Annotated in this window: 56 protein-coding genes (1 of these 56 running past the window's edge); 48 read left to right on the top strand and 8 right to left on the bottom strand. The window is 38.0% G+C overall.

The genetic code is table 11. From position 1 onward, the window contains the following. The 17 genes from FC70_RS00280 to FC70_RS00200 all read left to right on the top strand — a co-directional run. A protein-coding gene (locus FC70_RS00280; RefSeq protein ID WP_057889043.1) for a hydroxymethylglutaryl-CoA reductase, degradative crosses the window boundary here: on the top strand, positions 1-786 show its 3' portion. Its footprint begins 459 nt before the window's first position; 786 of the gene's 1245 nt are visible here — the last part of the coding sequence; its start codon lies beyond the left edge, outside the window; its stop codon occupies positions 784-786. After that, complete coding sequence (locus tag FC70_RS00275) at positions 786-1736, top strand: hypothetical protein (RefSeq protein ID WP_057889042.1); 951 nt, start codon at positions 786-788, stop codon at positions 1734-1736. The genes FC70_RS00280 and FC70_RS00275 overlap by 1 nt, the downstream gene beginning before the upstream one ends. Before the next feature lie 5 nt (positions 1737-1741). Beyond that, complete coding sequence (locus FC70_RS00270; protein ID WP_057889049.1) at positions 1742-2440, top strand: NAD-dependent protein deacylase; 699 nt, start codon at positions 1742-1744, stop codon at positions 2438-2440. A 54-nt stretch (positions 2441-2494) separates the two neighbouring features. Further along, a complete protein-coding gene (locus tag FC70_RS00265; protein WP_057889041.1) occupies positions 2495-2812 on the top strand; it encodes a hypothetical protein in 318 nt (105 codons plus the stop codon). 13 nt (positions 2813-2825) lie between these two features. Next, the gene (locus tag FC70_RS00260) at positions 2826-3665 is read left to right on the top strand and encodes a DUF72 domain-containing protein (RefSeq protein WP_057889040.1); all 840 of its coding nucleotides are present in this window, start codon (positions 2826-2828) and stop codon (positions 3663-3665) included. 137 nt (positions 3666-3802) lie between these two features. After that, positions 3803-5824 (top strand): methionine--tRNA ligase, encoded by a 2022-nt coding sequence (gene metG / locus FC70_RS00255; protein WP_057889039.1) that lies wholly within the window; start codon positions 3803-3805, stop codon positions 5822-5824. Between the two features lie 50 nt (positions 5825-5874). Continuing rightward, positions 5875-6642 carry a TatD family hydrolase gene (locus FC70_RS00250; protein ID WP_083478578.1) on the top strand — a complete coding sequence of 256 codons (768 nt, stop codon included), beginning with the start codon at positions 5875-5877 and terminating at the stop codon, positions 6640-6642. A 1-nt stretch (position 6643) separates the two neighbouring features. Then, positions 6644-7213, top strand: coding sequence for a ribonuclease M5 (gene rnmV, locus FC70_RS00245; protein WP_057889037.1), 570 nt, complete (start codon positions 6644-6646; stop codon positions 7211-7213). After that, a complete protein-coding gene (gene rsmA, locus FC70_RS00240) occupies positions 7206-8099 on the top strand; it encodes a 16S rRNA (adenine(1518)-N(6)/adenine(1519)-N(6))-dimethyltransferase RsmA (RefSeq protein ID WP_057889036.1) in 894 nt (297 codons plus the stop codon). Before rnmV ends, rsmA begins: the two co-directional genes overlap by 8 nt. 87 nt (positions 8100-8186) lie before the next feature. Further along, entirely contained in the window at positions 8187-8465 is a 279-nt protein-coding gene (locus FC70_RS00235) for a Veg family protein (protein ID WP_057889035.1), read from the top strand. A gap of 159 nt (positions 8466-8624) precedes the next feature. Continuing rightward, positions 8625-9476, top strand: a complete 852-nt coding sequence (ispE, locus tag FC70_RS00230; RefSeq protein ID WP_057889034.1) for a 4-(cytidine 5'-diphospho)-2-C-methyl-D-erythritol kinase — start codon at positions 8625-8627, stop codon at positions 9474-9476. Positions 9477-9728: 252 nt separating this feature from the next. Beyond that, positions 9729-10643: a PLP-dependent cysteine synthase family protein gene (locus tag FC70_RS00225; protein ID WP_057889033.1), complete on the top strand. Its 915-nt coding sequence runs from the start codon at positions 9729-9731 to the stop codon at positions 10641-10643. 19 nt (positions 10644-10662) lie between these two features. Next, positions 10663-11802, top strand: a complete 1140-nt coding sequence (locus FC70_RS00220) for a trans-sulfuration enzyme family protein (RefSeq protein ID WP_057889032.1) — start codon at positions 10663-10665, stop codon at positions 11800-11802. Between the two features lie 32 nt (positions 11803-11834). Next, positions 11835-12365, top strand: a complete 531-nt coding sequence (gene cysE, locus FC70_RS00215) for a serine O-acetyltransferase (RefSeq protein ID WP_057889031.1) — start codon at positions 11835-11837, stop codon at positions 12363-12365. A 97-nt stretch (positions 12366-12462) separates the two neighbouring features. Further along, a complete protein-coding gene (locus FC70_RS00210; protein WP_057889030.1) occupies positions 12463-13152 on the top strand; it encodes a metal ABC transporter ATP-binding protein in 690 nt (229 codons plus the stop codon). Then, a complete protein-coding gene (locus tag FC70_RS00205; RefSeq protein ID WP_057889029.1) occupies positions 13152-13940 on the top strand; it encodes a metal ABC transporter permease in 789 nt (262 codons plus the stop codon). Before FC70_RS00210 ends, FC70_RS00205 begins: the two co-directional genes overlap by 1 nt. A 266-nt stretch (positions 13941-14206) precedes the next feature. Further along, a complete protein-coding gene (locus FC70_RS00200) occupies positions 14207-16027 on the top strand; it encodes a Cna B-type domain-containing protein (RefSeq protein ID WP_057889028.1) in 1821 nt (606 codons plus the stop codon). 118 nt (positions 16028-16145) lie between these two features. Here FC70_RS00200 and FC70_RS09535 read toward each other — a convergent pair whose 3' ends face one another. Next, a complete protein-coding gene (locus tag FC70_RS09535; RefSeq protein ID WP_057889027.1) occupies positions 16146-16643 on the bottom strand; it encodes an HXXEE domain-containing protein in 498 nt (165 codons plus the stop codon). Between the two features lie 128 nt (positions 16644-16771). Between FC70_RS09535 and FC70_RS00190 the strand changes: the two genes are divergently transcribed. The 6 genes from FC70_RS00190 (at position 16772) to FC70_RS00165 (ending at position 22993) form a co-directional block, all read left to right on the top strand. Continuing rightward, positions 16772-17329, top strand: a complete 558-nt coding sequence (locus FC70_RS00190) for a TetR/AcrR family transcriptional regulator (protein WP_057889026.1) — start codon at positions 16772-16774, stop codon at positions 17327-17329. A gap of 147 nt (positions 17330-17476) precedes the next feature. Then, positions 17477-18319 carry a pur operon repressor gene (purR, locus tag FC70_RS00185; protein WP_057889025.1) on the top strand — a complete coding sequence of 281 codons (843 nt, stop codon included), beginning with the start codon at positions 17477-17479 and terminating at the stop codon, positions 18317-18319. A 3-nt stretch (positions 18320-18322) separates the two neighbouring features. Beyond that, positions 18323-19690: a bifunctional UDP-N-acetylglucosamine diphosphorylase/glucosamine-1-phosphate N-acetyltransferase GlmU gene (gene glmU / locus FC70_RS00180; protein ID WP_057889024.1), complete on the top strand. Its 1368-nt coding sequence runs from the start codon at positions 18323-18325 to the stop codon at positions 19688-19690. Positions 19691-19755: 65 nt separating this feature from the next. Next, positions 19756-20739, top strand: a complete 984-nt coding sequence (locus FC70_RS00175) for a ribose-phosphate diphosphokinase (protein ID WP_057889023.1) — start codon at positions 19756-19758, stop codon at positions 20737-20739. Positions 20740-20863: 124 nt separating this feature from the next. Continuing rightward, positions 20864-21403, top strand: coding sequence for a hypothetical protein (locus FC70_RS00170; protein ID WP_057889022.1), 540 nt, complete (start codon positions 20864-20866; stop codon positions 21401-21403). 249 nt (positions 21404-21652) lie between these two features. After that, a complete protein-coding gene (locus tag FC70_RS00165; protein WP_057889021.1) occupies positions 21653-22993 on the top strand; it encodes an FAD-dependent oxidoreductase in 1341 nt (446 codons plus the stop codon). Between the two features lie 41 nt (positions 22994-23034). Here the strand turns inward: FC70_RS00165 and yidA are convergent, their stop codons facing one another. Genes yidA through FC70_RS00150 form a run of 3 tightly spaced genes read right to left on the bottom strand, consistent with a single transcriptional unit; the run spans position 23035 to position 26026 of the window. Next, positions 23035-23856 carry a sugar-phosphatase gene (gene yidA / locus FC70_RS00160; RefSeq protein ID WP_057889020.1) on the bottom strand — a complete coding sequence of 274 codons (822 nt, stop codon included), beginning with the start codon at positions 23854-23856 and terminating at the stop codon, positions 23035-23037. Positions 23857-23867: 11 nt separating this feature from the next. Next, positions 23868-25226, bottom strand: a complete 1359-nt coding sequence (locus tag FC70_RS00155; protein WP_172457073.1) for an HD domain-containing protein — start codon at positions 25224-25226, stop codon at positions 23868-23870. After that, positions 25226-26026, bottom strand: coding sequence for a lipoate--protein ligase family protein (locus FC70_RS00150; RefSeq protein WP_057889018.1), 801 nt, complete (start codon positions 26024-26026; stop codon positions 25226-25228). Before FC70_RS00150 ends, FC70_RS00155 begins: the two co-directional genes overlap by 1 nt. 129 nt (positions 26027-26155) lie before the next feature. Between FC70_RS00150 and FC70_RS00145 the strand changes: the two genes are divergently transcribed. From FC70_RS00145 to FC70_RS00125, 5 genes are all read left to right on the top strand, one after another. Beyond that, on the top strand, positions 26156-26593 hold the full coding sequence (locus tag FC70_RS00145; RefSeq protein ID WP_083478577.1) for a YwiB family protein: 438 nt from the start codon (positions 26156-26158) through the stop codon (positions 26591-26593). 45 nt (positions 26594-26638) lie between these two features. Next, the gene (gene rpoE, locus FC70_RS00140) at positions 26639-27223 is read left to right on the top strand and encodes a DNA-directed RNA polymerase subunit delta (protein ID WP_338047512.1); all 585 of its coding nucleotides are present in this window, start codon (positions 26639-26641) and stop codon (positions 27221-27223) included. Positions 27224-27449: 226 nt separating this feature from the next. Beyond that, a complete protein-coding gene (locus tag FC70_RS00135) occupies positions 27450-29048 on the top strand; it encodes a CTP synthase (protein ID WP_057889015.1) in 1599 nt (532 codons plus the stop codon). Positions 29049-29283: 235 nt separating this feature from the next. Continuing rightward, complete coding sequence (locus FC70_RS00130) at positions 29284-30567, top strand: UDP-N-acetylglucosamine 1-carboxyvinyltransferase (RefSeq protein ID WP_057889014.1); 1284 nt, start codon at positions 29284-29286, stop codon at positions 30565-30567. Positions 30568-30678: 111 nt separating this feature from the next. Then, positions 30679-30924 carry a type B 50S ribosomal protein L31 gene (locus tag FC70_RS00125; RefSeq protein ID WP_057889013.1) on the top strand — a complete coding sequence of 82 codons (246 nt, stop codon included), beginning with the start codon at positions 30679-30681 and terminating at the stop codon, positions 30922-30924. Positions 30925-30964: 40 nt separating this feature from the next. Here the strand turns inward: FC70_RS00125 and FC70_RS00120 are convergent, their stop codons facing one another. After that, positions 30965-32182, bottom strand: a complete 1218-nt coding sequence (locus tag FC70_RS00120) for an MFS transporter (protein WP_057889012.1) — start codon at positions 32180-32182, stop codon at positions 30965-30967. A 115-nt stretch (positions 32183-32297) separates the two neighbouring features. Here FC70_RS00120 and FC70_RS00115 point away from each other — a divergent pair, with 115 nt between their 5' ends. Next, positions 32298-33002: a class A sortase gene (locus tag FC70_RS00115; RefSeq protein ID WP_057889011.1), complete on the top strand. Its 705-nt coding sequence runs from the start codon at positions 32298-32300 to the stop codon at positions 33000-33002. A gap of 33 nt (positions 33003-33035) precedes the next feature. Here the strand turns inward: FC70_RS00115 and FC70_RS00110 are convergent, their stop codons facing one another. After that, the gene (locus tag FC70_RS00110) at positions 33036-33494 is read right to left on the bottom strand and encodes a low molecular weight protein-tyrosine-phosphatase (protein WP_057889010.1); all 459 of its coding nucleotides are present in this window, start codon (positions 33492-33494) and stop codon (positions 33036-33038) included. 108 nt (positions 33495-33602) lie between these two features. On the opposite strand from FC70_RS00110, the gene FC70_RS00105 reads away from it, so the two are divergent. From FC70_RS00105 to FC70_RS00075, 7 genes are all read left to right on the top strand, one after another. Then, complete coding sequence (locus FC70_RS00105; protein ID WP_057889009.1) at positions 33603-34160, top strand: LemA family protein; 558 nt, start codon at positions 33603-33605, stop codon at positions 34158-34160. Between the two features lie 25 nt (positions 34161-34185). After that, a complete protein-coding gene (htpX, locus tag FC70_RS00100) occupies positions 34186-35079 on the top strand; it encodes a zinc metalloprotease HtpX (protein ID WP_057889008.1) in 894 nt (297 codons plus the stop codon). A gap of 150 nt (positions 35080-35229) precedes the next feature. Then, a complete protein-coding gene (locus FC70_RS00095; RefSeq protein WP_057889007.1) occupies positions 35230-36600 on the top strand; it encodes a UDP-N-acetylmuramoyl-tripeptide--D-alanyl-D-alanine ligase in 1371 nt (456 codons plus the stop codon). Between the two features lie 134 nt (positions 36601-36734). Continuing rightward, complete coding sequence (gene cshA, locus FC70_RS00090) at positions 36735-38354, top strand: degradosome RNA helicase CshA (protein WP_057889006.1); 1620 nt, start codon at positions 36735-36737, stop codon at positions 38352-38354. A gap of 116 nt (positions 38355-38470) precedes the next feature. Beyond that, positions 38471-38827 carry a holo-ACP synthase gene (acpS, locus tag FC70_RS00085; RefSeq protein WP_057889005.1) on the top strand — a complete coding sequence of 119 codons (357 nt, stop codon included), beginning with the start codon at positions 38471-38473 and terminating at the stop codon, positions 38825-38827. Between the two features lie 5 nt (positions 38828-38832). Then, positions 38833-39942: an alanine racemase gene (gene alr, locus FC70_RS00080; protein ID WP_057889004.1), complete on the top strand. Its 1110-nt coding sequence runs from the start codon at positions 38833-38835 to the stop codon at positions 39940-39942. A gap of 72 nt (positions 39943-40014) precedes the next feature. Beyond that, positions 40015-40377: a type II toxin-antitoxin system PemK/MazF family toxin gene (locus FC70_RS00075; protein WP_057889003.1), complete on the top strand. Its 363-nt coding sequence runs from the start codon at positions 40015-40017 to the stop codon at positions 40375-40377. 103 nt (positions 40378-40480) lie between these two features. Here the strand turns inward: FC70_RS00075 and cbpA are convergent, their stop codons facing one another. Then, the gene (gene cbpA / locus FC70_RS00070) at positions 40481-41122 is read right to left on the bottom strand and encodes a cyclic di-AMP binding protein CbpA (protein WP_057889002.1); all 642 of its coding nucleotides are present in this window, start codon (positions 41120-41122) and stop codon (positions 40481-40483) included. A 259-nt stretch (positions 41123-41381) separates the two neighbouring features. Beyond that, a complete protein-coding gene (locus FC70_RS00065) occupies positions 41382-42338 on the bottom strand; it encodes an L-lactate dehydrogenase (RefSeq protein ID WP_057889001.1) in 957 nt (318 codons plus the stop codon). Positions 42339-42593: 255 nt separating this feature from the next. Between FC70_RS00065 and pth the strand changes: the two genes are divergently transcribed. The 12 genes from pth (at position 42594) to lysS (ending at position 57266) form a co-directional block, all read left to right on the top strand. Continuing rightward, a complete protein-coding gene (gene pth, locus FC70_RS00060) occupies positions 42594-43154 on the top strand; it encodes an aminoacyl-tRNA hydrolase (protein WP_057889000.1) in 561 nt (186 codons plus the stop codon). A 16-nt stretch (positions 43155-43170) separates the two neighbouring features. After that, positions 43171-46713, top strand: a complete 3543-nt coding sequence (gene mfd, locus FC70_RS00055) for a transcription-repair coupling factor (protein ID WP_057888999.1) — start codon at positions 43171-43173, stop codon at positions 46711-46713. Further along, entirely contained in the window at positions 46691-48277 is a 1587-nt protein-coding gene (locus FC70_RS00050; RefSeq protein ID WP_057888998.1) for a putative polysaccharide biosynthesis protein, read from the top strand. The genes mfd and FC70_RS00050 overlap by 23 nt, the downstream gene beginning before the upstream one ends. A 1-nt stretch (position 48278) precedes the next feature. Next, the gene (locus FC70_RS00045) at positions 48279-48548 is read left to right on the top strand and encodes an RNA-binding S4 domain-containing protein (protein WP_057888997.1); all 270 of its coding nucleotides are present in this window, start codon (positions 48279-48281) and stop codon (positions 48546-48548) included. 72 nt (positions 48549-48620) lie between these two features. Further along, positions 48621-48986 (top strand): FtsB family cell division protein, encoded by a 366-nt coding sequence (locus FC70_RS00040; RefSeq protein ID WP_057888996.1) that lies wholly within the window; start codon positions 48621-48623, stop codon positions 48984-48986. A gap of 106 nt (positions 48987-49092) precedes the next feature. After that, positions 49093-49599 (top strand): S1 domain-containing RNA-binding protein, encoded by a 507-nt coding sequence (locus FC70_RS00035; RefSeq protein ID WP_057888995.1) that lies wholly within the window; start codon positions 49093-49095, stop codon positions 49597-49599. Positions 49600-49618: 19 nt separating this feature from the next. Next, positions 49619-50944, top strand: coding sequence for a tRNA lysidine(34) synthetase TilS (tilS, locus tag FC70_RS00030; protein ID WP_057888994.1), 1326 nt, complete (start codon positions 49619-49621; stop codon positions 50942-50944). Between the two features lie 2 nt (positions 50945-50946). Further along, positions 50947-51486 (top strand): hypoxanthine phosphoribosyltransferase, encoded by a 540-nt coding sequence (gene hpt, locus FC70_RS00025; protein WP_057888993.1) that lies wholly within the window; start codon positions 50947-50949, stop codon positions 51484-51486. Between the two features lie 92 nt (positions 51487-51578). Continuing rightward, entirely contained in the window at positions 51579-53651 is a 2073-nt protein-coding gene (ftsH, locus tag FC70_RS00020; RefSeq protein WP_057888992.1) for an ATP-dependent zinc metalloprotease FtsH, read from the top strand. A gap of 144 nt (positions 53652-53795) precedes the next feature. After that, a complete protein-coding gene (hslO, locus tag FC70_RS00015) occupies positions 53796-54683 on the top strand; it encodes an Hsp33 family molecular chaperone HslO (RefSeq protein WP_057888991.1) in 888 nt (295 codons plus the stop codon). Positions 54684-54752: 69 nt separating this feature from the next. Further along, entirely contained in the window at positions 54753-55751 is a 999-nt protein-coding gene (gene dusB, locus FC70_RS00010) for a tRNA dihydrouridine synthase DusB (RefSeq protein WP_057888990.1), read from the top strand. Between the two features lie 42 nt (positions 55752-55793). Next, positions 55794-57266 (top strand): lysine--tRNA ligase, encoded by a 1473-nt coding sequence (lysS, locus tag FC70_RS00005; protein ID WP_057889048.1) that lies wholly within the window; start codon positions 55794-55796, stop codon positions 57264-57266. The last annotated feature ends 405 nt before the right edge of the window (positions 57267-57671 follow it).

The raw sequence follows: 57671 nt of genomic DNA, 5'->3' as shown, positions 1-57671 counted from the left end.
ATTAAAGTCCGCCAGCTAGATGGCTTTGTATCCCTTGATTTACTAATTGATGTTAGTGAAGCCATGGGGGCTAACGTGGTCAATACCATGAGTGAAGCGGTTAAATCTTGGTTAATCACACAAGGATTTGAAGTTGTGACGGCAATTTTAACTAATTTAGCGACGGAAAGCTTACAACAAGCCACGTGTGCCATTCCAATTGACAGTCTTGGAAATGATGGCATGCAGGTCGCCAATCAAATTGTAAAACTAAGTCAGTTGGCACAAGTTGATCCATATCGGGCGACGACCCACAACAAAGGCATCATGAACGGCATTGATGCGGTGATGATTGCTTCGGGGAATGATTGGCGGGCAATTGAAAGTGGTGCGCACGCTTATGCAGTTAAAGATGGTCAATATCGGGGCTTATCACAATGGACGATTGTAGGTAATACCTTACAAGGTGAAATCACCTTACCACTGCCAGTCGGTATGGTTGGTGGCTCCATTGGGATTGTTCCCACGGTTAAAGTTAATCAAGCAATTTTAAAAGTAACCACCGCAAGTGAATTGGCACAGGTAACTGCGAGTGTGGGCTTGGCCCAAAATTTAGCCGCGCTAAAAGCGTTAGCGAGTGAAGGGATTCAAGCGGGGCATATGCGATTACAATATCGCAGCTTAGCGTTAGCGGTTGGTGCCACGGCAACAGAAGTTAATCAACTGGTCGCGCGGTTGTCTAAAATGACGAACGTTGATCAAGCCACTGCTACTAAAGAATTAGCATTAATGAGAGGAAATAAATAATGACAATTGCATTGAATAGTACGGTTGAAGAATTACTCGACCAAGTAAACAAGATTTACCCCGGTGTAGTATTAGTTCATTTTGGGGATGAAGAAAAGGGCTATTTACGCCATGATCAAGCCAAACAAGAGGCTTTACAAGGCGGCATTGAAATCACCGTAACTGATGTGACAGCACCAAATTACACGGCATCACATGAGTTACTTCATCTATTGATGATTATGCAAGGCTTTCCTCAAATCTTTTTTCAAGTATCCTTTGGGGATGAAAAACTGGACGAACAATTAATGATTATGGCCACTGATTTATATGATGTGGCGATGCATGTGATTGTGGTTGATGAACAACGAAAACATAATTTGATTGATTCTAAAATTGAAGCGCTCTATATTAAGGGCGTTGATGAAACGTTAACTCCTGAAATTGCCGACAATGATGATGAACGAACCTTACGTTTATTGACGTTACTTGATACTTGCGTCTTTATGGGTGAGCGAATTGATACGGTGGCAACCCACCTGTCAGAACTTTATCCGCTTGCTTTTAAAGCCGCCCAAACAATGTATCGTGATTTGATGGCGAAGCCAATTGATTCACCATTTACGATGCGGCGCGCAATCGTAAAATTATTTAAACAATTTGACCAACAATTAAATGAATGGCGTTTGCCAGCACTACATACCACGGAGTTTACAACTCTTTCGACGGTCGTTAGTGAACGTCAGTTGCGTTTAGAAACGCGCCAATTATTTGAAGTTTTCCATTCCGAAATGATTAATAAAGAAACTGGCGAAAAAGCTTATATTGCCTTACAACGCAGTGACCATCAAAATTCATTTGTCGTGAATGCGCCGAAGGAAAATACGGATACCTTTTTCAAAGAAATGTATGATAAAACCGTGCAAGAACTACTTGAAGAAATGCACGTGCCCTATATTGTAAGGAAGTGATGGTAGTGAATTCTCAAATTCAACAACAATTTGATGATGCCAACCACATTGTCTTTTTAACCGGAGCTGGCGTTTCAACGGCTTCCGGGATTCCAGATTTTCGATCGGCAAATGGTTTATATACCAAGGATAAGAACGCTGAATATTATTTAAGTCATCGCTATTTTGTCACTGATCCAGATGGCTTTTATCAGTTTAGTAAGCAAAATTTATACTTTCCAGCGGCTAAACCAAATGTGATTCATACTAAACAAGCGGCGTTGACACAACGCGGAAAAGCCGCCGTTATTACTCAAAATATCGATAATTTATACGAAACGGCCGGTACCCAAAATTTAATTGATTTTCATGGTAATTTATTTCAGGTGTACTGTGAAAAGTGTCATCAAACCGTTGATTGGCAGCAATACTTAAATAGCCGAATTCATAAAGCTTGTGGCGGACCCTTACGTCCGGACGTTGTGCTATATGATGAAGGTATTAAGCAAACTAACTTACAACAATCAGTGGACTATTTACAGGCAGCTGATTTAATTGTGATTGTGGGAACTTCGATGCGGGTCTATCCGTTTGCCGGGTTACTAGAATATCGTAATCCGCATGCCAAGGTGATTGCGATTAATCAAGAACCACTGCAATTTAACTTTCCGTTTACAATGGTTCAACAAGATGCAGTTGAGTTTTTCGAGGCTTTACGTGTATGAAATACTTTAACTATTTTGCCAGAATCGTTACAATAATGTTAAGAGGTGAGAAAAATGTCACGACAAACAATTATTGAACGAATTGATAGCATAGTGAAACAACTGCGGCTTCTGAAGACAATCCAGGTGATCTCTGACTTTTTCTTTATTTACCTAACATATAGTATTTTGATTTCCGGAGACGTGATGAATTTCTTTGGTCGCCAATTTACACAAGGAAATGCGTTGGCAATGGTAATGTTAGTAGCGGTAATCAATATTTGTTTATCGTTATTACAACGAAACTATCGACGAAGTGGCCGTGAACTAGCTAGTCAACTCGATGGTGACCTCACTGACGAGGAACGAAAAAAAGTTAAACTATTTTATTGATGGAGTAATTACTGTGATTACAATTGGACTTACCACGTGGAGTGATCATCCTAACTTAATAAATGACGAACAGCGGGCCGTTCAGCTATCTGAATATTCCGCTGTTTTTCCTGTGGCGGAAGTGGATACAACCTTTTATGGGATTCCTAAACCAGCGACCTTTTTAATGTGGCTAAAACAAGTACCAAGTGCGTTTCAGTTCATTGTTAAAGCTAATCGTGAAATGACGATGCATCCGAATGTAGATCAACCAATTACAGAACCTGCTCGGTTACAAATATTTACTGATTTTCGGGAACGAATGCAGTTATTAACGACAACTAATCAATTAAAAACCGTACTATTTCAATTTCCACCCACTTTTAATGCAACCCATGAAAATATTCAATATCTGATGTCATTACGGTCATTAATGGCTGATTTACCGATTTCAATTGAGTTTCGCAATATGACGTGGTTTGATGAAGCAGTATTACCAACGTTACCCGATTTTTTTCAGGAGTTAAACTATGATTTAGTCGCGGTCGATGAACCACAAGGATTAACTAATTCGGCAGCGTTTGTTTTAAATCAGCAAACTAAAATTATTCGACTCCATGGTCAAAATAAACGGGGCTGGCAAGATTCAGGGAGTCAATGGCGAAAAGAACGAACCAATTATCGGTATACCACGGCAGAATTAACTAACTTAGCGACTAAAATTAAAGCGAATGGAACTGCTGATAGCTGTATTATTTTTAATAATAATGGTGGCCACGATGCAGCGGACAATGCATTGGAGTTACAACGTTTGCTGCAGTTACAATTCCCTAATTTAGGTCCAAAGCCGCCACAACAATTAGGTTTGTTTTAACGCGGCTGATTAATGATTATTAAAAAAATTGATGAAATTCAGGTTTACCGATAAGAGCGGTCGAATTTCATGGCGATTTTTGCTATACTTAAAGGTATTATTAAATTTCACATCGTGAGTAGAAGGGACGTCCTCATATGTCTGACAACAAACCAACATATTATATAACTACACCAATTTATTACCCCTCAGGTAAACTACATATTGGTAACTCATACACCACAATTGCTTGTGATGCGGAGGCTCGCTACAAACGTCTCATGGGCTATGATGTAGCATTCTCAACAGGAACTGATGAACATGGACTTAAAATTGAAGAAAAAGCCGCTAAATTAGGCATGGAACCACAAGCATACGTTGACGGTATGGCTAAAGATATTAAAGAGCTTTGGAAAATTCTTGAAATTTCAAATACCAACTTTATTCGGACCACTGATGATTATCATGAAGCCGCTGTTCAAAAAATCTTTGAACAATTATTAGATCAAGGTGATATTTATCTTGGTGAATATGAAGGCTGGTATTCAGTTTCTGATGAAGAATATTTTACCGAAACGCAATTAGCTGAAGTCTATACCGACGATAACGGTAAAGCCATTGGGGGCAAAGCTCCTTCTGGTCACGAGGTTGAATTAGTCAAAGAAGAATCTTATTTCTTTAAGATGAGTAAATATGCCGATTGGCTCCTAGATTATTACCAAAAGCATCCAGACTTTATTCAACCAACTGCTCGGATGAATGAAATGATTAATAATTTCATTAAACCCGGTTTGGAAGATTTAGCGGTTTCACGGACGACCTTTAACTGGGGTGTCAAAGTTAAGAGTAATCCCAAACACGTGGTTTATGTGTGGATTGATGCCTTGACTAACTATATTACGGCTTTAGGCTATGGTAGTGATGACGACAGTAACTTTAAAAAGTATTGGCCTGGAACCCATATGGTTGGTAAAGAAATTGTGCGTTTCCATACGATTTACTGGCCAATTATGTTGCATGCGTTGGGCTTGGAATTACCTAAACAAGTCTTTGGTCATGGTTGGTTATTGATGAAAGACGGTAAAATGTCTAAATCTAAGGGCAACGTGATTTATCCGGAAACGTTAGTGGAACGTTATGGCTTAGATGCGGTTCGTTATTATCTATTACGGGCGATGCCTTATGGTAATGATGGAATTTTCACACCGGCAGATTTTGTTGATAAAGTTAATTATGATTTAGCTAATGATTTAGGTAATTTATTAAACCGGACCGTCGCCATGATTAACAAGTACGAAGGCGGCAAAGTTACGATTGATAGCCCAGCTTCAACTGAGTTTGATGCGGATCTTGAACGAACTGCCACTCAAGTAATTACTGAATTCAAAGCTTCGATGGATGATATGCACTTTGCGGATGCTTTGAAGGCCGTTTGGAAATTAATTGCCCGGGCTAATAAGTATATTGATGAAACTGAACCATGGGTCTTAGCTAAAGATGAAGCTAAGCAAGCTACTCTATCCGCTGTGATGGGTAACTTGGCTAAAAGCTTACGCGTAATTGCCGGCTTATTACAACCAATGATGACTCATGCACCAAAGGAAATCTTACGTCAATTAGGCGTTACGGATACTAACTTAGAAATCGAAACGTTAGCGTTTAATGATTTTGCTAAGGGTGCAGTAGTAGTTGAAAAGGGAACCCCAATTTTCCCACGTTTAGATACGGAACAAGAAGTCGCCTTTATCCAAGATAAGATGACGGCTGACGAAAAGAAAAAGGGACGGGCTGTTATGGAAGAAGCTAAAAAAGCAGCACAAGATAGTACTGAAGAAGAAACTGACGGTAAAAAAGCCATCCGCATTGATGTATTTGATAAGGTTGAATTAAAAGTCGCTCAAATTAAAGCGGTTGACCATGTTGAAGGCGCTGATAAATTGTTGAAATTCCAATTAGATGATGGGACAAAAGACGGTCGTCAAATCTTGTCAGGGATTGCACAATGGTATCAAGAACCAGAAGTCTTACTTAATAAGAAAGTCTTAATTGTAGCTAACTTGAAGCCACGTAAGATGCGCGGTGAAATGAGTGAAGGTATGATTATGTCGGCTGAACATGACGGGGTGGTAACGGTTGTTACTGTTCCAGATAGTTTAGTTAATGGTTCTGGTGTCGAATAAAACTGGTAAAAAGGAGAATGAACTTGGCAATTTATAATCATGAAGAACAGTTGAATATCTATGATACTCATACCCATTTAAATGACGATGCATTCTGGGATGAAGTACCCGCTTATTTAGCGCGGGCCAAACATTATGGTGTTAATCAAATGAATGTGGTGGGTTCGGATACACTCTTGAATGCCCGGGCTATCGAATTAGCGCATCAATATGAAAATATTCATGCGATTGTGGGTTGGCATCCGGAATCAGCTGGTGATTTTACGACTGAAAAGGAAAATATTTTAATTGAACAATTAGCCGATTCAGAAGTGGTTGCTGTCGGTGAAATGGGCCTTGATTACTATTGGAAAGAGACCCCACATGACGTTCAAAAAGCTGCCTTTAAACGCCAAGTTCAAATCGCTAAAGAGATGCACTTACCCATTTCAGTACATGATCGTGATGCCTTTCAAGATACGTATGATATTTTAAAAGAAGTCGATATTCGTGATATTGGTGGAGTAATGCACAGCTTTAATGGCACTACCGAATGGTTAAAGAAGTTCTTGGACTTGGGGATGCATATCTCATATAGTGGGGTTGCTAGTTTTAAAAATGCGACTGAAGTTCATGAGTCAGTGATTGCGACCCCGTTAGATAAGTTATTAGTTGAAACTGATGCCCCTTATTTAACGCCAGCTCCATATCGTGGTAAGCAAAATGAACCCGGCTTTACTAATTTTGTAGTGCAAGCAGTTGCTGAATTACGCGAAATGACGAACAAAGAAATTAGTGATATTACCTTTGCTAATGCAACCAAGTTATTTAGGAAGTAAAATGCAAAAAATTAAAGAAATCCTGGTCGTTGAAGGCAAGGATGATACCAAAAGAATCGCACAAGCAGTCAATGCAGACACGTTTGAAACTAACGGGTCTGCTTTGTCGTCTAGTGATATCGAAAAATTAAAAATCTTACAAGTTAAGCGTGGTTTAATTGTGTTTACTGACCCTGATTTCAATGGTGAACGAATTCGAAAGATGATTTCCGCCGCCATTCCAGGGGTTAAGCATGCCTTTATTAAACGTAAAGAAGGTGTGCCCACGGTTGCTGGTGGTAGTTTAGGTGTTGAACACGCTAGTCCAGCTGTCATCAAAGAATCATTAGCGAGTGTTTATACGCAAAGTGATGGCAATTTTCCGAGTGAACTGGCATTAACTGATTTACGCAGCGCCGGTTTGACCAACGGAGCTAATTCACGTTATCGACGTGAACGACTGGGAGAAATCCTCGGCATTGGTTATGGTAATGGTAAACAAATGTTAAAACGATTAAATTTATTTCAAATTACAAAAGAGCAATTTCAGTCGGGGATAGACCAACTGAATCAGGAGGAAAACAATGAGTGAAATTCCAGCAGTTGGTAATCCAATTCGGACACGAGCAATTTTAGAAAAATATCGATTACGGGCCAAGAAAGCCTTAGGTCAAAACTTTTTAACGGATTTAAATGTATTACAAAATATTGTTGAAGCAGCCGGAATTACTCCGGACGATAATGTGATTGAAATTGGCCCTGGGATTGGGGCATTGACAGAACAACTTGCCATTGCCGGTGGTGAAGTTTTAGCGTTAGAAATTGATACGCAATTAATGGATGTTTTGGATGAAGTTTTGGATCCGTACAATAATGTTGAAGTAATTAATGCGGATGTATTGAAAGCTAATTTGCCAGACTTAGTTCAAACTAAATTTACTGATCCAACCGCTCCAATTAAAGTGGTCGCTAACTTGCCATATTATATTACGACACCAATTTTGATGCAGTTATTAAATTCAACTACTAAGTGGGATTCAATTACAGTTATGATGCAAAAAGAAGTTGCGCAACGGATTACTTCGGATCCAGGAGTTAAAGCTTATGGTTCATTATCATTAACCGTACAATACGAAATGGATGCTAAAATTGCCTTTGAAGTTTCACGCAAAGTGTTCGTCCCATCACCTAATGTTGATTCAGCAATCGTCGTCCTTGAACCCCGTAAAGAAGCTTTACCAATCCAACCGATTGATGAAAAAGCAATGTTTAAGTTAATTAAGGGTTGCTTTGCTCATCGTCGCAAGAGCTTATGGAATAATCTTCAAACGGTATACGGTAAAACTCCTGAAATTCGTGAACAAATGCAGGCTTCATTAGACGAAATTAAGGTGGACTCGCAAATTCGTCCGGAACAATTATCACTAGAACAATTTGTTGCATTATCGAATGCATTGGCCGGTCATAATTTACAATAGAAAATCCTTGCACATTTAAAACAGTTGTGGTAAAATTTGCAATTCCGCTCAAATGAGCGTATAGTGGAAGCCAGTGAGGTGAATAGAATGCCAGTAACACTAGCTAGCATTAAAGCAGAGCTTGACCAACGTGTCGGCGATGAGGTTGTAGTTATAGCACAAGCCGGTCGTAAAAAGATCACAAAACGTCACGGCGTTTTGAGCGAAACATATCCAGCTGTGTTTATTGTTAACTTGAATCAAGACGAAAATGCCTTTGAACGAGTTTCATATAGCTACACGGATCTATTGACCAAAAATATCGAGATTGACTTTAATTTTGAAGAACATCAAGATACGGACGAAGATATAGAGGATGTTGAGTAGGTTAATTTCTCTGTTATTTAATTAATAAAGTGGTTACCATTTTATTAATTAAATAACAGAGATTTTTTTGTATAATTAAGTAAACAGCGAAATTGATTGTCGTGGTTAATGATAATTAGTATAATAATTTTAAATAGAAGAATAAGGAGGTGTGTCCGATTGAAGATTATTGAAAAAGCACCAGCTAAAATTAATTTAGGATTGGATACGCCTCGGAGATATGATGATCAATCACCCGAGTGGAATATGGTGATGACCTCGATTGACTTAGCAGATTATGTCAGTGTGGAAACAATTCCAGGTAATCCAAAGATTGAGGTATATACCAACAGTGGCTTTTTACCGAATGACCAACGTAATTTAGCTTATCAAGCAGTCCACATTTTACGGACCCGATTTCACCAAACTGACGGGGTTGTCGTGCAAATTAGCAAAAAGATTCCAGTCGCGGCTGGATTAGGTGGTGGCTCGTCAGATGCCGCTGCTGTTTTGCGAGCTTTGAATCAAATTTGGAAGCTCGGATTAAGTTTAAAAGAGTTAGCTAAATTAGCATTGACGATTGATTCGGATGTTCCATATTGTATTTATAGTCAAACAGCTCACGTGACTGGTCATGGTGAGATTGTCACGCCGATTGAAAATTTTCCACATTTCCCAATTGTGGTTGCTAAACCGAAACTAAGTGTCTCAACCCCAACGATTTTAAAGCAGATTGATTACACACAAGTGCAACATATTGACATTGATCGATTGGTGACGGCAATTAATTCGGGGACCACGGCGGAAATCTTTGCTTCAATGGGTAATGTACTGGAACCAATTACGGCCGCCAAATATCCAGAAATTGATAATTTGAAAACACAAATGTTGAAACTGGGTGCGGATACGGCTCAGATGAGCGGAACTGGTCCAACCATGTTTGCAATTTGTGAAAAATTATCACGAGCCAAACGCCTAACCAATAGCTTACGTGGCTTTTGTAGTGAAGTTTACTTGGTTAGATCGTTATAAAAAGATTGACAAGGATAATTTAATTAGGTATTGTTAACAACAATCAATTGGAGGTAGTTTAAATGACTTTAGCAAACAACACATTTTTACAAGTATGTTGTTGTGGATCGCGTTTTATGCGACCCACTAATTGTCATGCCTAAATTTATTTAAACTAGGATTCAATTACATCGGGATAAATCGTATAAGACGCAAACTTCAGTCATGGAGTCGGCGTCTTTTTTTGTCCCAAATGAAGAAAGGAAGTTCGCAATGTTAGTCAAAAATGTTTATGAATTAATTGGGCATACGCCATTACTTAAGTTACCTGTGCCAACGCCAAATAATAGTCAAATTTACGCCAAACTGGAAATGTTTAATCCAGGTGGCAGCATTAAAGATCGGCTAGGAATGTCGCTAATTGAAAATGGAATCAAGCAAGGCCAAATTAATATGGGGACCACCATTATTGAACCAACGGCTGGCAATACTGGAATTGGTGTCGCCTTAGCCGCTCAAAAATATAAGCTACCCGTGATTTTGGTCGTTCCAGAAAAATTCAGTTTTGAAAAACAAACGTTGATGGCGGCATTGGGAGCTAAAGTGATCAATACACCTTCGATCGACGGAATCAAAGGTGCAATTGCCAAAGCAAAGCAATTAGCCGCAGAAATGACTAATGCGTTTGTTCCGTTACAATTTGAAAATCAAAGTAATCCCGATGTATATGAACGAACACTGGCCCCTGAAATCCTCGCCGATTTAGATAATTTACAACTCGATGCTTTAGTTGCCGGTGCGGGTAGTGGTGGTACATTTGCGGGAACGGCTAAAGGGTTGAAGGCGGTGTACCCAGACTTGCTGACGACCGTCGTCGAACCAGAGGGCTCAATTTTAAATGGTGGGACACCGCATGCTCATCTAACCGAAGGGATTGGCGTTGAATTCATTCCACCTTTCTTTAAAACGGTAAAACCAGATCGCGTGAAAACCATCAGCGATGAAGCGGCCTTTAAGCAGGTTCATGCTTTAGCTAAGTATTATGGCTTGTTTGTTGGTAGTTCAAGTGGTGCGGCACTGGCAGCAAGCTTAGAACTAGCCCAAGAGTTACCCGATGGTTCCAACATTGTCACGATTTTTCCAGATTCCAGTGAACGTTACTTAAGTGAAAATATCTATCAAAAATAATTCTTCGGAGGAAATATAAATGAAATTCAATTCAAAGTTAATCCATGGCGGTATTAGTGAAGACCCAACTACAGGGGCTGTTTCAATGCCAATTTATCGGGCATCAACTTTTCATCAACAAATAGTTGGCGGGACACCAACCTGGGAGTATTCGCGGAGTGGTAATCCAACGCGTCAAGCTTTAGAACAACTGGTGGCAGACTTAGAACAAGGCATCGCCGGCTTTGCTTTTGCATCTGGTTCAGCCGCGATTCACGCAACGCTATCAATGTATTCCGCTGGTGATCATCTAGTCGTTGGGAATGATGTTTATGGTGGGACATTTCGCTTAATTAATAAAGTGATGAAGCGATTTGGTTTAGAGTTCACGGTTGTCGATATGCAAGATTTAGCTGCGGTTGAATCCGCAATTCAAACTAATACGGTCGCAATTTATTTTGAAACTCCTACGAACCCGTTGTTACAAATTGCGGACATTGCAGCGATTGCCGCAATCGCTAAAAAGCATCAGGTTCAAACAATTGTCGATAATACCTTTGCTACGCCTTATAATCAAAATCCACTTGTATTAGGGGCTGACGTGGTGGTTCATTCAGCCACGAAGTACTTAGGTGGTCATAGTGATTTAGTCGCAGGTTTAGCGATTACCAATGATGAAAAGATTGCTGAAGAATTAGCCTTCTTACAAAATTCAATCGGGAGCGTGCTTGGACCAGACGACAGTTGGCTCTTACAGCGAGGAATTAAAACGTTAGGTGCCCGGATGCGAGTTCATCATGAAAATACAGCAACATTGGTTAAATTATTGAAACAAGATGCACGAGTGGCTAAAATTTATTATCCCGGTGATCCGGATTTTGCCGGATATCAAGTGGCTAAGAAACAGATGAATCATTTCGGAGCCATGATTTCATTTGAATTAGCCGCTGGCCTTGATCCAAAAAAATTTATTGACGGTTTAACGATGATTTCCTTAGCTGAAAGCCTAGGTGGAATCGAAAGCTTAATTGAAATTCCAGCGATTATGACGCATGGTGCGATTCCACGTGAAATTCGGTTGGAAAATGGTATTCAAGATGAGTTGATTCGGTTATCAGTTGGGATCGAAGATGAAGCTGATTTGGTGGCGGATGTAACTAATGGCTTGAATAATTTATAAAATTACTGATCATGAAGTTCGGGGTGAAATTGATGTTTTCAGCGGCAAAATACATTGTAAATAATGATCCAGCAGCCCGAAATATCTGGGAAGTAATGCTGACGTATTCCGGTTTTCATGCGTTGGCCTATTACCGAGTCAGTCATTGGCTGTATCAGCGGCAGGATTACTTATTGGCGGCCATCGTTGCACATCTAGGTAAACGAACATCGGGTGTTGAAATTCATCCTGGAGCTCAAATTGGCAAACATGTCTTTATTGATCATGGTATGGGTGTGGTAATTGGCGAAACGGCTGTCATTGGTGATTTTGTAACGATTTTACATGGAGTCACCTTAGGTTCGAGACGAACGGTCGCTGGCAAACGGCATCCGCAAGTTGGTAATCATGTCTTGATTGGGGCTAATGCTATGTTGCTGGGACCAATTGAAATTGGGGCCTTTGCTAAGATTGGGGCGGGAAGTGTGGTGCTTGATGACGTCGTGTCGAATACTACGGTTGTAGGTAATCCAGCACTGCAAGTACAGCAACATCAATTTCATACGGTGACTAAACATAATTAGAGACGGCAACGTCTTTTTTTTGTTGCACAACGGGGGATGTTTGTGTAAAATAGTCAAATGGTAATCATTACAATTTAGATTAAGAGAAAGAGGCCTCATTATCAAAAATATCCTTACAGTAAACCATTTGACGGCTTCATATGGTCCAACTAATATCATTAAAGATTTGAATTTTAACCTTGCTGAAGGGGAATTTTTAGCAATTATTGGTGAAAATGGTGTCGGGAAAACAACCTTGGTACGTAGTTTATTGGGGATGTTAACACCAAAAGCCGGGACGATTAAATTTACCGATCATTCCATTGCTAAGAACATTGGTTATGTACCACAATCACGCAATTTAGATGAGGAATATCCAATTACAGTTAAAGATTTTGTTAGTTTGAACTTACGTGACAGCAAATTACCTTGGGTTACAGCAAATGAAAAAGCGAAAGTTTGGTCAATTATTGAACAAACTAATTTAACTAAAATTGCTGATCGACCATTAGGTCAAGCTTCGGGTGGTGAAAAACAACGTGCATATTTAGCCCAAGCATTATTAAATTCACCTAAATTATTGATTTTGGATGAATCAACTGCCAGCTTAGATGTTGAAATGAAACAGGAATTATTAAAGTTAGTAGCTAAAGTTCAACAAGAAAACAAGATGAGTGCAATTTTTATCACCCATGACCTACCGTTAGCAAGAAACTATGCGGATAACTATTTATTAATGACGAAACAGCAAGAATACACGATGGGACCAATCGCAAGTCTCAACGTCTCAGAAAGTGAGAAAGTTTAATGTTAAGTTTTGATTTTATGCGCCATGCACTGGTGGCGGGGACGTTTATTGCGGTTATTTGTGGGATGATGGGTGTCTTTGTGATTGCTCGGGGGATGTCGTTTTTAACCCACACATTAGCTGAAATTGGATTTGCTGGCGCGGCATTTGGACTTTTTATGGGCTGGCCAGCTTTAAATGGCATGTTACTATTTACAGTGTTAAGTTCGGCAATGGTTGGAGAACTAGGTGTGCGTTCTGCTCGCCGGGAAAATGTAATTAGTGCAGTTTCCGCTTTATTTTTAGGCTTAGGAATTTTATTTATTTCATTATCAGATAATAGTGCAGCTTCAGCAACGAGTATCTTATTTGGTAGCGTGATCGGGATTAGTTTGGGTGAAGTGTGGCAAGTGGTGATTTTATCAATTATTGTCATCCTAGTAACTTTGTTGATGTATCGTCAATTAAAATTTGATTCATTTGATTCCGTTGGTGCCCGAGTTAACGGCATTAATGGCACCGTAATTTCAATTGCCTTTTTGATTATGCTAGCTTTAAGTGTTAGCGTGGCCGCACAAATTGTTGGTTCGTTATTAATCTTTATTTTATTAACGTTACCAGCTGCTAGTGCCCGTTACTTTGTGCACAGTGTGAGCTCGATGATTGCTTTGTCAATTGGTTTTGCAGTAGCGGGAACTTGGTTGGGAATTACGTTAGGGTATTTCACTAATTGGCCAACGAGTTTCTTCATTGCAACGATTGAAGTAATCTTTTATCTAAGTGGTTTAATTTGGAACAAGAAACGATAATAATAAAAACACTTTTGATTATTAATCGAAAGTGTTTTTATTTGGGATAAATTATTCAAGTGGTGGAATGTGTGTGATAACTTATTATTTATTGATAATGTGGAAAAATGGCTTGTATAAGGGACATAATTGCATTTGTTTAACTGATATTTATTATCACAATTGTGATAAGTTATGATTAGATTTATATTCATATAATTTGAAAAAATATGTTATATTAAAGCGGTTGGTAACGTTTTATCTTAATCGAAGAAGGAGTGTGAAGTATGTACAAAAAAATATGGGCGTATCTAACGGTGTTATTGATGTTGGGATCGGTTTTAGGATATCCACTCACAACGATGGCGGATACTAGTAACTCAAAAACTGTGACGAGTTTGGCTAAACAGTCAACCAGTTCAGTATCAACGAATCAAGCGTTAATTAGTTCTACTAGTGCCAAGGTGTTTGAAACACCAGCTGCTAGTACAACTAAAGTAACGAAGGCAGCTAGTCAAGATTGGCAAGATCAATTCATTACGAAGGCTGAATTGCAAGATGAAGACGGCAATGTCAAAACTGATTTTGGGATTTACGACAGTATGCAAGCAGTTTGGAATTTTACGATTCCGGCTGGTGAAGCTAAAGCTGGGGATACAATGACGGTTGATATTCCTTCAGTCTTTACGTTAGCAAATGTCACAAAATTTGATATTACTGACGCTGGCGGAACGGTGATTGGACATGCAATTGCTGATCCAGCTACTGGTAAGGTGACAATTACGTTGACCGATGCCGTTAAGGATAATCATAATGCAATTACCGGGAGCTTTAAGTTGGTAGTTCATTGGAATACTAATGAAGTAGAACAAGATACCAAGGTGCCAATTGATTGGGGCAATGCGGGTTCAATCGAGGTTAATGTTAATCCTTCAGATGGACCGGATAAAGGCGAACTACTTTATAAGTGGGGCTGGTATGATGCCGATAATCCGAATGTTATTCATTGGCGAGTTCGAGTGAATTATGCCAACAAAACAATTAATAACGCGGTTTATACCGATATCGTTGGTGGCGATCAGACCTTAGTTTCTGGTTCTGTGGTCGCACAAAATGTTAAATATCAAGCTGGTGGGAACGATTTTACGGTTTTATCTACATATCCTAGCAGCGCGACGATTGAAGATGGAACGGCCGGGTTTAAAACCAACTTGGGTGATATAACCGGGACCGTGTTAATTGATTACGAAACGAACATTACCAACAACGGAGCATCAGTTCATTATGAAAATAGCGGTAATTTAACGGGTTACAATATCGAAAAGCAAACTGTTGATGTTTACTCACCAGATAATAGTGGTAATGGTAATGCAGCGACAACCGTATCAGTTAATGGTACAAAGACGTGGGATGATCAAAATAATCAAGATGGAACTCGTCCTAATTCAATTACAGTAAACTTATTAGCTAATGGTAAATTAGTGCAGTCTAAAAAAGTTTCAGCGGCTGATAACTGGCAATATAGTTTCAGTGAATTACCTGAATATGATAGTAATGGTCAAAAAGTTATTTATACTGTTACTGAGAATCAAACCAAAGGCTATACCACAGCGATTGATGGTAATAATCTAATTAACCATTATACGCCGGGAATAACCAGTGTGACGGTTACTAAGTCTTGGAATGATCAAAACAATCAAGATGGCATCCGACCAGATAAGATTAGAGTGCAACTTTATGCTAATGGTCAAAAACAAGGTGACGAAGTTATATTGACTAGCGAAGCTAATTGGACGCATACTTGGCAAAACCTGAAGGATAAACAAAATGGTCAAAAGGTTAAATATACGGTCAAGGAAGTTGGAACAGTTAGTGGTTATAAAAGTTCGGTGAACGATAAAAATCAAGGTAATATTATGATTACTAATAGTCATACATCGAAAACGCCAAGTGAAACTGTGACGCCTGGTAAGCCAACACCGAATAGTAGTGTAAATCTACCGCAAACTAGTGAACAACAGTCAATGTGGCTGATTGCATTAGGAATTTTAATTCTTGTTGCAGCAATTGGTGGCGTAATTATAATTAAACGTCGTCAAGATAAATAAAGCTAGTTTGTTAATAATGTGAAAAGACGTAATTGTTGATTAAAAAATTATAAATAGAAGTGCAATATCAATTATTTTTGATTGGTATTGCACTTTTTTTATATAAATAAACTGAATTTTAGAGAAGGCTTTTATTTGATATCCACTTCATTAATTTATGAATAAATATAATATTTATAAAAAATAATAATAAACAAATGCTAGAAACGAGTATTGTATGAATTACAGGTAGAGTTATTGATGATAAATTAATTTTTAAAATATTAATACAAATAGGTATTTGTATTAATGAAGTGACAATGCCAGGGACGTAACAATGGTATTGAATACAAAAAATAATGTGTAAAAATAAGTGGATTAAATATGTTAACATTATGCCGAAATATATAGAATTATTTGGGTGAAACATACTATATATCGAAATGAAAATTAAAATTAAAAGTTCTTCTAATATTCCTATAGAAAGAATGGAACTGTTAGAAAGTCCACCAAATAAAGGATGCTTTTGTCTAGATAAAAGTATCGAATGCTTCTTAACCCATATTGGAACAATAATGATTTCTTCAAAATCATGAGTAACAAATAAAATAGGTAACCAAAGATAATTAATAAACATATACTATGACCTCCATACTATAATAGACTCACGTGTGTCTATTATGATATTATTTAAATAATTAACTAGCAACCTCTTTAGGTTAATAGATACATAAAAAAAATAATGAAACTATTATGGAGTATTGAATGAAAAATAAAGGGAATGCCAAATCACAATATTCTAAACAACAAATTTTAAACGCTTTATTAGTGATAATGGATAACAAGCCTATATATAAAATAACAATTAAAGAAATTTGTGATTACGCATTAATTTCGCGAAAAACATTTTATCGAAACTTTGATACGAAAATAGATGTTTTGAGTATTGAAGTGGATAAAATTGTTAAAGAATATTTAAATCGATTAAGTGTGATGGATGATTTAATAGTTTCTAATATTGCCTTGATAATTTTTAATTTAGTCAATGAAAATGTATATTTTTTTAAAAAATTAGTAGATAATAATATGCTGTATTTAGTTACTGATAAATTATTAAAAGAAATAATTACTGTATACAGAGTTCGGAAAAAATACTTATTTGATGAATTTGGAGAAAAATCCATTGAAAATACACTAGTTTTTAGTTTTGGTGGTTTTACTAACTATATTGAACGATGGGTTAAAAATGATAATAGAATAACACCTCAACAAATAAAAAAAGAATTTATCGACGTTTCAAAAATTATTTCTGTATCGATTTAATAAATAATATAAGCAAACTGATGATTAAGTATTATTTTTTAGTTGATTGATTAAAAATTGCAATTTTCTCGCATTAATTCTGCCTAAAACACGAACATTTATGGTATTATAATAATGAAAATAACGCGATTTAGAGGGGAATTTGAAATGAAAATCAAACGTAGTGATCGCTTGGTAGATATGACGAGATACCTGTTAGAGCATCCCAGGTCATTAGTATCATTGAAATTTTTTGGGGAACGATATGATTCAGCTAAGTCTTCGATCAGTGAAGACCTAGGGATTATTAAGCGAACATTTCAAGAACGTGGGACTGGAATTTTGGAAACTCTTCCGGGTGCTTCAGGTGGCGCTAAGTTTATTCCTTATATGCTTAAAGAAGAAGCCGAAGTATTTTTAAAGCAAGTCGTTAACGAAATTAATGATGAAAGTCGTTTGTTACCAGGAGGCTATGTTTATTTATCTGATTTATTAAGTCGTCCCGATGTGTTACGCCAAGTTGGTCGGTTAATTGCGACTCAATATTTGAATCAAAAAGTAGATGCCGTAATGACGGTGGCGACTAAAGGAATTCCAATTGCCCAAAGTGTGGCAACTTCCCTCAATGTTCCGTTTGTAATTGTCCGGAATGATTCCCATATTACTGAAGGCTCAACTGTCAGTGTTAATTATGTTTCTGGATCATCAAAGCGCATTGAAAAAATGGAATTATCACGTCGTAGCTTGAAACGCGGCGCTAACGTCTTAGTGGTCGATGATTTCATGAAGGGTGGCGGAACCTTAAACGGAATGCGCTCATTGATTGAAGAATTTGAGGCGCATTTAGTTGGGATGACCGTCTTTGCAGAAGGTGAATTTAGTGGCGACCGTTTAGTTGATGATTTTACATCATTAGTGAAGGTCAATGCCGTTAATCCGAACAATCAAACGATTTCAGCAGAATTTGGTAATTTTATCAATACTGTATTTGGATCAGGAATGGAGAAATAAGTAATGAAGACGAAGAATGCAATTATTTTAGCCGCAGGTAAAGGGACACGAATGAAGTCGAAGCTTTATAAAGTCCTTCATCAAGTTGCGGGTAAAGCAATGGTTGATCATGTTTTGACCCAGTTAGAAGCTAATCATATGGATAATATCGTGACTATCGTTGGGTTTGGTGCTGAAAATGTTGAAGAAGCATTGGGTGATCGAACTAAATATGCCGTTCAAAAGCAACAATTAGGAACCGGCCATGCAGTAATGCAAGCCGACGATTTACTCAGTGATTTAGATGGTCAAACTTTGGTTATTAGTGGCGACACACCACTATTTCAAGCGGAAACATTACAAAAGTTAGTTGAATATCATACAGCTAAACAAGCATCTGCAACGGTGTTAACATCGATTGCGCCTGATCCAACTGGTTACGGTCGCTTAGTTCGTAATGAAATTGGGATTGTTGAAAAAATTGTTGAACAAAAAGATGCAACCCCCGAAGAACAAGCCATCAATGAAATTAATACCGGTGTCTATTGTTTTGATAATCAAACCTTATTTAATGCCTTGAAGTTGTTGAGCAATGATAATGCCCAAGGTGAATATTATCTAACGGATGTTGTCGGGATTTTGAAAAAGCGTGGCGATATTGTGGCTGCTTATCGAATGGATGATTTTGATGAATCAATGGGGGTTAATGACCGGATGGCATTGGCTAAAGCAAACGAAATTATGCGTAATCGAATCAACACACATTGGATGCAAGAAGGGGTAACTTTACTTGATCCAAAAACAACTTATATTGATAGCGATGTAAAAATTGGTTCTGATACAGTGATTGAAGGTGGCGTAACGATTAAAGGTAATACTGTAATCGGGACCGATTGTTATATTAGTTCACATTCAGATATTATCAACTCAATTTTGCATGATGAAGTTAAAGTGACCTCATCAACGATTGAAGACTCAGAAATGCATACTGGTAGTGATATTGGCCCATATTCACATCTCAGACCAGAATCAGAAATTGGCGAAAATGTGCACATTGGTAATTTCGTGGAAATCAAAAAAGCATCAATTGATAAGGGTACTAAAGTTGGACACTTAACTTATGTTGGGGATGCTACATTGGGTAAGAATATTAATGTTGGTTGTGGCGTAGTTTTTGTTAATTATGACGGGACGTCTAAACATCATACAAACATCGGTGATCACGCATTTATTGGTAGTAATAGCAATTTGATTGCACCGATTAATATTGCCGAAGATTCATTTGTAGCGGCTGGTTCAACGGTATATAATGATACTGATAAGTTTGACATGGCCATTGCGCGTGCACGTCAAACCAATAAACCAGATTATGCGAAGAAACTACCTTGGTAATGCTTGAATTTTTGTCTTGAAATACGTATCATAGTTACTTGAGATTAAATAAGGTGGATAAATAAATGGAACAGCAATATTTTGATCCAAAGTTGAAAGTATTTGCACTAAATTCTAATCGTCCGTTAGCTGAAAAAATTGCTGAAACGGTTGGAGTGGAGTTGGGTAAACTGTCAGTAGATAAGTTTAGTGATGGTGAAATCCGCATTAACATTGAAGAAAGTATTCGTGGTGATAATGTGTATGTTGTTCAATCAACATCAGCACCAGTGAATGATAATTTAGTTGAATTACTAATTATGATTGACGCATTGCGTCGGGCAAGCGCCAATACGATTAACGTGGTCATGCCTTATTATGGCTACGCTCGTCAAGATCGGAAAGCTCGTTCTCGTGAACCGATTACAGCTAAATTAGTGGCAAATATGTTGGAAAAAGCTGGTGTTGATCGCGTGGTTGCGCTTGATTTACATGCAGCTCAAATTCAAGGATTCTTTGATATTCCATTGGATCATATGATGGGTGCACCATTGTTAGCTGATTATTTCATTAAGAATGGCATCGCTGAAAATGCGGTGGTTGTTTCACCTGATCATGGTGGAGTAACCCGTGCACGGGCATTAGCTGAATTCCTTGGTGCACCAATTGCAATTATTGATAAGCGCCGAACGAAACCGAACGTGGCGGAAATTATGAATATTATCGGGGATGTCAAGGGTAAAAAGTGTATCTTGATTGATGATATGATTGATACGGCCGGGACGATTTCGTTAGGAGCACAAGCCTTGATGGATAAAGGTGCTGAAGAAGTATATGCATCATGTACTCATCCGGTGCTTTCAGGTCCAGCAATTGAACGGCTTCAAAATTCACCAATTAAACAAGTAGTTGTAACTGATTCAATTAATTTGCCAAAAGAAAAGCAAATTGATAAATTAGTACAAGTCTCCGTCGGCCCATTACTTGGAGCTGCGATTAAACGCATCAATGAAAATAAACCGGTTAGTCCATTGTTTAAGAAACGTTTTGACATGGATCAAGACTGGTAAAAATATAATAAAAACCGTGAGTTGAAATATTACATTAAGATTACATTAATATTTCAATTAAACGGTTTTTTTGTTACATTGATGTTATAATTAGCACATAAAGTAAATGGAGGAGGAACAAATTATGAAAAAGAGAATGATACTTAAAAAATTAGGATTGACAATTGGTGGGTTAGTATTAGCGTTATCATTAACCGGTTGCAGCACTAATAGTTCAGTCAAAAGTTCCTCCGACAACTCAAGTAAGAGTGCCACTAGCAGTTCAGTAGTAGCTAAAAAGGCTGATAAAAAAGCCAGCTCACAAGCTAGTTCAACTAGCGTTGCCGCAACAAGTTCAACTAAAAATGATGATACTACAGCTGCTACAAGTACCAGCCAGAGTAGTTCTAGTCAAGTAGCTACGACTACACCTGTTACTTCAAGCGAAAGTAGTTCTAACTCAACCAGTGAAGTAGTTCCTACTAACAAAATGACAGTTATTAGCAATTTTGCTAAAGCCGCTGGTTATTATGGATCAACTAATTATTCATTCATGGTTACGAGTGAAAGTGGCTCTGACTATACCATTGAAGTTCGTGCTATTGATGGCGATTCACAAGTTCAAAGCTTAGTTGGCATCTTTGACTATAATATTTCGACTAACACATATACCCCAAAATATTAAGCTTGATGAAACACACCTGCTGGCAGGTGTGTTTTTTTATTATGTTTGTTATCGACAGATAAATAATTGATGGTAATCAATTAATGCACTTGTTATTTAAACTAAGATTAAGGTAATACCGGTAGCTGATAGGTGGTTAGTGATTGATAAATAAAACTTAATAAAATACTTATTTTTAGTTAGTGGATTTATGTTAGAATGAATTTGTAAAAGTTTTCACAAAATATGAATCACGGAAGGATTTATGATATGAAAGTTATTGTTATTGGATGTACGCACGCAGGAACCGCAGCAATTAATCAAATTTATGCTACTGATCCAGATACGCAAGTGACCGTTTATGAACGTAATGACAACATTTCGTTTTTATCATGTGGAATTGCACTTTATCTTGGCGGTGAAGTGAAAGATCCACAAGGATTATTTTATTCAAGTCCTGAAACCCTAGCTAAATTAGGCGCAAACGTTAATATGCAACATGATGTTACTAATATTGATGCTGATAAAAAAGAAGTAACAGTGACTAACTTAGTTACTGGTGCAACCAGCACAGATAGCTATGACAAGTTAATTGTGACCACTGGTTCATGGCCAGTAATTCCACCAATTGAAGGTATCAATGGTGACCATGTTTATCTATGTAAGAATTATGATCACGCACAACGTTTGTTTAAAGATGCGCAAGCGGGTAAAAAAATCGTGGTTATCGGTGGCGGCTATATCGGAGTTGAACTAGTTGAAGCTTACAATAAAAAGGGTCACGAAGTTACATTAGTTGATGGATTGCCAAGAATGCTTAGCAAATATTACGATGCTGAATATACAGATTGTTTAGCAACCGAATTTGAAGGTAATGGTGTTAAGTTAGCCTTAAATCAAAAGGTTGATAAATTCACTGATACTGGCGAGGGTGTGGTTGTAACCACAGATGCCGGTCAATATGAAGCTGATATGGCTGTGCTATGTATTGGTTTCCGTCCCAATACTGATTTACTTAAAGGAATTGTCGACATGAATGCTGATGGTTCAATTAAAACCAACGATTATATGCAAACATCTAATCCAGATATCTATGGGGCTGGTGATTCCGTGGCAGTTCACTACAATCCAACTGGTCGTGATGCCTATATTCCATTGGCAACTAATGCAGTTCGTCAAGGTACGTTAGCGGGAATGAATATCTTTAAGCCAACCGTTAAATATATGGGAACGCAATCAGCTTCAGGGCTTAAGCTATATGGTAAGACCTTAGTATCTGCCGGGATGACTTTAGAACATGCGAAAAATGAAGGTTTTGATGCTGAATCAGTGACGATTGAAGATAATTATCGTCCAGAATTTATGCCATCAACGACCCCAATCTTAATGACGTTAGTTTGGGATAAAACTAGTCGTAAAATTTTGGGTGGCCAATTAATGAGTGAGTATGATGTGTCACAATCGGCTAACTTGATTTCGGTTTGTATTCAAAATGAAAATACAATTGATTTCTTAGCATTTGTTGATATGTTATTCCAACCCCAATTTGACCGACCATTTAATTACCTCAATATTTTAGGTCAAGCTGCAATGGCTAAAGCCAGTAAGTAAATAAAAATGATTCGCAAAATTAATTGCGAATCATTTTTTATCTATTTATTTAAAACGTATTTATTAATGGCGGCGGCTACCCCATTTTTCTGGTTTGTTAACGTTTCTTGATTAGCATGTGCTTTAACTTCATCAATGGCATTACCCATCGCAACCCCTAAACCAGCATAATCAATCATGGTTAAATCATTTTCTTGATCACCAAGCGCCATGATTTCGTCTTGCTTAATATCTAGTTGACCGGCTAAGTCGCGAATGGCATTACCTTTGCTAGCATCTTTATTCATTAATTCTAGGAAGTAAGGTTCACTGCGAACAATGTAAAAACGTTCGTAAAATTCATCGGGAATCGTTTTTTCCGTTAAAGCTTTAGTAATTAAAGCTGGATCGTCAATTAACATTCCTTTTGAAAATGATAGTTCGTCAGTCATTTCGTCAACCGTTCGATATTTAATGGGGGTATTAACGAGGAATGATTCAGCGATTGAATAAGGGCTGATATCGCGGTTAGCCGTATAAATGAATTGGTCAGTTTCGACGTGGAAATGTAAGCCAGCTTTTCGACTGAGCAATTCCATATCAAGGTAATCGTTAAAAGCGACCGTATGGCGAACAATAATATCACCATTAGTATTTTGGACTAGCGAACCGTTAAAAGTAATAACGTAACTTTCAGCTTGGTCAGCTAAACCGAGTTTTTTCAAGTATGCTTGAACGCCATTTAGTGGACGTCCGGTACATAAGACGACTTTAACCCCTTGAGCAGTGGCAGCGTTAATGGCGGTGATAGTTTCGTTGGTGAGTTGTTTTTCATCGGTGACGAGTGTCCCGTCGATATCGATTGCTACTAATTTAATGGCCATGATGTTCTCCTCTATGATTGTGGATTAATTATTTGATCATTACTAATGTAAGCTTGGAACTCTTCGTAAATCGGTTGAAAAATCTCAATGTTGGGATCGGCAGATAACATTTCTTTTGGAAAAAAGAATTTTTGATTGCCGACAATTTTTCCAGAAATTGATGCTACAAGGGTACTAATTTCCGATAGTTCAACTAAATCACCATTTGGTTGCATTAATTCAATTTGTGTTTTTGAATTAGTTGCTTGGGGATTATAAGTGTCATAAGGTAAATTGTAGCTATCATTGGTGGAGGTATAATACTCACTATTAAAACCGGCTGTTTGAATTAATTCTTGTAATTTAGGTAATAGTGGTTTGGTCTTATCGTCGTAAGATACTGATTTAAGTGGCCGACGATCTAAAAAGCGGTTGGCTAAATCTGATAAAATATCATCTGATGATTCGCGCCATTGAGCGAAAATTGTGTTAAGAACACCATCGTCTAGTGCTAGATATTCTTTTAAAGTGAATGAATTATTGAAAAACGGCATTAACATTTTTGAAGCAAATGATGATTCTAATTGGCCGCTGGAATATAAATTATGGGCCCGTTTCAATAAATGATCCAAAATTTCTTCCATCGAACGTGAAGCGGGATGAAAATAAATTTGTAGGTACATTTGTAAGCGACTTAAAATGTAATCTTCAACTGCGTGCATACCTGAAATTTCAAAAGTAATGCCGTCTTTATATGGTCGAATAACTCGTAAAACACGTTCGAGATCAAAATTACCATAACTAGTACCAGTATAATATGAATCTCGTTGGAGATAATCCATGCGATCCGCATCAATTTGACTCGAAATCATTTGGACGACTTGTTTATTGGGATAAGAATGGTCGATAACACTCGCAACTTTTTTAGGAAAATCATCAGATACTCGTTTTAAGATTTTATTGATATTCGAATCGTTCGACGTGATGATTTTGGTAGTAATGGCCTCGTGATCGGTATGGAAGATATGTTCAAATGTATGTGAATAAGGGCCATGACCGATATCGTGAAGAAGGGCTGCACAAAGGGCAACTCCACGTTCTTCATCATTCCAAAGACCATCATCCGGGGTGGTAGAAGAATAATTGCGTTGGAAGTAATTACAAATTCGACGGGTGATTTCGTAAACGCCTAAGCAATGACCAAACCGAGAATGTTCGGCACCGTGAAAGACTAATGATGCAGTGCCGAGTTGCTTGATTCGGCGTAATCGTTGGAACTCAGGAGTATTAATTAAATCGATAATAATTTGATTTTCGACGTAAATATATTGGTAAACTGGGTCGCGAAATACTTTTTCTTTGGTTAATCGCTCGTCATTAAAACTCAAAATTAACGCCTGCTTTCTAGTTTAGTTTGTCGCTTGCGCATTGATTCGCGCTGAAGGGTTAATTCAGTATTAAACGCTATATCTTCTGAATATAAAGAGCGTTGGTATGAAGCGAAAACGTTTAAAATGCGCTGCTTGGTTTCACCAACTGAAAGCTGGGGAATTAAGGTATCAAGATTAATCATGGAGTCAGGCCAAACATCAGGAAAATTCCAGTTGTTATCGTTATCTTGAAGACCAGCACTGTAAAATTCGGCAACTGTTTGACCACGTTTGGTTTGATTGCCATTGATACTGAGGTACAACATGATTACAGTGCCATTTTTATTACGGCGTTGAGAAATCCCACCAATTTTTTGACCGTTAACACTTAAGTCGAATTTACCAGGACAGTATGAATGTACAATTTCGCCAGTCATAATCGATAATTCTGGAAAAGCAGTTTGGATTAGTTGTGCCATTTCTGCATAAGCTTCATCAACTGTGAGGGGTAAACTAATGGGAATAAATAATGAAATATTCAAAATTCCCTCGTCACTGATCACTGATAAGCCCCCCGAATTACGAACAAAATAGTGTAAATGATTGTTCGCGAGTAAAGTTAACGCATCGTTAATATGTGGTAGTCGTTGATCAGTCATACCTAAAATTAAAGTATCTTCCAGCGTCCAAAAGTGCAAAAATGGTGTATTTGAAAGCTTAGCTAACAAGGTATTAGTATAGGCAAATGCATCAAGATTGTTGGATGGAGCAAGTTGTTGATCAAGGATTGAAATAGAATTAAAGTGATTATCGAGTTTCATTGGAAGCCTCTTTTTAAAATGTAACCGTATTTATCTACTATTATACCTAAATAATTAATTAAAAACAGCAACATCACGTGTAACAGTTTGATTTGTCGTTTAATTTAGATATAATTAATTGAATTAAAAATGAGGGTGAACAAAATCAAACAAAAAAATAATGTACAAGTAAAATTAAAAACAACGATTATCCAGCCAGAAGGTCGTGAAGAATTTGAATTTTCAGAACCAGGTCAATTTATTCAAATGGGTGGCGCTTATTATTTGCGCTATACGGAAATTCAAGATGGCATTGAAACCCCAGTGACGTTCAAATTTATGGATCAATCGGTAGTGTTGACCCGGCATAGTGACAATCGGGCTCGCTTCGAGTTTCAACTTGGAAAATCGATCGCAACACATTACCAAAGTGCCTATGGCATGATGAATTTATCCGTTGTGACGAAAAAAATGGTTTTAAATTTGAATGAGAATGAAAATAATGGTGAGCTTTGGGTTGATTATGAACTTAAATCAGTGGATAATGTAATAGGTAAGTACCAAATAAGATTGCAATTTTTTAATTAACATTGTATTATGTAGTTTAGACTTTTCGAAGGGATGTGCACCAGTTTGGAATTAAAAGCATTTGAAGGCCAAGACAGATCAGAACTTTCAATGATTGAGGTTGCGCACGCCATTTTAGCAAATCATGGCGACGCAATGGCATTTGTTGATCTTGCAAATGAAGTTCAAAAATATTTAGGTAAGAGTGATGAGGAAGTCCGTGAACGATTATCTCAATTCTACACGGACTTAAATGTTGACGGTAGTTTTATTTCCCTTGGTGACAATACATGGGGACTACGTGCGTGGTACCCATTTGAATCTATTGATGAAGCAACCATTCATGAAGAAGAAGACGGTCAACCAAAACGCAAGAAGCGCAAGAAGGTTAATGCGTTCCTTGTCGACGCTGGTGACGACGACGATGTTATCGATTATGATGACGATGATCCTGAAGATCAGGATTTGAGTGCTGACGACGATGACGATGATGATAGTGCAGATGATTTCGATGACGACGATGATACAGAAAACGTTGACGACGATGCTTCAATTCCAGATGATGGGATTGAAGGACAATTAGCTGAACTATCTGATGATGACGACGATGATTTCGATGATAGTGAAGATGACGAAGCCGATCATAAATAATTGATTGGGTCATTTAATTGATGAGTTAGTTAATGCTAAAACGTTAATTTTGCCACTTGACGAAAGTCGTTTCAGATTGTATTATCTTATATGGGCTCTCGAAGGACTTACTTCGAGACAATGTTGTTCGATTAATAATACAGTCCCCTATTCCATTATGGATAGGGGACTTTTTTTAATTTTACAAGCGGTACCAGCCTTCAAATTTTCCCAAAGGAGTAACAACATGACAAAATATATTTTTGTAACAGGTGGGGTGGTTTCATCCCTAGGTAAAGGAATCGTTGCTGCTTCATTAGGTCGTTTATTGAAAAATCGCGGCTTGAAGATTACGATTCAAAAGTTCGATCCATATATCAACGTCGATCCAGGTACAATGAGTCCCTATCAACATGGTGAAGTATTTGTCACTGATGATGGTACGGAAACTGATTTGGATTTAGGCCATTATGAACGTTTTATTGATATTACATTGAACAAATATTCAAACGTAACGACTGGGAAAATTTATTCTGAAGTTCTGCAAAAAGAACGTCATGGAGACTATTTAGGTGCCACTGTACAAGTAATTCCACATATCACGGATACCATTAAAGAAAAAATTATGCGTGCCGGAACCAGTACTGATGCAGATATTGTGATTACTGAAGTTGGTGGAACAGTTGGTGATATCGAATCATTACCATTTATGGAAGCTTTACGTCAAATGAAGCGTGACATTGGTTCTGATAATGTCATCTATATTCACACAACCTTGATTCCAATTTTACATGCAGCGGGTGAAATGAAAACCAAGCCAACACAACATAGTGTTAAAGAATTGCGTAGTTTAGGAATTCAACCAAATATTTTGGTTGTTCGGACTGAACGCCCAATTGACGATGGAATGCGGAAGAAAATTGCGTTATTCTGTGATGTTGATCCTGAAGCAGTAATCGAATCACGAGATGTTGATACGCTTTATCAAATTCCATTGAATTTACAAGCGCAAAATATGGATCAAATCGTGTGTGATCAATTGCATATTGATGCACCAGAAGCTGATATGACTGACTGGGCTAAAATGTCAGATCACGTTCAACATTTGAGCAAAACAATTAAAATTGCTATGGTTGGAAAGTATTCTAACTTACAAGATGCTTATATTTCAGTTAATGAAGCCTTGAAGCATGCTGGTTATCCAGTTGATGCAGATGTTGAAATTTCACATTTGAATTCTGAAGATGTAACTGAAGAAAACGTAGCAGAACTATTGGGTGATGCTGATGGAATTTTAGTGCCTGGTGGATTTGGTACTCGTGGAACGGAAGGTAAGATTGCCGCTGTTAAGTTTGCACGTGAAAATGATGTCCCATATCTTGGAATTTGTTTAGGAATGCAAATCGCATGTATTGAATTTGCCCGCAATGTGGTTGGCTTAACCGGTGCTAACTCAGCTGAACTTGATCCTGAAACACCATATAATGTGATTGATTTAATGAATGATCAAGCAGATGTTGAAGATATGGGTGGTACTCAACGATTAGGTGCATATCCATGTAAGTTAAAGCTTGGAACAGTTGCTGCCGCTGCTTATGACAATCAAGATGTAATTAGCGAACGTCACCGTCACCGATTTGAATTTAATAACGAATATCGGGAACAATTGGCTGCCAAAGGGTTGGTGTTCTCAGGAACCTCACCTGATGATCGTTTGGTTGAAGTGGTTGAATTACCAGACAAGAAATTCTTCGTGGCTGCACAATACCATCCAGAATTTTTATCACGACCAAATCGTCCAGAAGGTTTGTTTAAAGCCTTTGTTAAAGCTGCAAGTGAAAAATAAATCAAGCTAAATTAATGAGAGATTGAGGTTACCTCATTCTCTTTTTATATTGATTTGATTATTAAATTGACTGGTAAATTATCTAGACATTTTGAGTAAGTGATCATCTTTCCCAAAATTTTAAAAAACTTAACATATTATGTGCCGTAAAGGTATTGTAATTTCAGTAATATTTCTTTATGATTACAATTGGTTGTTTTAAACAGAATTATAAATTAGAGTGAGGAATTTTTCGATGAAAAGTATGATTATACAGGGAGGGAACCGACTTTCGGGAGAAATCACGATTGGCGGGGCTAAAAATAGTACAGTGGCGCTTATTCCGGCTGCAATTTTAGCGGATACACCAGTCCAATTTGATACGGTACCAGATATTTTGGATGTTCATAACCTGATGATCATTCTTGAATCGATGAACGTTACCTCATCATTTAAACATGGCAATCTAACGATTGATCCAACCCAAATTATTGAGAGCGAACTACCAAGTAAAGCAATTAAAAGTTTACGAGCTTCTTATTACTTTATGGGCGCATTACTAGGCCGTTTCCATCGGGCTGTTTTGACGTTCCCAGGTGGGGATAATATTGGTCCACGACCAATTGATCAGCACATTAAAGCGTTTGAAGCGCTAGGTGCGCAAGTGCTTGAAGATAACGGAACCGTTCATATTAGTGCACCCAATGGTTTAAAGGGAACCACAATCTTTATGGATGTGGTTTCAGTTGGAGCTACGATTAATACTGTTTTAGCTGCCGTAAGAGCGGAAGGAACAACGGTGATTGAAAATGCTGCGCGTGAACCAGAAATTACTGATTTAACGACGTTCTTGAATAACATGGGTGCGAAAATTCGTGGTGCCGGAACTGATGTAATCAGAATTGAAGGGGTTGACTCATTACGGTCAACTAACGTTCATACAATTATTCCAGATCGAATTGAAGCGGGAACTTATCTTTCGCTTGCCGCTGCGGTCGGTGATAATATTGTGATTCATAATATTATTCCAGAACATTTGGAATCATTTACTAGTAAATTACTTGAAATGGGCGTTAATCTTGAAATTGGTGAAGATAGCATTCGAGTATTACGAAGTGAAAATCTAAAACCAATTAAGATTAAAACCTTGCCATTTCCTGGCTTTGCAACTGATTTACAACAGCCGTTGACCCCATTATTGTCAATGGCTCAAGGTGTGAGTGTCATTACCGATACAATTTATTCACAACGAATCAAACATGTCCCAGAATTACAAAAAATGGGCATGGGTATTTCGACCGAAAATGGTTTGATTTTAGTTGATCATTCAGAATCATTACATGGAACGACCGTAGAAGCGGGCGAAATTCGTGCTGGTGCATCATTGATGATTACTGGTTTGATGGCTGAAGGAACGACTAAAATTACCAATGCCGATAATATTTTACGTGGCTATGATCGAATTGTTTGGAAGCTAAACCGCTTGAATGCTAACGTTCGCATCGTTGATGAAGCTGGTGCTGAAGTTGTTGAATCGTAAGTTAACGAATCATAGGTTGTCAAAAATTATGATCCATGGTATTATTTGAAAGTTAGATATAAATTAAACTATGTTTCAGTCAATGACTCATGGCAAAAGGAGCGTAATAACATGAAAAAAGACATTCATCCAGATTACCATCCAGTTGTATTCGAAGATTCATCAACTGGTTTCAAGTTCATTTCTGGCTCAACAGTAACTTCTAAAGACACTGTTAAGTGGGAAGATGGTAACGAATATCCATTGATCCGTGTTGAAATCACATCAGATTCACATCCATTCTACACAGGTAAGCAAAAGTTTACTCAAGCAGATGGTGCAGTCGATCGTTTCAACAAGAAATATGGTATCAAATAATTTCCATCAAAAAAACACATACCTGCGGGTATGTGTTTTTTTATTTGTTAGCATTAACAACATTGATTCGGAATAAAACAAAGTTAATGGCAACTAAAATGGCAGTTGAGATAAAGACCGCACTATAATTGAAAATTCCAGAAATAAAGGCACCAAGCAGTGGCCCAATCACATTTCCAAATGATTGAAAGCTTTGATTCCAGCTAAAAATTCGGCCAGTAACTTCAGGTGGGGTGTTTTTGGTTAATAAGGTTTGAACTTGTGGAATCATGGTAGCGTTAGAAATTCCAATTAAAAATCGCAGAATTCCGAGTTGCCAAATATTTGTTACAAAGGCAGTGGGAATAAAGAAACAAATTGCCAATACAAAACCAATGGTTAAAACCCGTTCAGTTCCAATTCGATCGCCCAATTCACCAAACCGTGGGGCGACTATCATGGTTGCTAAACCTGGTACAGCCGCAATCACACCACTGACTAACGTGACGTTACCGGTGTTATGCATTAATTCGCGGACATACAACGAGATGATGGGTGTGATTGAGTTATTAGAAGCTTGGATGATGAGGGTGGTGATAAACATACCGAAAATCATTTGTGGATTTTTTAAGACGGAAATGACACCAGAGGCCTTTTGCAATTTTTTGGCCGTAGTAGGCTTGAAATTATTTTCAGTAACGAATAACCAACTAAAAATAAAGACGATAAACAATAAGAGACCGGTGATTAAGAAGGTCATTCGATAGCTGAACATTGAAGCTAACGCCCCACCTAATAGAGGTCCTAGTAGTGAGCCACCGGTTAAACCAGCCATTAAGGTTCCGAGGGCACGACCACTTTTTTCACGTGGCGCGGTAGTAGCAATAATCGCGTTGGCGTTACTAACGTAGCCACCAAAAATTCCTTGAATAAACCGCAAAGCGAATAATTGCCAGACATTAGTGACGCAAGACATCAGTCCAATGACAATGGCCATCCCTAATGAAGCGCGGAGGATCATAATTTTACGCCCGTGGGTATCAGATAATTTCCCCCAGAATGGCGAAATGATAGCAGTGATTAAGTATGTAATGGCAAAAACAGCACCTGAATATAAATTTAACTGACTTTTAGAAAAATCGCCTAGCGTATCTACATATAATGACATGAAGGGCATGATTTCTGAAAAGGCCAAGCCGGTAACGAAGACGCTGACCCACAGGACGTATAAATTCTTTTCCCAATCTTCAAGTTTATTTAAGTGTAATAGTTTTTTCATACGTACTTTCTTCTTTCTTTTTTTTAAAAATAATGTATAATTTTGTCAGCGATAATATTCATGCAAATAGCTTTTTTAGCTGTTAAATGGGGTTGTGTGAGTCTAGGGGGATTTGATGAAAAACAAAAAAAGGCATAGTTGGAAACATTGGGTGAGTTTAACGATCTTTTTATTACTACTAATTATCTCACTATCACTAATTTTTAATCAACAAATTAAAGATTATTTGGTTGGTAGTTATCATCCGGAAATTTCACAGACAAAGATTAATAGTAACACAAAAAAATCTGGCAATTTTAATTTTAAAAAGGTTAAGTCGTTAGATTTACAAATGATTGCTAAAGCGCGGGCGAAAAAAAATGCGTTACATGTGGTTGGCGCAATTTCGATTCCAGCAATTAAAATGAATTTACCGATTGCGAAAGGGGTTGATAATTATACCTTAGCGTTGGCAGCTGGCACGATGCGGGATGATCAAAAAATGGGTCAGGGAAATTATCCGTTAGCCGGTCATCATATGAACAGTCATAAAATCTTATTTAGTCCATTATATTGGAAAAGTAAAGTTGGTCAAAAAATTTATTTAACCGATTTGAAAAAAGTTTATGAGTATAAAACAACTGAAAAAACGTATATCGCCGCGACTAGAGTTGACGTGGTAGAAAATACACCGGGTCAAAATATTATTACCTTAGTAACATGTGATGCCACCGGTGAGGGTCGCTTAATGGTGCGCGGCAAGCTAGTCAAAAAAATGGCGTATAAGGAAGCGCCTAAATCAGTCCAAAATAATTTTGCAAAATCATTTAAAAACAAGTAAACAAAAGAGACTAGTCAAAAAATGACTAGTCTCTTATTTAGTTAAATAGTTAAACCAGGTTGGTAAAGCAAGGGCAAGACTATCATAGGTATCTTGAAAACGATGGGTATACCAAGGATCAGGTATATCACGCATTTCTTTTCCAGGGATTAATTCAAACACGGGATGGACTTTGGCTTGATATTCCGGTCCGGCCAATCGTAATAGGTTTTTATAATTCATACTATCCATGCAGATGATGTAGTCTGCATTAATGAAATCAGCTTGGGTGATTTGGCGAGCCACCAATCCAGTTGCTGGAATATGATATTTAGCTAAAATTTCACGAGTCCCTGGATGAGGTGGATTACCTGTTTCCTCGCTACTAGTGCCAGCAGAGTCTAAGTGGAACTCAGATGATAAACCGGCGTCTGTAACCATTTTCCGAAACATGGCCTCGGCCATGGGGGAGCGACAAATATTACCTAAACAAACAAATAAAACGTTTTTCATGATGATCAATCCTTTCAAATCTGATTAAGTTTATTCAAATTCCTTTAAACAATTAGTGAAGTACGTTATCCTTTTATTATACGCAACATACTTTAAGGGGGAAATATTATGCTAACAATTATTATTGTAGTTATTGTAATCGTATTATTAATTGCGATTTATGCCGGAGTTTATAACGGTTTAGTAAGTGCGCGAGTTCATTCACAGGAATCATGGAGCCAAATTGACGTACAGTTGAAACGACGTAATGATTTAATTCCTAACTTAGTTGAAACGGTGAAGGGATACGGCAAGTATGAATCATCAACACTTGAAAAAGTGGTGGAATTAAGAAGCCAAATGATGCAAGTTCCTGCCGGTGATCACCAACAAGCAATGGAAGTTTCTGATCAATTAACGAATTCATTAAAATCAATTTTTGCCTTGTCTGAAAGTTATCCAGATTTGAAGGCCAGCACACAATATGCCAAATTAATGGAAGAACTTTCAAATACGGAAAACAAGATTGCATATTCACGCCAGTTGTTTAATTCAACTGCCGCAAATTTAAACACTAAAATTCAATCATTTCCAAGTAATATTGTAGCTGGAATTCACCACTTTACACAAGTAGAATATTTACAAGTTCCTGAAACAGAAAAGGAAAATGTGAAAGTATCATTCTAATTTATTAGTATTGGAGAGAAACTAGATGTTTTATCAACAAATTGCTCAAAATAAACGACGAACAGTCTATGTCATGCTTGGCTTTGTTTTGCTTGTCGTTTTAATCGGTGCGGCGGTGGGGTATGTTTTCTTTAACAGCTATGTCGCCGGAATTTTGATGGCAGTTGTCATTGGTGGAATTTACATGATGCTGATGATTTCGCAATCAACCTCAGTTGTAATGGGAATGAATCATGCCCACGAAGTTACTAGCGTCGATCAAGCACCAGAACTTTGGCACGTGGTTGAAGATATGGCTTTGGTAGCAAATGTCCCAATGCCTAAAGTCTATATTATTGACGATCCTAGTCCGAATGCATTTGCAACCGGGAATAATCCAGAACATGCGGCGGTTGCTGCAACCACTGGAATTCTTGAAAAATTAAATCGTGAAGAATTAGAAGGGGTGATGGCGCATGAAATGACCCATGTTCGTAATTACGATATTCGGCTTCAAACGATTGCACTCGCGTTATCAGCAGTAATTTCAATGTTAGTGAATATTGGGATGCATTCATTTTGGTGGGGCGGTGGTCGTCGCGATAATGATCGTGAAGGTGGCGGCTATGTTCAAATCATTTTAATGGTCTTGTCACTAATTGTGGTGATCTTAGCACCACTAGCGGCATCATTAGCGCAAATGGCATTATCACGAAATCGGGAATATTTAGCTGATGCCGGGGCAGTTGAGCTAACGAGAAATCCACGCGGCTTGATTTCAGCCTTAGAAAAAATTTCAGATTCAGCACCGATGGAAGAAGCTGATCCAAGTAGTGCAGCTTTATATATTAGTAATCCGTTAAAAAAGAAATCAATGAGTAGTTTATTTTCGACGCATCCACCAATGGAAGAGCGAATTGAACGCTTAGAACAAATGTAATTATTGTTATTTTTAAAGTCAATATTAGAGCTAATCGGGCGCGTATTTGCGACAGGTTAGCTTTTTTTGTTACATTGGCTTGTGTAAAAAGGTGGTATAATGATATGGTTGTAGCTTGAAAAAGAGTAGATCTAAAAGGAGATTCACAGTATGAAAATGAAATTGGCGGAAATTGCCAAAGCAATTAATGTGAAAAATGATATTACTGCTTGGCAAGACGTTGAGGTTAGTAGCGTCGCATTTGATAGCCGCGCCCTTGACGGTGGAGCACTATTTGTTCCGCTAAGTGGTCAACAAGATGGTCATGAGTTCGTTGCTAGTGCCTTTGAACATGGCGCTGCGGCAAGTTTATGGGCTAGTGATCATGAAATTATTAATCAGAATCAACCATTGTTAGTAGTTGACGATCCATTGACTGCCTTACAAGAATTAGGTCGCTATTATTTACACAAAATAAATCCAATTGTGGTGGCAGTTACCGGTAGTAATGGTAAAACCACGACTAAAGATATGATTGCCTCGATTTTGAGCACTCAAATGAACGTTACCAAGACGTTTGAAAATTTTAATAATCATATTGGGGTACCAGTAACCCTTTTAAATATGGAATCCAATACGGAAGCCGTTGTTGTTGAAATGGGGATGGACCATTTTGGCGAATTAGATGACTTGAGCCAATTAGTCACGCCAGATTTTGCCGTTATTACGATGATTGGTGAGGCGCACATTGAATTCTTTGGAAGTCGCGACAAAATTGCGGATGCCAAGATGGAAATCGTGAACGGTTTAAAAGAAGACGGAACGTTGATCTTTAATGGGGATGAACCATTATTAACTGAGCGTGCTGAAAAGATTGAACAAGAATCAATCGACTTTGGTCGGCAATTAAATAACAACTTGTATGCTACTAGTGTTACGACGACAGCATATTCATTAGAATTTGTCGTTAATGAATGGCCCGAAGTAACTTTCCAAGTGCCAATGATTGGTGAATATAATGTAACTAATGCATTAGCTGCATTAAGCGTGGGTAAGCTACTCCGCGTCCCAGTTAAGCAAATGAAAGCTGCTTTGAGTTCGCCAGATATTACTAGAAACCGGACGGAATGGATTAATGGTCGTGCGGGTGAGAAAATTTTAAGTGATGTCTACAATTCAAATCCAACTGCAGTTAAAGAGGTGCTTAATGCCTTTTCACAAGCGGAAACCAATGGAAAACGAATTGTAGTTTTAGGCGATATGCTAGAACTAGGTGAAAATTCAAATGAGTTTCATCGTGAATTAGCTAGTTCGTTTGATACTAGTAAATTTGATGAAGTGTTCTTACTGGGTCATCACATGAAAGCTTTATATGATGCTTTGGAAGATAGTTATCATGAACATGTACATTACTTTGAAGCGGATGACAAATCATCAATGACCGCTGAATTAATTTCGTTGGTAACTAAGGACGATTTAGTGGCAATTAAAGCTAGTCACGGGTTACATTTGGAAACGGTGTTAGATGGGTTAACTCGCTAATTTTGCGTTTTAGTTGTTATTTTAAGGCAAAACTAGTATACTTATTTAGTTGTATTTATTTTATATAGTTTCATTATCGGTTTGGTCAACGGAATTTGACTAGGTGATGAAATTCAATCCCAGGAGGAAAACATTTGAAGTTTAGCGAATTGGGTCTATCAGAAGACCTATTAAAAGCCATTAAACGTAATGGTTATGAAGAAGCAACCCCAATCCAAGAGGAAACTATTCCATTGGTATTAAAGGGTGAAGATGTAATTGGACAAGCCCAAACCGGTACTGGTAAAACAGCTGCCTTTGGTCTACCAATTGTTGAAGATGTCGATATCAATAATGGAGACATTCAAGCATTGGTTATCTCACCAACTCGTGAGTTGGCTATCCAAACGCAAGAAGAATTATACAAATTAGGTAAAGATAAAAAGGTTAAAGCCCAAGTTGTTTATGGTGGAGCAGATATTCGCCGTCAAATTAACAACTTGAAGAGTCATCCACAAGTTCTTGTGGGAACTCCAGGTCGTTTACTTGATCATATCAACCGCCGAACAGTTAAATTGGATAATCTTAAAACAATCGTTTTAGATGAAGCCGATGAAATGCTAAACATGGGATTCTTAGATGATATCGAATCAATCATCAAGAAGACCCCAGAAAGTCGCCAAACATTGTTGTTCTCAGCTACAATGCCACCAGCTATTAAGAAAATTGGTGTGCAATTTATGTCTGAACCACATCATGTTAAGATCAAGGCTAAGGAAGTTACCACTGACTTAGTTGATCAATTCTATGTTCGTTCAAAGGACTTTGAAAAATTTGATACTATGACTCGTTTAATCGATGTTCAAGATCCAGATTTGACAATCGTCTTTGGTCGTACAAAGCGTCGTGTTGATGAATTATCTAAGGGACTTGAAGCGCGTGGATACAATGCTTCAGGAATTCATGGAGATTTAACTCAACAACGTCGTAGCCAAATTATGCAACAATTTAAGAATGGTAAAATTGACATTCTTGTTGCAACTGATGTGGCTGCTCGTGGATTAGATATCTCGGGTGTAACCCATGTTTATAACTATGATATTCCTCAAGATCCAGATAGTTATGTTCATCGTATTGGACGTACTGGTCGTGCCGGACATCATGGTGTTTCATTAACGTTTGTGACTCCTAGTGAAATGGATTATCTTCGCGAAATTGAAAAATTAACGAAGGTTCGCATGTTACCATTGAAGCCACCAACGGCTGATGAAGCTTTGAAGGGTCAATTAGTTAATGCTGTTTCTAAGGCTGATGAAATTATTGGTCAAACTGAAACGGTTAAATTTGAAGAGGAAGCTGAAAAGCTAATCGCCAAATACGAACCAATTGACTTGGCAGCAGCCTTGCTTAACAATATCACTAAAGATGATTCATCTAGTGTGCCAGTTAAGATTACTCCAGAACGTCCATTACCTCGCCATAAAGGTGGCGGTGGCGGCGGTCGTCGTAGCGGTGGAAGCCGTAACGGTGGCGGCGGTTATCGTGGTGGAAGTCGCTCTGGCGGTGGACATTCAGGTGGCGGTTATCGTGGTGGAAGTCGTTCTGGCGGTGGAAGTCGTGATGGTAGTCGTTCATCAGGCGGTGGAAACCGTGAAGGTGGATACAAAGGCAGTCGTGATAACCATGGTAGTAGCAATCGCAGCTCAAGTAGCAACCGCGGTGGCAATAGTGGCGCATCACACTCATTCAGTATTCGTAAAAAAAATAACGATTAATAATTAAAAATGACCTAAGTTAGTAGTTAAATACTAATTTAGGTCTTTTTTTTGGTTATAATTAAAAGTACTATGCTACAATGTTAAGCAAAATAGGGATAATAAAGGAAATAATCATGATTTATGGAATTGGGATTGATATTAGCGAAATTGAACGTGTAACGGCGATGCAGGATAAACATGCAACGTTTATTAAGAAGATATTGACGGCTGCCGAATATCAACAATATTTGTCACGGGGCAGTCACCAACAAGCTGCCTATTTAGCTGGTCGCTTTTCAGTGAAAGAATCATTTTCAAAAGCTTTGGGAACTGGAATTGGAGCCCAAGTGGGGTTTCAAGACTTAGAAGTAATTGATGATGAAGTTGGTAAACCAACCATTAACCAAGTTGTTTTTGATGGTCATGTGCATGTTTCAATTTCGCATACAGATACGGTTGTGATGAGTGAAGTTATTTTAGAAGAGGATTAGACTAAATGGTGATAGGTAAGAATCGGGAAACCAAACTAATAGTTGATTTAGCAGCAATTACACATAATATTCAACATGAACGTCAAATTTTAGCTGAATCTGTTGAGATGTTTGCGGTTGTAAAGGCAAATGGATATGGTCACGGAATATTAACGGTGGCTAAAACTGCATTAAATGCTGGTGCAACTGGATTATGTGTTGCGATTTTAGATGAGGCACTAGCACTACGAGAAGCCGGGATAGCGGTACCAATCTTGGTTTTAGGGATAACTTCACCAGCAGTGGCTGAGATAGCTGCAAAGGCCAAAATTTCATTAACCGTGGGGTCAGTTGAGTGGTTAAAAGAATATGAACATCAATCAAACGCAACTGAGCCATTAAATGTTCATCTAGGAATGGATACTGGAATGGGTCGTATTGGCTTTCGAGATGTCGAAGAAGTTAAAACGGCTGAACAAATTTTAAAGTCAGATATTTTTAATTTTGAGGGTGTGTTTACGCATTTTGCGACGGCTGATCAACAAGACGCTGAGTATTTTGATCAACAATTTGAAGCATGGTATCAATTGACGGGCGCCTTAACTGATTTACCAAAGTATGTCCATGTTGCTAATTCTGCAACCAGCTTATGGCATTTACCGGTCACTGGTAATATGATTCGACTAGGAATTGCGATGTATGGGTTGAATCCATCTGGATTAGCCATTAAAGATCTGCCGTATGAATTAGAACCAGCTGCTGAATTAGTAACTAAATTAGATTTTGTGAAGCAAATTCAAGCAGGCAATTCAGTTAGTTATGGGGCCGCTTATACCGCTAAAAATGATGAATGGATTGGTACCGTTCCAGTTGGCTATGCGGATGGGTACCCACGTTGTATGACCGGCTTTTATGTCTTAATTGATGGTCAACGATGTGAAATTATTGGTCGAATTTGTATGGATCAAATGATGATTCGATTACCAAAACAATATTCAATTGGTACTAAGGTAACTTTAATTGGTTTCCAAGGTGATCAACAAATTGGCGCTACTGAAATTGCTGAATATGCAGGAACAATTAATTATGAAATTATGACTAGTATTGCTGAACGAGTCGAACGAATTTATAAGTAACTAAGTAAATTAAATTTTGCTATGGTATAATTAGCGGTTGATTAGACTTTTTGAACAGGAGGTCAGGATTACTTGACGAAAGTTGAAATTAAACGCGGCGATATTTTTTATGCGGATTTATCACCAGTAATTGGTTCTGAACAAGGTGGACTAAGACCAGTCGTTATTATTCAAAATGATATTGGTAATCACTATAGTCCAACCGTAATTATTGCGGCAATTACAGCGAAGATGCAGAAACCGAATATGCCAACGCATGTACTGATTAATGCAGAATATGTTGGGATTGAAAAAGATTCAGTGATTTTATTAGAACAGGTACGAACGATTGATAAGCAACGATTGCGGGATAAGGTTACACACCTTTCCGACAACTTAATTCGCAAAGTTGATCGTTCATTACAGGTTAGTCTTGGGTTAACTAATAAAAAATAATTATCGTAAATTAACTACATAATATCGTATTTAAAACTTAGAATAAGCGAACTTATAATAAATAAACGGGTAGGCCATCATGATGGTCTACCCGTTTATTTGGTTAAAATTTAGTATGAAGATCTTCAATTTCAGTGACTTCAAACCCTTTTTTGTGGAGGTTGTGGATAATCTTATCTAACATTCGCTTATTAACTTCCGCTGGTAATGTGAATAATATTTGACGAAATTCACTGGATGCTGTTAAACCCAGGGTTAAACAGTTGTTGATGGGTGTATATTTTGCAATTGCCTTGGTCATCTTAACGAGTGAGCCGCGATCGTCAGTCGATAGAACAGAGATAACGTAACTTCCAGTATGAATGTTCCAACCATCAGCTAACATACTTAATAATTTAGTATGAGTTAAGATACCGCTAAATTGACTATTTTCATCTAAGACCGCAATATATGGTAAATCTTTAATTGCAAAGAAGACAGTAAAGAAAGCCGCGTTGATAGAAATGAATTTAGTCGAATTCTTTAATAACGTTGTAACGGGTAATTGCATATCGCCGCCACGTGATTTGTGTCGATAAATATGCATTTTGTAAATATTACCCCGAAAGAAAGTCCCGGTTTTATCAAGAATAGGAACGCAACGAAAATCGGAATCTTCCAGAACTGACAACGCAGTTTCCAAGGTTGTGTCTTCGGATAAAGTTGTTAATGAATTTTTTTGTTTCATTAGTGTTTTTAATAGCATAATTAAACCCTCATTTAATCTGTTAAAGAACCATTAAATATAATACCATAAAACGAGAGCAAATGAGAAAATAATGAGAAATAAATAAAAATCTTAAGCAGAATAAACCAGTTTAAAAATCGTTAAGCAACGATAACTTCCGTGTGAATAGCGGATAAACGCTAATGATTTTAAATGTTAAGGTTCCCTTGGAATTAGATAATAAAAAACCCATGTAATAAAAATTACATGGGTTAAACAAATGTTTATTTATTTGATATTAATCTAAAGCAGCGATTCCGTCAGCAGTAACTTGGCGAAGAGTAGCAGCTGATTTAGCCATCAAGTCTTTTTCACGGTCATCAAGTTTAACTTCGATAACTTTAGCAAGACCTGAACCGTTAATAACAGCAGGTGTACCGATAAAGATGTCATTCAAACCATATTCACCATCAAGTGCAGCGCCAACAGGTAAAATTGCATTTTCATCACGCAAGATTGCTTTTGAAATACGCATCAAGCAAGTAGCGATACCGTAGAAAGTAGCACCTTTACGGTTGATGATTTCGTATGCCTTGTGACGAGTTTCGTCTTCAATTTGTAGTAAGTCGTCGAATGAAAGTCCGGCTTCTTCTGCAAGTTGTAGAACTGGAACGCCACCAGCAGTTGCTGTTGAGTAAGCAGCAAATTCTGAATCGCCATGTTCAGCCATGATGTTTGCGTTAACGTCGCGAGGATCTACGTTAAGCTTCTTAGCAAGAGCAACACGAAGACGTGCTGAATCAAGTGATGTACCTGAACCGATGACACGGCTCTTGTCGAAACCAGAGAACTTCCATACAGCATATGTCAAAACATCAACTGGGTTAGCAGCAACAAGGAAGATGCCGTCGAAACCTGAGTCAACGATTGGTTTTACGATTGATTTAATAATTTTTAGGTTCTTGCCTACAAGTTGTAAGCGAGTTTCGCCTGGCTTTTGTGGAGCGCCGGCAGTGATAACTACAAGATCTGCATCAGCACAGTCTGAATAGTCGCCTGAGTAGATGTTTTTTGGTGCAGTGAAAACTGTTGCATCTTCAAGATCAAGAGCATCACCTTCAGTACGTTCCTTAATAACATCGACGATTACAAATTCTTCAGCTAAACCTTGTTGTGCCATTGCAAATGCATAACTTGATCCAACTGCTCCGTCTCCAACAAGTACAACTTTTTGATGATTAGGTGTTTTAGTCATTTTTATGTCCTTTCAAAAAACAAAGTATTTGATAACGTGAATATTATAACATGAATGTTAAAAAAGTTTAAGGTTTTACTTAAAACTGTTTAAAAACCTTACTCAAAATGGATGAAACTTTGCGAAAAGTCTCACAGTAATTGATTTAACTGTTTGTTTTTCAGTTTCTAGTTTATAATGTTAGAGATTAGCTGACCGGGTGAAGTGCCCAGTACGGCCTTTTTGTATTTTTATTAGAAGGGAAACATCGTAAAAATGAAAATGATTGTTGGTTTAGGAAATATTGGTCCTCAATATGATGGTACACGACATAATATGGGGTTCATGGTAATTGACCAAATTGCCAAAGATTATCAATTAACGTTTAAACATACTAGTAAAATGGAAGCCATGACGGCGAGCGGGATTATTAAGGGTGAAAAAGTCCTTCTCGTTAAACCAACTACGTTTATGAATGAATCTGGACGTTCAGTGAAGCCACTAATGGATTATTATGATGTACCCGTGGAAGATTTAATCGTGATTCACGATGATATGGATCTACCATTAGGGAAGATTCGCTTAAAAGCAAAGGGCTCAGCGGCCGGACATAATGGTCTTAAAAGTTTAATTAATCATTTGGGAACACAAGGATTCCATCGGGTTAAGGTGGGAATTGATCATCCGGGAAAAGCGAGTGTAGTTGATTATGTTTTAGGGAAATTTAAAAAGGATGAACAAGCGGGCCTTTTAGATAACCTTGATCAAGCGGAACATGCCGTTGAAGATTGGATTGAAGGCACAACGTTTGCCCAATTAATGAACAAGTATAATTAATAAGGTAGGAAATCAATTGAAATTAGAAGATTTTTTGGTTGAAATGCCGGAATTTATCAACATTGAAGCTGGAATTAAAGGACGACAACGACAACTGATTACCGGAATATCTGGGTCGGCTGAGACGTTATTATTAAGTTCAATTCATCGTCAATTGCAACAGTCGCAGCTAATTGTGACCGATGATTTGAGTCATATGGAACAAATTACTAATGATTTACTTAATCGGTTGTCTGATGATCAAGTTTTTCAATTTCCAGTTGAAGAAAACTTAGCGGTGGAAGTAGCAACCAGTTCACCGGAATTTAGATTGCAACGGGTCCTAGCTTTGGATGCGTTATTAAGTGACCACCCAGTAGTAGTTGTCACTTCAACCTCGGGCCTCAAGCGATTATTGCCAACGACTGAGGTCTTTAAAGAGGCTCGACTCCAAATTAAAGTTGGTTCTGACATTAATTTAGATCAGTCGCGAACCCAGCTAAGTTCAATGGGCTATCAGCTTGAAAAGATGGTTATTCGACCGGGGGACTTTGCCATTCGTGGGTCAATTTTAGATATTTATCCACTGAACACTGAAAATCCGGTCCGGATTGATTTATTTGATACGGAAGTTGATTCATTAAGATACTTTGACGCCACGACCCAACGAAGTATTGAAAATGTTGAGCAGGTCTCAGTTTTGCCGGCAACTGATTTTGTAATTAGTGAAACCGAATTTAATCGTATTCACCAATCATTAACCAAACAAATGACAGCAACAGCTAAAGACTTGAGTGATGATCAGCGCCAACAGTTAGAACAAAATATTTCACCCACGTTAAAAGCATTGACTCATCAACAAATAATTCCCGAATTAATCGAGTTTAGTAATGATGTTTATACTGATAAAACCTCGATTTTAGATTATTTGGATGAAAATGGGGTAATCGTAACGGAAGATTACCCACGAATTTTGACTAAAGAAGAAGATATTAATGAAGGACAACAGGCATGGTTAGAAGCTCAAGTTGCCAGTCAAAAGTTATTGAGTAGCACGGCGATGGGACACAAGGTATCAGACTTAATCACTGGCGATCAACATGCTCAGTGTTTCTTTGCGTTATTTCAAAAAGGCATGGGTAAAGTTAGTTTTTCACAAATCACCAATATTATGGCACGAAATATGCAACAATTTTTTGGCCAAATGCCAGTATTGAAAGCTGAAATTGAACGATTTAACCAGCAACAACGAACCACGATTATTTTAGCTAACAGTGCCGACCGGTTGGATAAGATTGAAAACACCCTGAATGATTTTGGCATTTCAATTACGTTAGTTGAAAATGATGAGTTAAAGCCAGGCATTGCTCAATTAGTGAATGATGGCTTACAAAATGGGTTTGAATTACCCGAAGCTAACTTAGTTGTAATTACCGAAGCTGAATTATTTAAAACGGTGCAAAAAAAGCGCGCGCGGCGACAAACGCTGGAAAATGCTGAACGAATTAAAAGTTACACGGACTTAAAGCCCGGCGATTATGTGGTACATGTCAATCACGGGATTGGTCAGTTTACTGGGATTGAAACGATCGAAAGTCAAGGCGTTAAACAAGATTATATCGCGATTGAGTTTCAAAAAAATGCCAAGATTTTTGTACCGGTGACGCAACTTAACTTAGTTCAAAAGTACGTGTCTTCGGAATCTAAAACGCCTAAAATCAATAAGCTAGGTGGCTCGGAATGGGCTAAAACGAAGCGCAGTGTCGCGGCCAAAATTGAGGATATTGCACAAGAATTGGTAGCACTATATGCGGCCCGTGAAGCAGAAGTTGGTTTTAACTTTCCTAAAGATGATGATTATCAAAACCAATTTGAAAATGATTTTCCATATACAGAAACGCCAGATCAATTACGAAGTAGTTCCGAAATCAAGCGGGATATGGAAGGTACGAAACCGATGGATCGTTTGTTGGTGGGGGATGTTGGTTATGGTAAAACGGAAGTGGCCTTACGAGCTGCTTTTAAAGCGATTGAAGCTGGTAAACAAGTCGCCTTTTTGGTGCCGACGACCATCTTAGCGCAACAACATTTTGATTCCATGCAGCGTCGATTCGAAGGATATCCAGTGAATGTTGCGATGATGTCACGGTTTAGAACGCGAAAACAATTAACAGAAACTGAGGAACAATTGACTTCTGGTGAATGTGATATTGTAGTTGGAACTCATCGAATCTTATCGAAGGATGTCCATTTTAAAGATTTAGGACTGGTAATTGTTGATGAAGAACAACGCTTCGGAGTAAAACATAAGGAACGATTGAAGCAATTAAAGAGTTCAGTTGATGTACTGACGCTAACAGCAACCCCAATCCCCCGAACGTTACACATGTCGATGTTGGGCGTTCGTGATTTATCGGTTATTGAAACACCACCAGTTGGTCGGTTCCCCATTCAGACGTATGTGATGGAACAAAATGCCGGGGCTTTACGTGATGCAGTGATGCGTGAAATGGGTCGTGGTGGTCAGGTGTTTTACTTACACAATCGGGTGGCCGATATTGAAAAAACGGTCGCTGAAATTTCGATGTTAGTACCGGAAGCACGGGTTGGTTATATTCACGGACAAATGACTGAAGTTCAGTTAGAATCAGTGTTATATGATTTTATCCGTGGCGAATATGATGTTTTAGTGACGACCTCGATTATTGAAACGGGTGTTGATATTCCTAATGTGAATACATTGTTTGTTGAAGATGCTGATCGGATGGGATTATCTCAACTCTATCAAATTCGTGGTCGAATCGGCCGGAGTAATCGGGTGGCCTATGCTTACTTTATGTACCAACAAAACAAGGTCTTGACTGAAGTGAGTGAAAAACGACTCTCTGCAATCCGTGATTTTACGGAATTGGGATCGGGATTTAAAATTGCGATGCGCGATTTGTCAATTCGGGGCGCAGGTAATTTATTAGGTCAACAACAACATGGTTTCATCGATTCAGTGGGGTATGATTTATATTCACAGATGTTAGCGGATGCGGTCGCTGTTAAGCGCGGTGAAAAAGTGGTTGTTAAAACTGATACCGAGATTGATGTCGGAATTGAAGCTTATTTACCATCCGAATATATTGATGATCAACGCCAAAAAATGGAATTATATAAAAGTATTCGTTCATTGGAAAGCGAAGATCGGTTATTGGATCTAGAAAGTGATCTGATTGACCGCTTTGGTGATTTCCCTGTGCAAGTTGAAAATCTCTTAGCCGTTGGTCGATTGAAAATTTTTGCTGATTTAGCGCAATTAGATAAGATTAGACAACAAAATGGCTATTTATATGTAACTTTATCGGAAAATGCCACAGAGAAAATAACGGCCCGTGAATTATTGAAAGATTTAACGGTTACTGGATTTAAAGCAACCATTGGGGATGAAGCAGGTAAAACCCGGATTAAGTTAGTAATTCAACCAAAAATGACGCAAAAAGACTGGATGGAACAATTGACCGTCTTTGTAAAAGCCCTCAGCGAACATTTTGAAGGCCCAGGAGAACAAAACGATGAAGAATCAACGACTGCATAAAGTTTTTCAAGGGGCGATGATTTTATCGTTGTCCTCATTAATTGCTAAAATCTTAGGCGCGGTCTATCGCGTTCCTTTTCAAAATTTAGTTGGGGATGAAGGATTTTACGTTTATCAGCAAGTTTATCCAATCTATGGAATTGGAATGACGATTGCTTTAACTGGCTTGCCAGTGTTTATTTCCAAGCTAATTGCCGAACAAACAGATGACATTAATCGTCGGCGAGTTGCCCAGCAAATTTTAGTATTAATTACACCAGTATCTTGGCTAGTGATGATTGCTTTATGGGTATTTTCTGCGCCGATAGCTAGTATGATGGGTGATCAATCATTGGCACCGATTATTCAAAGTGTCTCAATCATGTTTTTATTTATTCCGATTACGGCGGTTAGCCGGGGATATCAACAGGGTCGATATATCATGACCACCACATCGATTTCCCAGTTGGTGGAACAAATTGTGCGAGTTGTCGTGGTTATTATAGTCGCAATTGTTGCAGCTAAATTGAGTTGGAATGCTTATAAAATGGGAACTTGGGCGATGAGTGCGGCAGCAATTGCTGGCCTGTCAGCAAGTTTAGTTTTATGGCCAACGTTTAAAGCGATTCTAGCAGACCATGTAACAGGAATTAAATGGCATGAATTAAAAATAATTGGTCGTCGTTTGTTTTTTGAAGGTGGCTTAATCTGCTTATTTGCTTCATTGATTGTATTATTACAATTAGTTGATTCATTTACGGTGAAACAAGCGCTAGTTTCATTTGGCGAAACGCCACAAGCCGCGAAGGTGTTAAAAGGGGTCTTTGATCGGGGCCAACCATTGATACAGTTGGGGATGGTTGTTGCGACCTCAGTCTCAGCGACGTTATTACCATCGTTGACAACTAGTTATCTTGAAAAACGAGAAGTTGAATTTAGACGGATTTACCGCTCATTAATGCATCTATGTACGACTTTAGCTTGCTTAGCGACGGCTGGTTTGATGGTATTGATGCCCCAAATTGATACGTTGTTATTTCAAAATAGTCGTGGTTCAGTGGCATTAGCGATCAATATGTTAAGTATTATTTTGATTAGTTTAATTACGACGTATAGTAGTGTGCTCCAAAGTATTAATCAGTTTAGATCAACGGTGATGGCTTTATTGGCCGGGATTTTAGTTAAAGTCCTAGTTAACTTTTATTTGGTAGCTAATTTAGGAATTGTGGGTGCTAGTCTGGGAACGGTGATTAGTCTAAGTGTTACCCTAATTATTATTTGGATCAAGATGCCTGAAGAATTACATTTAGTTACTAATGGTAAGTCATTTGGAATTAAGTTATTATTAATCGTAATACTCATGGCTGGAATTGTGGCGTTAGCAGTTGCTGGTTCAGAAATGATTTTCGGAACTTCACGTGGGGCTATGATTTTAAATGTCTTTTTCCCTGTGATAATTGGAGTTGTAACCAGCATGGTCAGCATTGTTAAATTGAAATTATTTACGGTTAAAGAAATTCTTGTTTTTCCAGGTGGTCGAAAAATATTAAATTTACTGACTCGTAGTCAAAATATGGAGGATTAATATGCGCTTAGATAAATTTTTAAAAGTTTCACGAATTATAAAACGACGGACAGTCGCCAAAGAAATTTCAGATCAAGGGCGAATTTTGATTAATGGTAATGCGGCTAAATCATCAAGTAACGTTAAAGTTGCCGATGAACTAACGATTAAGTTTGGTAATAAAACCGAAGTCGTTAAAATAATGAAGATTATTGAAACCACTAAAAAAGATGAAGCTGAACAGATGTATGAAATTTTAGATGAAAGCTATGAAGAAGACTTTAGAAAATAGACGGGAATGACGGTCGAAATCGGGTAAATAATCTGTTATACTCGTGGTAACGAATTACGAGGGGTATGTACTATGGGAGACAAACGTGACAATAAGATTGCATCGATAAACACAAAACTTGTACAACAAGTTGCGGAGCGAAACCGAGTAATAAAGGTTCGCAAACATCGCTTCTACACTCTTATTGGCTTTTTTGCAGTAATCTTTATTGTGTTTGGGGTTCAAATTATTCAGACGAAGTATAGTTTGAGTAAGGTTAATGATCAAATTGAAGCTAAAAATGAAAGCTTGAGTAAGACAAAAGCTAAGAATAAAAAATTAGATAAACAAGTTGAACTATTGCATGATGATAGTTATTTACAAAAGATTTTAAGACAGAAATATTATTATTCAAAAACAGGCGAAACAATCTATAGTTTGTCTGATTCAAGTAAGTAGAGTTTAACCATAATTGATAATTGTGGCTAAACTCTTTTTTTGTAGAGATGTCGCTTAAAATTATGCTATACTCAAACTACATTATTCAAGGAGGATCTTTTGATTCATGGCAATTGAAGTCGGTACAAAAATTTCTGGTAAAGTGTCTGGAATTACAAATTTTGGAGCATTCGTTAATTTAGAGGATCATAAAACTGGGTTAGTTCATATTAGCCAGGTTTCAAGTGGATTTATTAAAGATATTCACGATGTGCTAAGTGTCGGGGATGCCGTTAATGTTAAGGTCATGTCAATTGGTGACGATGGCAAAATTGCGTTATCAATTCGAGCAGCAAGTGAAAATGCTGATGAGCAACATGAACGATCTAGTCGACCTCAACAATCACGTGAGCAAGCAACGCATGCTAATCATGATTCAAAGCCAAAGTATCAAAGCAGATCAAATAACAGTCGTGGAAACGATTTTGGAAGTAACAAACAAGCTAATGCCGGTGGAGCTAATGATTTTGATAGCTTAATGTCGGGTTTCTTAAAAGAAAGTGAATCTCGTTTATCAACCTTAAAGCATAACACTGAAGGTAAGCGTGGCGGTCGTGGTGGTAGACGAAGTTAGTCAGGTGGAATACTAGCGAATGAATAACTTACAAACAAAATTTGAGCGGGACTTAAGTCAAGACCGCTTTTTTTATTCAAATGAAAAAGTTATTGTCGCCGTTTCAACCGGTTCGGATTCAATGGCGTTGTTGTCTTTACTAATTAACTTGCCGATTGCGCAACAGCCAAATATTATTGTGGCCCATGTGAATCATGAGTTAAGACTACAGAGTCAAGAAGAAGAACAGTTTTTAAAAGGCTTTTGTCAAGCTCATCATTTAACGCTTGAAGTTAAACACTGGCCGCTGGATGACCATCCAACTTCCGGGATGGAAGCAGCAGCTCGTCAATTTAGATATGATTTTTTTGAATCGTTAATGCTGAAATATGATGCGCGGAAACTTTTAACGGCACATCATTTGAATGATCAAGCCGAAACGATTTTAATGAAATTAACTCGTGGTGGTGAACTAACCACATTAAGCGGAATGCAACAACGACGAGAGTTTGGTAGCGGCGAGTTGATTCGACCATTATTGAAGTATCGTAAGGCCGATTTACGTGAGTATCTAGCGGCAGAGCAACTTACTTATTATGATGATGAAACCAATCAAGCACTGGAATTCTCGCGTAATCGCTATCGTCAGCAAATCTTACCGTTGTTAATGAATGAAAATGACGAAGCACTAGAGCATTTAGAGTCATTTGCAACGCAACTTAATGAGTTAGCGGCGTTTGCGGATTTAAAATTAGCGCAAATGTGGCACCAAGTTCAAGCGGCAGACGACTTAAATTTAACTAAATTAGCTGAATATACGGTACTTGAACAAAAACAATTAATTAAATACTGGTTAATCAAGCAACAGCAGGTAACGGAAATTAAAGAGCAACAACTGACAGCAATCATGAAGATGATTCATAGCGAGACACCACAAGCACAACTTACGCTAGGGCAGGGCTTCATATTTATTAAGCAGTATCAGGCTGCTAAAGTAACTCGCGAGTTGAGTCAAAAATTATGCGATTTAGAGATTGAGGATTATGTTTCGGACGATGACCATGAGGCAGCAAGTGTAATGTGGTTACCAAAGTCAGTCCTCCCATTGCGAGTTCGATTGGTTAAGCTAGATGATGAGATTCGCCTTAAAGATGGTCACCATCAAAAAGTTAGAAGAATTCTGATTGATCAAAAAGTACCAAATGATGAACGACAGCAACAAGTCGTAGTTGTAACTAATGATGATGAACCTATCTGGGTGGTTAATCGAAAATTTACCTACTTGCAGCGTCCAGTAGATTATCAATCTAATTGGCAAAAAGTATATTTTATGCCACAATTAAGTAATCATATTAAAGGAGACTAGAAATGGATAACGATATTGAAAAAGTACTATACAGTCGAGATGAGATTGCAGGAGCAGCTAAACGTTTAGGTAAAGAGTTAACCCGTGATTATGCTGGCCGCCAACCATTGGTGATTTCGGTTTTAAAAGGTGCAATTTTATTTACGGTGGATGTGCTAAAGGAATTTGACGTGTATGCTGACATCGATTTCGTTGACGTTTCAAGTTATCATGGTGGCACTGAGTCAAGTGGTAAAGTTGACTTGGTCCGTGAAATTAGTTCGGATATTAAAGGTCGCGATATTATTTTAGTTGAAGATATTATTGATACTGGTCGGACATTGAAATATTTAATTCAGTTACTGGAAGAAAAAGGGGCTCATGACGTTAAGGTTTGCACGTTGTTGGACAAGCCTGAAGGCCGAGTTGTTGATGTAAAAGCAGATTATGTTGGCTTTAATGTGCCTAACGAATTTGTGGTTGGTTATGGTCTTGATTATAACGAACTATATCGTAACTTACCTTACGTCGGTATCTTAAAACCATCTGTTTATCAAAAGTAGCCATGATAAATTAATAGTCAACTTTGGTCAATTATGCTATCATAATTTTCATTAACAAGAGGAAAAATAATATCGATTGGTAGGAGAAAAACATGAACAATAATAACAACAATAAGAAGAATGGCTTTTCGCGTAATGTTCTTTTTTATGCTGTCATTTTCTTATGTATCATGGGGATTGCTTACTTCTTCTTTGGTGGAAATAGTTCAGCAGGTCAATCTGCTAACTTGAAACAAAGCGAATTTGTAAGTCAATTGAAAAATAAGAAAATCAAGAGCTTTGATGTACAACCAAGTGGCGGTGTTTATAAAGTTACTGGGACATACAAGAATGCTCAAAAGAGTGAAGCAAGTAACAGTTTTGCATTAGGTGGAACTAAGGAAGAAACGACGAAGACATTTACGTCAATCGTGTTGCCTAACGAAGTTACGACTTCGACCTTACAAAAGTACGCTGATGCGAATAACGTTAAGATGGGAACCAAAGCTGAAGAATCAAGTGGCTTCTGGGTTAATATCTTAATTTATCTCATCCCAATCGTAATCATGGTGTTCTTCTTCTATATGATGATGGGACAATCTGGTCAAGGTGGCGGCGGTGGTCGTGGTGTGATGAGCTTTGGTAAGTCAAAAGCAAAACCATCAGATTCAAAACAAAACAAAGTTCGCTTTGCGGATGTTGCCGGTGCTGAAGAAGAAAAGCAAGAATTAGTTGAAGTTGTTGAATTCTTGAAAGATCCAAAGAAATTCTTAGCGTTGGGTGCACGAATTCCCGCTGGGGTATTGCTTGAGGGCCCTCCTGGGACTGGTAAAACCTTGTTGGCCAAGGCCGTTGCTGGTGAAGCTGGGGTGCCATTCTACTCAATTTCTGGTTCTGATTTCGTTGAAATGTTTGTTGGGGTTGGGGCAAGTCGTGTTCGTGATTTGTTTGAAAATGCCAAGAAAACTGCACCATCAATCATCTTTATTGATGAAATTGATGCTGTTGGTCGTCAACGTGGAGCCGGTATGGGTGGTGGACACGATGAACGTGAACAAACCTTGAACCAATTGTTAGTTGAAATGGACGGATTTAATGGGGATGAAGGAGTCATTGTAATGGCTGCTACTAACCGTTCTGATGTCTTGGATCCAGCCTTGTTACGTCCAGGTCGTTTTGACCGTAAGATTTTGGTTGGCCGTCCAGATGTTAAGGGCCGTGAAGCGATTCTTAAAGTCCATGCGAAAAACAAGCCACTTGATAGTACCGTTGATTTGAAAATTATCGCTAAAGAAACTCCTGGATTTGTTGGGGCAGATCTTGAAAACTTATTGAATGAAGCTGCATTATTAGCTGCTCGTCGTAATCGCAAGACAATTGATGCGAAAGATTTGGATGAAGCAGAAGACCGGGTAATTGCCGGACCTGCTAAGAAAGATCGAGTGGTATCAAAAACCGAACGTGAAACCGTGGCCTTCCATGAAGCTGGTCATACGATTGTTGGTTTGGTATTAAATGAAGCCCGAGTAGTTCACAAGGTGACAATCGTCCCTCGTGGTCGCGCCGGTGGATATGCAATCATGCTTCCACGTGAAGATCAAATGTTAATGTCGAAGAAAAATGCAACTGAACAAATTGCTGGTTTGATGGGTGGTCGTGCAGCCGAAGAAATTATCTTCGATTCGCAATCATCAGGAGCCTCAAATGACTTTGAACAAGCAACGCAAATTGCTCGTGCAATGGTTACCCAATATGGGATGAGTGATAAAATCGGCATGGTTCAACTTGAAGGTAGTGGGCAACCATTCTTGGGCGCTCAATATGGTCAATCACCTGCATATTCAGAAGCAACTGCAAGCATTATCGATGCTGAAGTTCGTCGTTTTACTTCAGAAGGTCATCAACAAGCGGTGGATATCATTGAAAGTCATCGTGAACAACATAAGATAATTGCTGAAGCATTGCTTAAGTATGAAACTTTGGATGAAAAACAAATTATTAGTTTGTTTGAAACTGGTCACATGCCAGAAAATGATCCGAAGGCTGAAGATACTAGTCATGCTGCAACTTTTGAAGAATCAAAACGTGAATTAGAACGCAAAGAATCAGAACGTCATGATGGAACTGCGGACGAAACACCTACTGATGATTCAAATGATGATAGTGATTCTAATTCAACAATTTAATATTTACAAAAAAGTGTAAGATAGACAAGGACTGCAACCTATTAAACACGTTTGAGTAAAAATAAAATAATGGGTTGAGCAAAAGCGAAAGTTTTTGTTCAACCTTTTGTTATGATTAAAGAAATAAAATTCAAGGAGATTTAAATGGCACACGAAGATTATATGATTAAAAGTATTATTGATGATGGAATGTTTCGGGCATACGTAGTTGATGCAACCGGAATTGTACAAGAGGCACAACGACGACACGATACGTGGAGTGCATCATCGGCCGCTTTGGGACGTAGCCTAGTTGGGACGTTATTATTAGCCTCATCCGTGTTAAAGGGTAATGAAAAAATGACGGTTCGGATTCAAGGAGATGGACCAGTTGGCGGGATTGTAATTGATGGAAACGCTAATGGAACCGTTAAAGGTTACCTACAAGATCCACATGTTCATTTACCATTGAACGAAAAAGGAAAGATCGATGTTGCTGGTGCTGTGGGCACCAACGGAATGCTAGCTGTAACTAAAGACTTAACGGTTGGTGAACCATTTACTGGCCAAGTCCAATTGGTATCCGGTGAATTGGGTGAAGATTTTACTTATTATTTAGCACAGTCAGAACAAATTCCGTCATCAGTTGGTTTATCGGTCTTTGTGAATGCAGATAATTCAATTGAAGTTGCGGGTGGGTTTTTAATCCAAGTCTTACCAGGGGCAACGGACCAAGCCATTACAGATTTAGAAAATCGATTAGCTAACTTGCCATTAATTTCACAACTACTTCAGGAAAAGAAGACACCAGAAGATATCTTGTATGATTTGTTTGAAAAAGCTTCGGTGAAAATCGTTGATAAAATGCCAGTATCATTTAAATGTGACTGTTCAAAAGAAAAATTTAGCGAGATGTTAGCAACGATTGATCGAGATGATATGGAACAAATGATTAATGAAGATCATCAAGCTGAGATTGTTTGTCACTTTTGTGGAAACAAGTATCAATATGATGAAACCGATTTAAAGAAAATTTTGAGTGAAATGAAATAATAGCAGTTGGTAACACGTGATGGTGTGTGCTATGATAGTGGTCGCATATGATTTAATGAGGTGAACAAAATGGAATGGAAAATCGGTAATGTTACAATTCCGAACCAAGTTGTCGTTGCTCCAATGGCTGGGGTAACCAACTCCGCATTCCGAGTAATCTGTAAAAAATTTGGAGCGGGCTATGTGGTCTGCGAAATGATTTCAGATCGCGGAATTATGTATAAGAATAAAAAAACGTTACAAATGATGAATGTTGAAGCAGTTGAGCACCCAATGGGAATTCAAATTTTCGGTGGAACTAAGGAGACATTAGTTGAAGCGGCAAAGTTCGTGGACCAAAATACAGAAGCTGATGTGATTGATATCAACATGGGCTGTCCAGTTAACAAAGTGGTTAAAACTGAAGCTGGCGCTCGCTGGTTGTTGGATCCAAACAAAGTTTATGAGATGGTTTCATACGTGACCGATGCGGTTAAAAAGCCAGTTACCGTTAAAATGCGGATTGGCTGGGATGAAGATCATATTCTCGCGGTTGAAGATGCGTTGGCTGCTGAAAAAGCTGGTGCCTCTGCAATTGGGATGCATGGACGGACGCGTAAACAAATGTATACCGGTTCGGCTGATTGGAACGTTTTGAAAAACGTTGCGAATGAATTGACGATTCCATTTATGGCTAATGGGGATGTAAAATCAGCTCAAGATGCCAAAGATATTTTAGATTTAACTGGCGCTAGTGCAGTTATGATTGGTCGAGCAGCGATGGGTAATCCATGGATGTTAACCCAAACAGAACATTATTTAGCTACTGGTGAACTATTACCGGAAGCAACCGTTGAACAAAAAGTTAATATGGCTAAGGAACATTTAGCCGGCTTAGTTGATTTAAAAGGTGAACAATTTGGTGTTCCGGAATTTCGTGGACAAGCAACCTATTATTTAAAAGGAACTTCACGATCAGCCAAAGCTAAAGCTGCCTTGATGGAAAGTAATACGTTGGCAGAAATGAATGATATTTTTGATAAATTTGTTGAACAGACTAAAGAACGCGAATTAAAACAAGCACAGTAAATATAAGATGGAGGCAATATAGTGGCAAAGCAAGAACAACCAATGAATGATCAACTTCGAGTTCGTCGCGAAAAAATGCAAGAACTTCGAGATAATGGTACCGATCCTTTTGGGCAACGGTTTGAACGGACACATTTAGCATCAGAAATTCACACAACTTTTGGTGAAGTTGAACATGATGACCTGTTAGCACAAGAAAATGAAGTTATTATTAGTGGCCGAATGGTTTCTAAACGTGGAAAAGGTAAAGTCGGCTTTGCTGATATTTTAGATAAATCAGGTCGAATTCAAGTTTATTTGCGTAAAGATGAATTAGGCGAAGACGTTTATCATATCTTTAAGCGTGCTGACATTGGTGATTTTCTTGGAATTACTGGACATGTGATCAAAACAGACATGGGTGAATTAACGGTAAAAGCTACTGGATTGACCTTCTTATCCAAAGCTCTTCGTCCATTACCAGATAAGTTTCATGGTTTACAAAACCAAGAACAAATTTATCGTCAACGTTATTTAGATTTGATTGCTAATCCTGAAAGTTTTCAACGTTTCCAAAAACGTAGCAAAATCATTACTGCAATTCGTAGTTTCTTAGATAGCAAAGACTTTATGGAAGTTGAAACCCCAGTTTTACATAATCAAGCTGGTGGAGCTAGTGCACGTCCATTTATCACACATCACAATGCGCTGGATGTTGATTTATACATGCGAATTGCCTTAGAACTTCATTTGAAACGACTTATCGTTGGTGGATTCGAACGCGTATATGAAATTGGTCGAGTTTTCCGTAATGAGGGAATGGATACTAAACATAATCCTGAATTTACAATGCTTGAAACATACGTAGCTTATTTTGATTTCCAGGATGTTATGAACGAAACAGAAGGAATCTTTAAAGCGGCAGTTAAAGCAGTAACTGATGATGGTGTGATTACTTATCAAGATACTGAACTTGATTTAAACCAAAAATTTGCACGCGTGCATATGGTTGATGCAGTTAAGGCTGAGACAGGTGTTGATTTCTGGAAAGAAATGACACTTGAGGAAGCTCGCAAAATTGCAGATGAGCATAAAGTTCGCTATGAAGAATATTGGCAAGTTGGCCATATCATTAACGCATTTTTTGAAACATTCGTTGAAGATAAATTGGTTCAACCAACCTTTATCTATGGTCATCCGGTTGAGATTTCACCATTGGCTAAGAAAAATGCTGATGATCCTCGTTTTACTGACCGTTTTGAACTTTATATTATCGGTAATGAATTTGCTAATGCCTTTACTGAATTAAATGATCCAATTGATCAACGTGAACGATTTGAAGCTCAAGTCGCAGAACGTGAAGCTGGTAACGATGAAGCCGAAGGAATCGATGAAGACTTTATCGAAGCGTTAGAATACGGTATGCCACCTACTGGAGGGTTGGGTATCGGAATTGATCGGTTAGTAATGTTATTAACTGATAGTGCATCAATTCGCGATGTGATTTTATTCCCAACAATGCGTCCGGAAGATTAAAATAATACTTCAAAAGACTGATGAAAATCAGTCTTTTTTTTATGTTTAAAAAAGTTTTTTTAACTAAATTATTAGTCAAAAAAAGCCAAATAAAAAGCTGTAATCGTAAAATTACGAATGAATTTTTTTAAAAAGCTTTTATAGTTCGTAAATTGAATAAAAAGCTAATAAATTGAGGAACAATCACTGTGGCTATTTGTAAAAAAAACAGTTGACGATTTATAAAGTAATTGGTAGTATAGATATTGCTGTTAAGGCATTACGGATGTTTTGGTTATCTAAAAAAAGTTAAATAAAACGTTGACACGTATTTGCTCAAATGGTAAGATATTAATCGTTGCTTAATTATGAATTAAGCAATCGAGTAGAACTTTGAAAACTGAATAAAGTTTCGACAAATCAAAT

The organism is Paucilactobacillus oligofermentans DSM 15707 = LMG 22743, from assembly GCF_001434315.1.
Classification (GTDB): Bacteria; Bacillota; Bacilli; order Lactobacillales; family Lactobacillaceae; genus Paucilactobacillus; species Paucilactobacillus oligofermentans.
This window is presented reverse-complemented; position numbering and strand designations above follow the sequence as displayed.

What these genes read in the sequence shown, in the direction of transcription:
- hslO (WP_057888991.1), top strand. Translation starts at nt 53,796, where the DNA reads ATGGCACACGAAGATTATATGATTAAAAGTATTATTGATGATGGAATG.
- FC70_RS00200 (WP_057889028.1), top strand. Translation starts at nt 14,207, where the DNA reads ATGTACAAAAAAATATGGGCGTATCTAACGGTGTTATTGATGTTGGGA.
- yidA (WP_057889020.1), bottom strand. Translation starts at nt 23,856, where the DNA reads ATGGCCATTAAATTAGTAGCAATCGATATCGACGGGACACTCGTCACC.
- dusB (WP_057888990.1), top strand. Translation starts at nt 54,753, where the DNA reads ATGGAATGGAAAATCGGTAATGTTACAATTCCGAACCAAGTTGTCGTT.
- htpX (WP_057889008.1), top strand. Translation starts at nt 34,186, where the DNA reads ATGTTTTATCAACAAATTGCTCAAAATAAACGACGAACAGTCTATGTC.
- FC70_RS00220 (WP_057889032.1), top strand. Translation starts at nt 10,663, where the DNA reads ATGAAATTCAATTCAAAGTTAATCCATGGCGGTATTAGTGAAGACCCA.
- FC70_RS09535 (WP_057889027.1), bottom strand. Translation starts at nt 16,643, where the DNA reads ATGTTTATTAATTATCTTTGGTTACCTATTTTATTTGTTACTCATGAT.
- hpt (WP_057888993.1), top strand. Translation starts at nt 50,947, where the DNA reads ATGGATAACGATATTGAAAAAGTACTATACAGTCGAGATGAGATTGCA.
- FC70_RS00115 (WP_057889011.1), top strand. Translation starts at nt 32,298, where the DNA reads ATGAAAAACAAAAAAAGGCATAGTTGGAAACATTGGGTGAGTTTAACG.
- FC70_RS00205 (WP_057889029.1), top strand. Translation starts at nt 13,152, where the DNA reads ATGTTAAGTTTTGATTTTATGCGCCATGCACTGGTGGCGGGGACGTTT.
- FC70_RS00065 (WP_057889001.1), bottom strand. Translation starts at nt 42,338, where the DNA reads ATGACTAAAACACCTAATCATCAAAAAGTTGTACTTGTTGGAGACGGA.
- lysS (WP_057889048.1), top strand. Translation starts at nt 55,794, where the DNA reads ATGAATGATCAACTTCGAGTTCGTCGCGAAAAAATGCAAGAACTTCGA.
- glmU (WP_057889024.1), top strand. Translation starts at nt 18,323, where the DNA reads ATGAAGACGAAGAATGCAATTATTTTAGCCGCAGGTAAAGGGACACGA.
- FC70_RS00040 (WP_057888996.1), top strand. Translation starts at nt 48,621, where the DNA reads ATGGGAGACAAACGTGACAATAAGATTGCATCGATAAACACAAAACTT.
- FC70_RS00035 (WP_057888995.1), top strand. Translation starts at nt 49,093, where the DNA reads ATGGCAATTGAAGTCGGTACAAAAATTTCTGGTAAAGTGTCTGGAATT.
- acpS (WP_057889005.1), top strand. Translation starts at nt 38,471, where the DNA reads ATGATTTATGGAATTGGGATTGATATTAGCGAAATTGAACGTGTAACG.
- FC70_RS00050 (WP_057888998.1), top strand. Translation starts at nt 46,691, where the DNA reads ATGAAGAATCAACGACTGCATAAAGTTTTTCAAGGGGCGATGATTTTA.
- FC70_RS00225 (WP_057889033.1), top strand. Translation starts at nt 9,729, where the DNA reads ATGTTAGTCAAAAATGTTTATGAATTAATTGGGCATACGCCATTACTT.
- FC70_RS00110 (WP_057889010.1), bottom strand. Translation starts at nt 33,494, where the DNA reads ATGAAAAACGTTTTATTTGTTTGTTTAGGTAATATTTGTCGCTCCCCC.
- metG (WP_057889039.1), top strand. Translation starts at nt 3,803, where the DNA reads ATGTCTGACAACAAACCAACATATTATATAACTACACCAATTTATTAC.
- FC70_RS00145 (WP_083478577.1), top strand. Translation starts at nt 26,156, where the DNA reads ATGAGGGTGAACAAAATCAAACAAAAAAATAATGTACAAGTAAAATTA.
- FC70_RS00120 (WP_057889012.1), bottom strand. Translation starts at nt 32,182, where the DNA reads ATGAAAAAACTATTACACTTAAATAAACTTGAAGATTGGGAAAAGAAT.
- pth (WP_057889000.1), top strand. Translation starts at nt 42,594, where the DNA reads ATGAAAATGATTGTTGGTTTAGGAAATATTGGTCCTCAATATGATGGT.
- FC70_RS00170 (WP_057889022.1), top strand. Translation starts at nt 20,864, where the DNA reads ATGAAAAAGAGAATGATACTTAAAAAATTAGGATTGACAATTGGTGGG.
- FC70_RS00045 (WP_057888997.1), top strand. Translation starts at nt 48,279, where the DNA reads ATGCGCTTAGATAAATTTTTAAAAGTTTCACGAATTATAAAACGACGG.
- FC70_RS00165 (WP_057889021.1), top strand. Translation starts at nt 21,653, where the DNA reads ATGAAAGTTATTGTTATTGGATGTACGCACGCAGGAACCGCAGCAATT.
- FC70_RS00275 (WP_057889042.1), top strand. Translation starts at nt 786, where the DNA reads ATGACAATTGCATTGAATAGTACGGTTGAAGAATTACTCGACCAAGTA.
- FC70_RS00190 (WP_057889026.1), top strand. Translation starts at nt 16,772, where the DNA reads ATGAAAAATAAAGGGAATGCCAAATCACAATATTCTAAACAACAAATT.
- tilS (WP_057888994.1), top strand. Translation starts at nt 49,619, where the DNA reads ATGAATAACTTACAAACAAAATTTGAGCGGGACTTAAGTCAAGACCGC.
- FC70_RS00130 (WP_057889014.1), top strand. Translation starts at nt 29,284, where the DNA reads ATGAAAAGTATGATTATACAGGGAGGGAACCGACTTTCGGGAGAAATC.
- rsmA (WP_057889036.1), top strand. Translation starts at nt 7,206, where the DNA reads ATGAGTGAAATTCCAGCAGTTGGTAATCCAATTCGGACACGAGCAATT.
- rnmV (WP_057889037.1), top strand. Translation starts at nt 6,644, where the DNA reads ATGCAAAAAATTAAAGAAATCCTGGTCGTTGAAGGCAAGGATGATACC.
- ftsH (WP_057888992.1), top strand. Translation starts at nt 51,579, where the DNA reads ATGAACAATAATAACAACAATAAGAAGAATGGCTTTTCGCGTAATGTT.
- FC70_RS00235 (WP_057889035.1), top strand. Translation starts at nt 8,187, where the DNA reads ATGCCAGTAACACTAGCTAGCATTAAAGCAGAGCTTGACCAACGTGTC.
- FC70_RS00265 (WP_057889041.1), top strand. Translation starts at nt 2,495, where the DNA reads ATGTCACGACAAACAATTATTGAACGAATTGATAGCATAGTGAAACAA.
- alr (WP_057889004.1), top strand. Translation starts at nt 38,833, where the DNA reads ATGGTGATAGGTAAGAATCGGGAAACCAAACTAATAGTTGATTTAGCA.
- purR (WP_057889025.1), top strand. Translation starts at nt 17,477, where the DNA reads ATGAAAATCAAACGTAGTGATCGCTTGGTAGATATGACGAGATACCTG.
- FC70_RS00105 (WP_057889009.1), top strand. Translation starts at nt 33,603, where the DNA reads ATGCTAACAATTATTATTGTAGTTATTGTAATCGTATTATTAATTGCG.
- cbpA (WP_057889002.1), bottom strand. Translation starts at nt 41,122, where the DNA reads ATGCTATTAAAAACACTAATGAAACAAAAAAATTCATTAACAACTTTA.
- cysE (WP_057889031.1), top strand. Translation starts at nt 11,835, where the DNA reads ATGTTTTCAGCGGCAAAATACATTGTAAATAATGATCCAGCAGCCCGA.
- FC70_RS00125 (WP_057889013.1), top strand. Translation starts at nt 30,679, where the DNA reads ATGAAAAAAGACATTCATCCAGATTACCATCCAGTTGTATTCGAAGAT.
- FC70_RS00150 (WP_057889018.1), bottom strand. Translation starts at nt 26,026, where the DNA reads ATGAAACTCGATAATCACTTTAATTCTATTTCAATCCTTGATCAACAA.
- FC70_RS00175 (WP_057889023.1), top strand. Translation starts at nt 19,756, where the DNA reads ATGGAACAGCAATATTTTGATCCAAAGTTGAAAGTATTTGCACTAAAT.
- FC70_RS00135 (WP_057889015.1), top strand. Translation starts at nt 27,450, where the DNA reads ATGACAAAATATATTTTTGTAACAGGTGGGGTGGTTTCATCCCTAGGT.
- FC70_RS00095 (WP_057889007.1), top strand. Translation starts at nt 35,230, where the DNA reads ATGAAAATGAAATTGGCGGAAATTGCCAAAGCAATTAATGTGAAAAAT.